Annotated in this window: 53 protein-coding genes and 1 pseudogene (2 of these 54 only partly in view); 15 read left to right on the top strand and 39 right to left on the bottom strand. The window is 71.7% G+C overall.

Annotated features, from left to right (window positions below):
• From gatB to JYA75_RS15370, 4 genes and pseudogenes are all read right to left on the bottom strand, one after another.
• Nucleotides 1-1029, bottom strand: the 5' portion of a protein-coding gene (gene gatB, locus JYA75_RS15385) for an Asp-tRNA(Asn)/Glu-tRNA(Gln) amidotransferase subunit GatB (protein ID WP_006942345.1). Its footprint begins 483 nt before the window's first position; the window shows 1029 of its 1512 coding nt (coding positions 1-1029); it begins with the start codon at nucleotides 1027-1029; the stop codon falls past the left edge of the window.
• A gap of 59 nt (nucleotides 1030-1088) precedes the next feature.
• Nucleotides 1089-2120 (bottom strand): 6-phosphofructokinase, encoded by a 1032-nt coding sequence (locus tag JYA75_RS15380; RefSeq protein ID WP_006942344.1) that lies wholly within the window; start codon nucleotides 2118-2120, stop codon nucleotides 1089-1091.
• Between the two features lie 94 nt (nucleotides 2121-2214).
• Nucleotides 2215-2840, bottom strand: a pseudogene (locus JYA75_RS15375) (response regulator transcription factor).
• Between the two features lie 69 nt (nucleotides 2841-2909).
• The gene (locus JYA75_RS15370) at nucleotides 2910-4085 is read right to left on the bottom strand and encodes a histidine kinase (RefSeq protein ID WP_006942342.1); all 1176 of its coding nucleotides are present in this window, start codon (nucleotides 4083-4085) and stop codon (nucleotides 2910-2912) included.
• Between the two features lie 143 nt (nucleotides 4086-4228).
• Between JYA75_RS15370 and JYA75_RS15365 the strand changes: the two genes are divergently transcribed.
• Together JYA75_RS15365 and JYA75_RS15360 are read left to right on the top strand one after the other, a co-directional pair.
• Nucleotides 4229-4813: a hypothetical protein gene (locus tag JYA75_RS15365; protein ID WP_238406504.1), complete on the top strand. Its 585-nt coding sequence runs from the start codon at nucleotides 4229-4231 to the stop codon at nucleotides 4811-4813.
• Nucleotides 4810-6147: an alpha/beta-hydrolase family protein gene (locus JYA75_RS15360; RefSeq protein ID WP_006942340.1), complete on the top strand. Its 1338-nt coding sequence runs from the start codon at nucleotides 4810-4812 to the stop codon at nucleotides 6145-6147. Before JYA75_RS15365 ends, JYA75_RS15360 begins: the two co-directional genes overlap by 4 nt.
• 30 nt (nucleotides 6148-6177) lie before the next feature.
• On the opposite strand, the gene gatA is transcribed toward JYA75_RS15360, so the two are convergent.
• Together gatA and gatC are read right to left on the bottom strand one after the other, a co-directional pair.
• The gene (gene gatA / locus JYA75_RS15355; RefSeq protein WP_161996481.1) at nucleotides 6178-7653 is read right to left on the bottom strand and encodes an Asp-tRNA(Asn)/Glu-tRNA(Gln) amidotransferase subunit GatA; all 1476 of its coding nucleotides are present in this window, start codon (nucleotides 7651-7653) and stop codon (nucleotides 6178-6180) included.
• A complete protein-coding gene (gatC, locus tag JYA75_RS15350) occupies nucleotides 7650-7949 on the bottom strand; it encodes an Asp-tRNA(Asn)/Glu-tRNA(Gln) amidotransferase subunit GatC (protein WP_029544440.1) in 300 nt (99 codons plus the stop codon). The genes gatA and gatC overlap by 4 nt, the downstream gene beginning before the upstream one ends.
• Nucleotides 7950-8240: 291 nt before the next feature.
• Between gatC and JYA75_RS15345 the strand changes: the two genes are divergently transcribed.
• Entirely contained in the window at nucleotides 8241-8891 is a 651-nt protein-coding gene (locus tag JYA75_RS15345; protein WP_006942337.1) for a hypothetical protein, read from the top strand.
• A gap of 10 nt (nucleotides 8892-8901) precedes the next feature.
• Here JYA75_RS15345 and JYA75_RS15340 read toward each other — a convergent pair whose 3' ends face one another.
• From JYA75_RS15340 to JYA75_RS15300, 9 genes are all read right to left on the bottom strand, one after another.
• Nucleotides 8902-9390: a GNAT family N-acetyltransferase gene (locus tag JYA75_RS15340; protein WP_029544443.1), complete on the bottom strand. Its 489-nt coding sequence runs from the start codon at nucleotides 9388-9390 to the stop codon at nucleotides 8902-8904.
• Between the two features lie 79 nt (nucleotides 9391-9469).
• Nucleotides 9470-11593, bottom strand: a complete 2124-nt coding sequence (gene ligA / locus JYA75_RS15335; protein WP_029544445.1) for an NAD-dependent DNA ligase LigA — start codon at nucleotides 11591-11593, stop codon at nucleotides 9470-9472.
• Between the two features lie 10 nt (nucleotides 11594-11603).
• The gene (locus JYA75_RS15330; RefSeq protein WP_050035417.1) at nucleotides 11604-12665 is read right to left on the bottom strand and encodes a methionine synthase; all 1062 of its coding nucleotides are present in this window, start codon (nucleotides 12663-12665) and stop codon (nucleotides 11604-11606) included.
• Entirely contained in the window at nucleotides 12662-13756 is a 1095-nt protein-coding gene (mnmA, locus tag JYA75_RS15325) for a tRNA 2-thiouridine(34) synthase MnmA (RefSeq protein ID WP_029544449.1), read from the bottom strand. Before mnmA ends, JYA75_RS15330 begins: the two co-directional genes overlap by 4 nt.
• A 5-nt stretch (nucleotides 13757-13761) precedes the next feature.
• Nucleotides 13762-14988 (bottom strand): cysteine desulfurase family protein, encoded by a 1227-nt coding sequence (locus JYA75_RS15320; protein WP_050035419.1) that lies wholly within the window; start codon nucleotides 14986-14988, stop codon nucleotides 13762-13764.
• A 42-nt stretch (nucleotides 14989-15030) separates the two neighbouring features.
• A complete protein-coding gene (locus JYA75_RS15315) occupies nucleotides 15031-15930 on the bottom strand; it encodes a lysophospholipid acyltransferase family protein (protein WP_006933200.1) in 900 nt (299 codons plus the stop codon).
• Complete coding sequence (locus JYA75_RS15310; RefSeq protein ID WP_029544454.1) at nucleotides 15927-16769, bottom strand: GNAT family N-acyltransferase; 843 nt, start codon at nucleotides 16767-16769, stop codon at nucleotides 15927-15929. The genes JYA75_RS15315 and JYA75_RS15310 overlap by 4 nt, the downstream gene beginning before the upstream one ends.
• Nucleotides 16770-16906: 137 nt before the next feature.
• Nucleotides 16907-17863 (bottom strand): electron transfer flavoprotein subunit alpha/FixB family protein, encoded by a 957-nt coding sequence (locus JYA75_RS15305; RefSeq protein WP_006933196.1) that lies wholly within the window; start codon nucleotides 17861-17863, stop codon nucleotides 16907-16909.
• A 47-nt stretch (nucleotides 17864-17910) separates the two neighbouring features.
• Nucleotides 17911-18696 (bottom strand): electron transfer flavoprotein subunit beta/FixA family protein, encoded by a 786-nt coding sequence (locus JYA75_RS15300; protein WP_006933194.1) that lies wholly within the window; start codon nucleotides 18694-18696, stop codon nucleotides 17911-17913.
• A 230-nt stretch (nucleotides 18697-18926) separates the two neighbouring features.
• Between JYA75_RS15300 and JYA75_RS15295 the strand changes: the two genes are divergently transcribed.
• From JYA75_RS15295 to JYA75_RS15285, 3 genes are read left to right on the top strand one after another with little or no spacing between them, the layout of a single operon-like run.
• A complete protein-coding gene (locus JYA75_RS15295; RefSeq protein WP_230304485.1) occupies nucleotides 18927-19706 on the top strand; it encodes a class I SAM-dependent methyltransferase in 780 nt (259 codons plus the stop codon).
• Nucleotides 19703-21259 carry a glycoside hydrolase family 57 protein gene (locus JYA75_RS15290; protein ID WP_043799677.1) on the top strand — a complete coding sequence of 519 codons (1557 nt, stop codon included), beginning with the start codon at nucleotides 19703-19705 and terminating at the stop codon, nucleotides 21257-21259. Before JYA75_RS15295 ends, JYA75_RS15290 begins: the two co-directional genes overlap by 4 nt.
• The gene (locus JYA75_RS15285; RefSeq protein WP_006933189.1) at nucleotides 21256-22500 is read left to right on the top strand and encodes a glycosyltransferase family 4 protein; all 1245 of its coding nucleotides are present in this window, start codon (nucleotides 21256-21258) and stop codon (nucleotides 22498-22500) included. Before JYA75_RS15290 ends, JYA75_RS15285 begins: the two co-directional genes overlap by 4 nt.
• Before the next feature lie 19 nt (nucleotides 22501-22519).
• Here JYA75_RS15285 and JYA75_RS15280 read toward each other — a convergent pair whose 3' ends face one another.
• Both JYA75_RS15280 and JYA75_RS15275 read right to left on the bottom strand, forming a co-directional pair.
• Complete coding sequence (locus JYA75_RS15280; RefSeq protein WP_203329190.1) at nucleotides 22520-24010, bottom strand: amidase; 1491 nt, start codon at nucleotides 24008-24010, stop codon at nucleotides 22520-22522.
• Nucleotides 24011-24025: 15 nt separating this feature from the next.
• The gene (locus JYA75_RS15275) at nucleotides 24026-24787 is read right to left on the bottom strand and encodes an acyltransferase (RefSeq protein ID WP_029544462.1); all 762 of its coding nucleotides are present in this window, start codon (nucleotides 24785-24787) and stop codon (nucleotides 24026-24028) included.
• A 97-nt stretch (nucleotides 24788-24884) separates the two neighbouring features.
• Here JYA75_RS15275 and JYA75_RS15270 point away from each other — a divergent pair, with 97 nt between their 5' ends.
• Entirely contained in the window at nucleotides 24885-26186 is a 1302-nt protein-coding gene (locus JYA75_RS15270; protein WP_050035421.1) for a PQQ-binding-like beta-propeller repeat protein, read from the top strand.
• A gap of 24 nt (nucleotides 26187-26210) precedes the next feature.
• Here JYA75_RS15270 and JYA75_RS15265 read toward each other — a convergent pair whose 3' ends face one another.
• The 7 genes from JYA75_RS15265 to JYA75_RS15235 form a co-directional block, all read right to left on the bottom strand.
• Nucleotides 26211-26591, bottom strand: a complete 381-nt coding sequence (locus JYA75_RS15265) for a VOC family protein (protein ID WP_203329189.1) — start codon at nucleotides 26589-26591, stop codon at nucleotides 26211-26213.
• A complete protein-coding gene (locus JYA75_RS15260) occupies nucleotides 26588-26875 on the bottom strand; it encodes a metalloregulator ArsR/SmtB family transcription factor (protein ID WP_006933181.1) in 288 nt (95 codons plus the stop codon). The genes JYA75_RS15265 and JYA75_RS15260 overlap by 4 nt, the downstream gene beginning before the upstream one ends.
• Before the next feature lie 75 nt (nucleotides 26876-26950).
• Entirely contained in the window at nucleotides 26951-28108 is a 1158-nt protein-coding gene (locus JYA75_RS15255; protein WP_203329188.1) for a class I SAM-dependent methyltransferase, read from the bottom strand.
• A gap of 1 nt (nucleotide 28109) precedes the next feature.
• Entirely contained in the window at nucleotides 28110-29087 is a 978-nt protein-coding gene (locus JYA75_RS15250; RefSeq protein ID WP_029544469.1) for a class I SAM-dependent methyltransferase, read from the bottom strand.
• Between the two features lie 53 nt (nucleotides 29088-29140).
• On the bottom strand, nucleotides 29141-29920 hold the full coding sequence (locus JYA75_RS15245) for an enoyl-CoA hydratase-related protein (RefSeq protein WP_203329187.1): 780 nt from the start codon (nucleotides 29918-29920) through the stop codon (nucleotides 29141-29143).
• A gap of 10 nt (nucleotides 29921-29930) precedes the next feature.
• Nucleotides 29931-30764 (bottom strand): NUDIX domain-containing protein, encoded by an 834-nt coding sequence (locus JYA75_RS15240; RefSeq protein WP_006933172.1) that lies wholly within the window; start codon nucleotides 30762-30764, stop codon nucleotides 29931-29933.
• Nucleotides 30765-30883: 119 nt separating this feature from the next.
• Nucleotides 30884-31717: an ABC transporter ATP-binding protein gene (locus tag JYA75_RS15235; protein ID WP_037201771.1), complete on the bottom strand. Its 834-nt coding sequence runs from the start codon at nucleotides 31715-31717 to the stop codon at nucleotides 30884-30886.
• Nucleotides 31718-31813: 96 nt separating this feature from the next.
• On the opposite strand from JYA75_RS15235, the gene glgX reads away from it, so the two are divergent.
• Nucleotides 31814-33928, top strand: a complete 2115-nt coding sequence (gene glgX, locus JYA75_RS15230) for a glycogen debranching protein GlgX (protein ID WP_231772701.1) — start codon at nucleotides 31814-31816, stop codon at nucleotides 33926-33928.
• Here glgX and JYA75_RS15225 read toward each other — a convergent pair whose 3' ends face one another.
• The 3 genes from JYA75_RS15225 to ctaD all read right to left on the bottom strand — a co-directional run bounded on the left by JYA75_RS15225 (nucleotide 33929) and on the right by ctaD (nucleotide 37898).
• On the bottom strand, nucleotides 33929-34702 hold the full coding sequence (locus JYA75_RS15225) for a peptidyl-tRNA hydrolase (RefSeq protein ID WP_065923437.1): 774 nt from the start codon (nucleotides 34700-34702) through the stop codon (nucleotides 33929-33931).
• 52 nt (nucleotides 34703-34754) lie between these two features.
• Nucleotides 34755-35969 carry a phosphoserine phosphatase SerB gene (gene serB / locus JYA75_RS15220; protein WP_170914110.1) on the bottom strand — a complete coding sequence of 405 codons (1215 nt, stop codon included), beginning with the start codon at nucleotides 35967-35969 and terminating at the stop codon, nucleotides 34755-34757.
• 174 nt (nucleotides 35970-36143) lie between these two features.
• Entirely contained in the window at nucleotides 36144-37898 is a 1755-nt protein-coding gene (ctaD, locus tag JYA75_RS15215) for a cytochrome c oxidase subunit I (protein ID WP_082120257.1), read from the bottom strand.
• Between the two features lie 259 nt (nucleotides 37899-38157).
• On the opposite strand from ctaD, the gene JYA75_RS15210 reads away from it, so the two are divergent.
• Genes JYA75_RS15210 through JYA75_RS15200 form a run of 3 tightly spaced genes read left to right on the top strand, consistent with a single transcriptional unit; the run spans nucleotide 38158 to nucleotide 40749 of the window.
• A complete protein-coding gene (locus JYA75_RS15210) occupies nucleotides 38158-39150 on the top strand; it encodes an iron-siderophore ABC transporter substrate-binding protein (RefSeq protein WP_102799157.1) in 993 nt (330 codons plus the stop codon).
• A gap of 31 nt (nucleotides 39151-39181) precedes the next feature.
• A complete protein-coding gene (locus JYA75_RS15205; RefSeq protein WP_203329186.1) occupies nucleotides 39182-40243 on the top strand; it encodes an ABC transporter substrate-binding protein in 1062 nt (353 codons plus the stop codon).
• Between the two features lie 29 nt (nucleotides 40244-40272).
• Nucleotides 40273-40749, top strand: coding sequence for an NUDIX domain-containing protein (locus JYA75_RS15200; RefSeq protein WP_065922430.1), 477 nt, complete (start codon nucleotides 40273-40275; stop codon nucleotides 40747-40749).
• Between the two features lie 95 nt (nucleotides 40750-40844).
• Here JYA75_RS15200 and nrdF read toward each other — a convergent pair whose 3' ends face one another.
• The 8 genes from nrdF to JYA75_RS15160 all read right to left on the bottom strand — a co-directional run bounded on the left by nrdF (nucleotide 40845) and on the right by JYA75_RS15160 (nucleotide 49432).
• The gene (gene nrdF, locus JYA75_RS15195) at nucleotides 40845-41852 is read right to left on the bottom strand and encodes a class 1b ribonucleoside-diphosphate reductase subunit beta (RefSeq protein ID WP_006940539.1); all 1008 of its coding nucleotides are present in this window, start codon (nucleotides 41850-41852) and stop codon (nucleotides 40845-40847) included.
• Between the two features lie 44 nt (nucleotides 41853-41896).
• Nucleotides 41897-43978, bottom strand: a complete 2082-nt coding sequence (gene nrdE / locus JYA75_RS15190; protein WP_206530652.1) for a class 1b ribonucleoside-diphosphate reductase subunit alpha — start codon at nucleotides 43976-43978, stop codon at nucleotides 41897-41899.
• 184 nt (nucleotides 43979-44162) lie between these two features.
• The gene (gene nrdI / locus JYA75_RS15185; RefSeq protein WP_006940545.1) at nucleotides 44163-44591 is read right to left on the bottom strand and encodes a class Ib ribonucleoside-diphosphate reductase assembly flavoprotein NrdI; all 429 of its coding nucleotides are present in this window, start codon (nucleotides 44589-44591) and stop codon (nucleotides 44163-44165) included.
• Between the two features lie 69 nt (nucleotides 44592-44660).
• Entirely contained in the window at nucleotides 44661-44891 is a 231-nt protein-coding gene (locus tag JYA75_RS15180) for a redoxin NrdH (RefSeq protein WP_006940556.1), read from the bottom strand.
• 197 nt (nucleotides 44892-45088) lie between these two features.
• Nucleotides 45089-47200, bottom strand: a complete 2112-nt coding sequence (locus tag JYA75_RS15175; RefSeq protein WP_168579788.1) for a xanthine dehydrogenase family protein molybdopterin-binding subunit — start codon at nucleotides 47198-47200, stop codon at nucleotides 45089-45091.
• Nucleotides 47197-48186: a xanthine dehydrogenase family protein subunit M gene (locus JYA75_RS15170; protein WP_029544485.1), complete on the bottom strand. Its 990-nt coding sequence runs from the start codon at nucleotides 48184-48186 to the stop codon at nucleotides 47197-47199. The genes JYA75_RS15175 and JYA75_RS15170 overlap by 4 nt, the downstream gene beginning before the upstream one ends.
• Nucleotides 48183-48731 (bottom strand): 2Fe-2S iron-sulfur cluster-binding protein, encoded by a 549-nt coding sequence (locus JYA75_RS15165; protein WP_006940562.1) that lies wholly within the window; start codon nucleotides 48729-48731, stop codon nucleotides 48183-48185. The genes JYA75_RS15170 and JYA75_RS15165 overlap by 4 nt, the downstream gene beginning before the upstream one ends.
• A gap of 140 nt (nucleotides 48732-48871) precedes the next feature.
• Nucleotides 48872-49432, bottom strand: coding sequence for an NAD(P)H-dependent oxidoreductase (locus tag JYA75_RS15160; RefSeq protein WP_006940564.1), 561 nt, complete (start codon nucleotides 49430-49432; stop codon nucleotides 48872-48874).
• 88 nt (nucleotides 49433-49520) lie between these two features.
• On the opposite strand from JYA75_RS15160, the gene JYA75_RS15155 reads away from it, so the two are divergent.
• Both JYA75_RS15155 and JYA75_RS15150 read left to right on the top strand, forming a co-directional pair.
• The gene (locus JYA75_RS15155) at nucleotides 49521-50150 is read left to right on the top strand and encodes a TetR/AcrR family transcriptional regulator (RefSeq protein ID WP_006940565.1); all 630 of its coding nucleotides are present in this window, start codon (nucleotides 49521-49523) and stop codon (nucleotides 50148-50150) included.
• Nucleotides 50151-50155: 5 nt separating this feature from the next.
• Entirely contained in the window at nucleotides 50156-50947 is a 792-nt protein-coding gene (locus JYA75_RS15150) for an META domain-containing protein (protein WP_006940566.1), read from the top strand.
• A 15-nt stretch (nucleotides 50948-50962) separates the two neighbouring features.
• Here JYA75_RS15150 and JYA75_RS15145 read toward each other — a convergent pair whose 3' ends face one another.
• Entirely contained in the window at nucleotides 50963-51511 is a 549-nt protein-coding gene (locus tag JYA75_RS15145; protein ID WP_006940567.1) for a nucleosidase, read from the bottom strand.
• Nucleotides 51508-52281 (bottom strand): fructosamine kinase family protein, encoded by a 774-nt coding sequence (locus tag JYA75_RS15140; protein WP_203329185.1) that lies wholly within the window; start codon nucleotides 52279-52281, stop codon nucleotides 51508-51510. Before JYA75_RS15140 ends, JYA75_RS15145 begins: the two co-directional genes overlap by 4 nt.
• 75 nt (nucleotides 52282-52356) lie before the next feature.
• Between JYA75_RS15140 and nadE the strand changes: the two genes are divergently transcribed.
• Nucleotides 52357-53196, top strand: a complete 840-nt coding sequence (gene nadE / locus JYA75_RS15135; protein WP_006940569.1) for an ammonia-dependent NAD(+) synthetase — start codon at nucleotides 52357-52359, stop codon at nucleotides 53194-53196.
• A gap of 138 nt (nucleotides 53197-53334) precedes the next feature.
• On the opposite strand, the gene JYA75_RS15130 is transcribed toward nadE, so the two are convergent.
• Together JYA75_RS15130 and moaA are read right to left on the bottom strand one after the other, a co-directional pair.
• Nucleotides 53335-53595: a hypothetical protein gene (locus JYA75_RS15130; protein ID WP_006940570.1), complete on the bottom strand. Its 261-nt coding sequence runs from the start codon at nucleotides 53593-53595 to the stop codon at nucleotides 53335-53337.
• Entirely contained in the window at nucleotides 53588-54649 is a 1062-nt protein-coding gene (moaA, locus tag JYA75_RS15125; protein WP_203329184.1) for a GTP 3',8-cyclase MoaA, read from the bottom strand. Before moaA ends, JYA75_RS15130 begins: the two co-directional genes overlap by 8 nt.
• A gap of 120 nt (nucleotides 54650-54769) precedes the next feature.
• On the opposite strand from moaA, the gene glp reads away from it, so the two are divergent.
• Nucleotides 54770-56012: the 5' portion of a gephyrin-like molybdotransferase Glp gene (gene glp / locus JYA75_RS15120; RefSeq protein WP_203329183.1), read on the top strand. It continues 23 nt past the right edge of the window; 1243 of the gene's 1266 nt are visible here — the first part of the coding sequence; its start codon is at nucleotides 54770-54772; the stop codon falls past the right edge of the window.

Genomic DNA, 56012 nt, shown 5'->3' with positions numbered 1-56012 from the left:
CTCCTCGTCGGAGATGCCCCACTCGGCCTGGATCCGGGCGCGCCGCAGCCACGGCAGCTCGGGGAGGGTGGCGCGCAGGTCCTCGATCCACTCCGCGCTCGGGGCGATCGGTTCGAGGTCCGGTTCCGGGAAGTAGCGGTAGTCCTCCGCGGTCTCCTTGCGCCGGCCCGGCGAGGTGGTGCCGTCGGCCTCCTGGAAGTGCCGGGTCTCCTGGATCACCGTGCCGCCCGCGGTCAGGACCGCGGCCTGGCGGCGCATCTCGTACCGCACGGCGACCTCGACCGACTTGAGCGAGTTGACGTTCTTCGTCTCGGTGCGGGTGCCGAACTCCGCCGCTCCGATCGGGTTGAGGGAGAGGTTGGCGTCGCAGCGCATCGAGCCCTGGTCCATGCGCACGTCGGACACGTCGAGGGCCTTCAGCAGGTCCCGCAGCGCGGTGACGTAGGCGCGGGCGACCTCGGGGGCGCGCTCGCCGGCGCCGACGATGGGCTTGGTGACGATCTCGATGAGCGGCACCCCGGCGCGGTTGTAGTCGAGCAGCGAGTGGCTCGCCCCGTGGATGCGGCCCGTGGCGCCACCGACGTGCAGCGACTTGCCGGTGTCCTCCTCCATGTGCGCGCGCTCGATCTCCACGCGCCACGTGCTGCCGTCGTCGAGGACCACGTCGAGGTAGCCGTCGGTGGCGATCGGCTCGTCGTACTGCGAGATCTGGTAGTTCTTCGGCTGGTCCGGGTAGAAGTAGTTCTTCCGCGCGAACCGGCCCCACGGCGTGATCGAGCAGTTCAGCGCAAGGCCGATGCGGATCGCCGACTCCACCGCCGCCTGGTTGACGACGGGCAGCGAGCCGGGCAGGCCGAGGCACACCGGGCACACCTGCGTGTTGGGTTCGGCGCCGAACGTGGTCGGGCACGGGCAGAACATCTTGGTCGCGGTGTGCAGCTCGACGTGCACCTCCATGCCCATCACGGGCTCGAACTTCGCGAGCACCTCGTCGTAGGCGAGCAGATCATCGGACATGGCGGCAGTCATGCGCTCGATTTTAGACGGTGCCGCCATGCGGCGAACCGGCCCTCACGCGCGGCGCGACCTCACCCGAAGATGATCCGCATCTCCTCGTAGCGGTCCTTCGGCACCCGCTTGTGGTTGGCGAGCGCCTCGTCGAAACCGACCCGGGCGATGTCGGTTCCGTGCAGCGCCACCATGTGCCCCCACTCCTCGTCGGCGACGAGATCGGTGACCGCCATGCCCAGGCGGGTGGCGAGCACCCGGTCGAAGGCCGTGGGCACGCCGCCGCGCTGGATGTAGCCCAGGATCGTGGCGCGGGTCTGGATGCCGGTGCGCTCCTCGATCATCGGGGCGAGGACGTCGGCGATGCCGCCGAGCCGCGGCCGGTCGAACTCGTCGCGCCCCTTGTCGGAGTACGCCTCGGTCATCTCCGGCAGGGTGAATCCCTCCGCGACCACCACCATGGGGGCCCGGCCGCGGTCGCGGACGCTGGTGACCCATTCGCAGATCTGCTCGATGCTCTCGGGCTGTTCGGGGATGAGGATGGCGTGGGCACCCCCGGCGGTGCCGGAGTGCAGCGCGATCCACCCCGCCTCCCGGCCCATCACCTCGAGGACCATGCAGCGCTTGTGCGAGTTGCCGGTGGTGCGCAGCCGGTCGATCGCCTCGGTCGCGATCTCGACGGCGGTGTCGAAGCCGAAGGTGTAGTCCGTCTGGCCGAGGTCGTTGTCGATGGTCTTCGGCACTCCGACGATCCGGATGCCCTCCTCGAACAGCCGCTTGGACGCGGCGGCCGTGCCCTCGCCGCCGATGGCGATCACGGCGTCGACGCCCATGCGCTCGAGCGTGCGGGCGATGTTCTCCGCGCCGCCGTTCGGTCCTTGATAGGGGCCGAACCGGCTGGTGCCGAGAATAGTGCCGCCCTGATGCGACAATCCCCGAACCTTGCTGCGATCCAAGGGGATTGCGTCGCCTTCCACCAAACCACGCCAGCCGTCGAGGAATCCGACGAACTCCTGACCGTAGACGGTCCTGCCCTTGAGGACCGCTCCGCGGATCACCGCGTTCAGGCCGGGGCAGTCCCCGCCGCTGGTGAGAATGCCGATGCGCGTCATCCGTACCTCCGTGCCGGTCGTGCAGGTTGTCGGTGGTCCTCCCGGCAATACTGCCCCGGCGCGGCGCCCGCGGCATCCCGATCGCGGGTGCCGCTCACCCCGGCACGACCAGTCCGGACTCGTACGCCAGTACCACCGCCTGCGCCCGGTCCCGCAGGTTCAGCTTCCCGAGCACCTTCCCCACGTGCGTCTTGACCGTCTGCTCCGCGACGAACAGGTGCGCGGCGATCTCCTGGTTCGACAGCCCGCGGGCGATCAGCTCGAGCACCTCGCGTTCGCGCGGGGTGAGGACGTCGAGCGCCCGATCGCGGCCGCGGCGCGGCGACCGCCGGCGGGTGACGTCCGCGATGAGGCGGCGCGTGACGGTCGGCGCGAGCAGCGCCTGGCCGTCGGCGACGACGCGGACCGCCCGGATCAGTTCGTCGGCGGGCGCGTCCTTGAGCAGGAATCCGCTGGCGCCCAGGCCCAGTGCCTGTAGACGTAGTCGTCGATGTCGAAGGTGGTGAGCATCAGCACACGTGTCGGCGGATCGGTGCGCCCGGCGAGGATGTGCCGGGCCGCGTCGAGTCCGTTCATCTCGGGCATCCGCACGTCCATCAGGACCACGTCGGGACGCAGGCGGGCCGCCTCCGCGACGGCCCGCCGACCGTCCGGGGCGTCGCCGATCACGCTGATGTCGGGTTGGGCGGCGAGCAGGGCGCCGAAGCCCTGCCGCACCATGGCCTGGTCGTCGGCGATCAACACGGTGATGGGGGTCGCGGCTGCGCTCGGGTCCGTCACGGCCTCAGCCTAGGCCGCCGGGACGCGCGGCAGCTGCGCTCGCACCTCGAATCCACCGCCCGGGACGGGATGGGCCACGAGCCGCCCTCCGACCGCCAGCGCCCGGTCGACCATGCCGCGGATGCCGTTCCCGCCGCCGCGGTCCCCGGGTCCGGGCTCCGCGCGCCCGGGGCCGTTGCGCACGGTCACGCTCACCTCGTCCGGTCCGTACGCCACGCCGACCTGGACCGGTGCCCCGGAGGCGTGCCGGGCGGCGTTGGCGAGCGACTCCTGCAGGATGCGGTACACCGTGAGCGCGGTGGCGTCGGAGACACCCGCCGGGTCACCGTCCGTCGCGGTGGACAGGACCATCCCGGCGCGCCGCGCGCCCTCGAACAGGTCGCCGAGCCGGTCGAGGCCGGGCTGGGGAGCCTGCGCCCGTTCGCCGTCGCCGTCGCTGACGTCGGCGAGGTTGTCGCTCCGGAGCACGCCGAGCATGCCGCGCACCTCGTTGAGCGCCTCGCGGGCGGTCGCCCCGATGGATTCGAACTCCGCGCGCACCGGTTCGGGGACCTCGGGCAGGCGGTACGGGGCGCTCTGCGCCTGCACCACGACGAGGGACATGTGGTGCGCGACGATGTCGTGCAGGTCGCGGGCGATGCGGGCCTTCTCCTCGAGGATCGCGCGGCGGGCCCGCTCGAGTTCGCTGACCTCCTCCTGCCGAGCCAGCTGCCGCCGGGAGAGCACGAGCCACCGCACGAGCAGGCCGAACACCGCCATCGCGGTCAGGCCGAGCGCCCAGCCCCAGCCGTTCTGCCCCGGCACGTGGGTGAAGAACAGCACCACGGTGGCCGCCCACACGAGCCCGGCGATCTGCAGGGACGCGCGCATGCTCACCGCGACGAGCAGCGCGCACAGCACGAGGATGTGCACCACCTGCCAGGGGTAGTCGTAGCCGGGGACGAGGTCGAAGGCGCGCGGGATCGCCAGCGCGGCCCCGGCCGAGACCGCCCACCCGAGGGCGGGATCGGTCCGGATCGCCACGAACGGCCCGGCCGCGAGCGCCGCGACGACGGGCATCAGCGGTGCGGGCACCTCGTGGGTGAGGTGCAACGTGGGCCACGCGACCGCGTACAGGATCAGCGTCGCCGCCACGATCGCGATCGTCCACCAGCGGCCTCGGCCGCGTTCTCTCGTCCAGCGCACGGCACCACGGTAGGCACGGGACGCCCGCACTGTCGTCATACCAGGGGGTGAGATGCGCCTGGCTCCGTGGGGGCAGACGGCCGCGGCCGGACCGCTCCGGCGTGGGATCCGCGGCGGTCCCCGTCGTTCCTAACGTCCGTGCCATGCGCAGACGAGCGACGACAGTGATGGTGGGTACGGCCGCGGCGCTGTTCCTGGGAACCGTTGGGGCGCAGGCTGGTCCGGAGGGGGAGCCGAGGCCGCACGGGGGCGCCACGGCGGCGGCGGTGGCGGCGCTGTCCGACGGCGACACCGCGGCGGCGCTCGAGGTCTTCCCGGCCGGCTTCGAGCCGGCGATGCACTACCGCCCGGTCACCGAGGACGGGATCCTGGTGGATCCCCTCGGGGGCTGCTCGTCCCCCGTCCCCCTGCCGAAGTTCTTCGAAACACCCTGCCGTGAACACGATCTCGGCTACGACCTGCTGCGATACGCCCGGTCGGTGGGACACGAACCGGGTCCGCAGGCGCGGCGCGGCCTGGACGCCCGGCTGAGCCGGCACCTGCACGAGGCGTGCCGCACGGCGGCTCCCGGCGACGGCTGGTGCGTCCTCACCGCGGATGTGGCGTCGATTGCCGTGCGGTTCAATTCGTGGCGGCAACGCGACGCGGCACCGGTTCCCGAGTCACCGCTGCCGTACGCGGCCGTGGTGTGGACGTTGGCCGCGGCGGCGCGGTGGGCGGTGCGATGAGGGCGCTCGCGGCGTCCGCGGCCGCGGACGCGGGGGTCGATTCGCTCGCGCGGCGCTGCCCGCGGGTGGCGACGACCGTGGCGGTGACGATCGCGGTGTGGGTCTCGCTCGCGCCGTCGCTGCTGCCCCGTGCGGCCCTGGCACAGGCCGCTGCCTCCGGATGCGCCGCCGCAGCCGCGGCCGTGGCCGGCGGGGTGCGCCGCCGGCGGCACGGGGGATCCGCGCGGCCCGGGGCCGCGCGGCCGGCGGCGCTGGTCGTCGCGGCCGGCGCGCTCGGGTGGGCGGTGCTCGCCGCGGCGCAGTGGCAGGACGCGTTGCGGGCGTCGATGGGGCGACCACCCGCCGGTCCGGCGCACTGGATCGTTGTATGTAGTTGTGCCCCCTTGATATTCGCGGCAGTACGGGCGATCGGCCGGGTTCCGGGGGCGTGGCGCCGGCGGGCCGGCACCCGCGCGGTCGCGGCCACGGCTGTCACGGTGGCCATGGGCGTCGGCGTCGCGATTGTGCCCGTGGGGCTCGGGCAGGCAGACCCGGTCGCGAGGCCCGTCGCCGCCGCGGTGGCCGGCAGTCCGTCGTCCCTGGTGTCCTGGGAGTCCCTGGGCGACGAGGGCCGCCGTTTCGTGACCCTCGACGCGCATCCCGGCGCGATCCGCACGTACGTGGGGCTCGGATCCGCTGCGGACGCCCGCTCGCGCGCCGCGCTGGCCGTGCGCGAACTCGACCGCGCCGGTGGGTTCGCCCGCGCCCACGTCGTGGTGGCGGTGCCCACCGGCTCGGGCTGGATCGACCCCGGCGCGGTGCGGGGGTTCGACACGGTGTTCGGCGGCGACGTCGCGCTCGTGGCGCAGCAGTACTCGGCCGCGCCGAGCTGGGTGACGTTCCTGTTCGACCGGAACGCGGCCGCGGCGTCGGCCCGCGCCCTCCTGACGGCCGTGCGCGCCCACCTCGACACCCTGGACCCGGTCCGGCGCCCGCAGCTGCACGTGTACGGGCAGAGCCTCGGGTCGATCGGGGGCAGCGCCGCGCTCGCCGACCACGCATCGGCCGCGGCGGGTCCCTGCGCGGCGATCTGGGCGGGTCCGCCGGCCGGCGCGGTGCGCACGGCCGGAGCGATCGTCACCGCGAACACGTCGGATCCGGTGGTGTGGTGGCAGCCGTCGCTGCTGTGGTCCCCGCCCGACCTGTCCCGAGCGCGACGCGACGCGCCCGTGCCGCGGTGGCTGCCGGTGGTCAGTTTCGTGCAGGCGACGCTGGACCTGCCGGTGGCGCTGGACGCGGCCCCCGGTCACGGGCACCGCTACGGCCCGGACCAGGCCCGGTGCGACCACCCCTGACCGGGACGGAGCACCGGGCCTCGGCCGGACTCAGGCGACGATCGGGCCGCGTGCGGCCTCGAACGCGGCGCCGACGCGGTAGAGGCGCTCGTCGGCGAGCGCCGGGGCCATGATCTGCAGGCCGACGGGCAGCCCGTCGTCGGCGGACAGCCCGGACGGCACGGACATCGCGCAGTGCCCGGCGAGGTTGGTCGGCAGCGTGCACAGGTCCGACAGGTACATCGCCAGCGGATCGTCGACCTTCTCGCCGATCTTCCACGGGGTGAAGGGGCTGGTCGGCGAGACGAGGACGTCGACCTGCTCGTACGCCTTCTCGAAGTCCCGCGCGATGAGGGTGCGGACCTTGAGCGCCTGCCCGTAGTAGGCCTCGTAGTAGCCGGAGGACAGCGCGTAGGTGCCGATCATGATGCGGCGCTTGACCTCCTTACCGAACCCGGCGGCCCGGGTGGCGGCCATGACCTGCTCGGCGCTCATCGTGCCGTCGTCGACGCGCAGGCCGTAGCGCATGGCGTCGAAGCGGGCGAGGTTGGAGGAGACCTCGGACGGCAGGATCAGGTAGTACGAGGCGAGCGCGTACTCGAAGTGCGGGCAGGAGACCTCGACGACCTCGGCGCCGAGTTCGGTGAGCGTGGCCACGGCCGCGTCGAAGGACGCCAGCACGCCCGGCTGGTAGCTGTCCGAGTGCAACTCCTTGACGACGCCGACGCGCAGGCCCTTCAGGTCGCCCTGCGCGCCCTCCCGGGCCGCCTGGACGACCGGCCGGACGGGCGCGTCCACCGACGTGGAGTCGCGCGGGTCGTGGCCGGCGATCACCTCGTGCAGCAGCGCCGTGTCGAGCACGGTGCGGCCGCACGGGCCGCCCTGGTCGAGCGACGACGCGCACGCGACGAGGCCGAACCGGGAGACCGTGCCGTAGGTGGGCTTGGTGCCGACCGTGGCGGTGACGGCGGCGGGCTGGCGGATCGAGCCGCCGGTATCGGTGCCGATGGCCAGGGGCGCCTGGTAGGACGCCAGCGCGGCCGCGGAGCCGCCGCCGGAACCACCGGGGATCCGGGTGGTGTCCCACGGGTTGCGGGTGGGACCGAAGGCGGAGTTCTCGGTGGACGATCCCATCGCGAACTCGTCCATGTTGGTCTTGCCCAGGATGGGGATGCCGGCCCGCCGCAGCTTCGACGTCAGGGTCGCGTCGTACGGCGACATCCAGCCCTCGAGGATCTTCGAGGCGCACGTGGTGGGCATGTCGGTCGTGGTGAACACGTCCTTGAGGGCGATCGGCACGCCGGCCAGCGGCGACGCCGGGCTCTCGCCCGCGGCGACCGCGCGGTCGACCTCCGCGGCGGCGGCCAGCGCCTGCTCCCCCGCGACGTGCAGGAAGGCGTGGTAGTCGCCGTCGACCTCGGCGATGCGGTCGAGGTGAGCCTGGGTGACCTCGACCGACGAGACGTCGCCGGAGTGGATGCGGTCGGCGAGGTCGGCCGCGCCCAGCCGGGTCAGGTCGGCGCTCATTCGCCCTCCCCCAGGATCTGCGGGACGGAGAAGCGGCCGTCCTCGACGAGCGGCGCGGCGGCGAGCGCCTGCTCCGGCGTCAGGCCCGGGCGCACCTCGTCGGGGCGGGTCACGTTGGTCACCGCGTTCGGGTTGGCCATCGGCGCCACATCGTCCGCAGCCACCTCCGACACGGCCTTGACGTGGCTGAGGATCGTATCCAGCTGGCCGGCGAACTCGTCGAGTTCGGCGTCGGTCAGCGCGAGCCGGGACAACCGGGCGAGGTGCGCGACCTCGTCACGGGAGATGGCAGGCACCTTCGGTGACCCCTTTCCGATGAAGAAACGAACGTCCCGTCCAGGGTAGTGCGTGCCGACCGGGACGGTTTCGCCGGTTCCCCGGACCCGCGCCGACCGCCCGCCGTGTTGCAGTTCGGAGAAACACCTGTGTCGTTCGTGTGACAACGACCGCGTGACCGGCGGTTTCCTGTCCCGTCTCGGCGCAGCACCGCCGGACCGGCATCCGGCGGTGCTGCGGGGGTGAAAAGATGGTGTCCGTCGCCGGCCGAGCGCCTCGGCCGTGACTTCGGAATCGGGGAAAGGACGCACGTGTCGTACCTGTTACGCGTCCAGCTTCCCGACCGGCCGGGCAGCCTCGGTTCACTCGCCGTCGCGCTCGGTTCGGTCGGTGCGGACATCCTCTCGCTGGACGTCGTCGAACGCGGCGCCGGCTTCGCGATCGACGATCTCGTCGTCGACGTCGACGCCGGGTCGCTGCCGGACACGCTCATCACGGCCGCCGAACGCCTCGAGGGCGTGACGGTGGACTCGATCCGTCCCTATGCGGGAATCCTCGACACCCACCGCGAACTCGAGCTGATCGATCAGGTCGCCACCGCGCGCCACGATCGGCTGCAGGTGCTCGTCGACGGGGCGCCCCGGGTGCTGCGCGTCGGCTGGGCGACCGTCGTCGACACCGGCCCGTACGGGGTGTACCGGGTGGTCGGCAGTTCCGGCGCCCCCGAGACCCGGCCGGCGGAGGTGCCGTGGATGCCGCTCGAGAAGCCGATGCTGCTCGACCACGAGGGCGAGTGGGTGCCCGACCTGTGGCGAGCGATGAACACGACCCTGGCGGCGGCGCCCCTGGGGACCCAGGGCCGGGTGCTGATGCTCGGCCGGCCCGGCGGCCCGGAGTTCCGCCCGTCCGAGGTGGCCCGGCTCGGCTACCTGGCCGGCATCATCGGAACCGTCCTCGGCTGAGCGGAACGGCTCAGACCAGCTCCCGGACCAGGGTGCTCAGCTCGACGCCGGGCACCGGCGCCCAGTCCCGCTCGGGGACGGGGACGAATCCGTTGCGGTCGTAGATGCGGCGCGCGTCGACCATGTCCGGCTGCGTGGAGAGCACCACGGCGCGATCGCCGCGGTCGTAGGCGGTGTCGAGGACGTGCCGCACCAGCGCCGACCCGACACCCCGGCCCCGCGCCGACGGCGCGACGGCCAGCATCCGGAACTCGAGCTCGCCCTTCTCGGCGATGTGGGCGAAGCGCGACGCCGGCTCCGCCAGCGTCACGGACCCGACGATCTCGCCGTCGGCGAGCGCGACCACCACCTCGGCGTGCTTGTCGCGGGCGGCGGTGTCGCGCAGACGCTCGGCGTACGGGTCGTCGGGCTCGACGAATCCGCCGCCGACGTACACGTCGACGGTGAGGGCGCCGACGGCGTCGTACTCGTCCGGGCTCACGCGTCTGATCTCGATCACTGGAGGACTATCCCAGTGACCGCCCCTTCCGCCCAAACGGTTTCCGGGCGATCTCCGTCACACCGGCTCCGGCCGCCGGTCAGCTCTCGAGCTCGCCGAACTCCTCCTCGATCGCGTCCTGGCCACCCGAGACGCCGTCCGGGCCGAGTTCGAGCAGCCGGCGGAACCCGTCCTCGTCGAGGACGGGGATGCCCAGCTCGGCCGCCTTGTCGGCCTTCGTTCCCGGGGCATCGCCGACGACGACGAACGCGGTCTTCTTCGACACCGAACCGGCCGCCTTGCCGCCGCGGAGCAGGATCGCCTCCTTGGCCTGATCCCGCGAGAAACCCTCGAGCGATCCGGTGACCACGATCGACAGGCCCTCGAGGGTGCGTTCGATGGATTCGTCGCGCTCGTCGAGCATGCGCACCCCCGCCGCGCGCCACTTCTCGACGATCGCGACGTGCCAGTCGACGGCGAACCATTCACCCAGGGCCGCAGCGATGGTCGGTCCCACCCCCTCGACGGCGGCGAGCTCGTCCACGGACGCCTCGCGGATCCGGTCGAGGCTGCCGAATTCGGTGGCCAGCGCCCGTGCGGCGGTGGGGCCGACGTGCCGGATCGACAGTGCCACCAGCACCCGCCACAGCGGCTTGTCCTTGGCTGCTTGGAGATTCGCCAGCAGGCGCTTGCCGTTGGCGGACAGCGCCCCCGCCTTGGTGCGGAAGAGCGACGTCCGCAGCAGGTCCTCGGCGGTCAGGTCGAACAGGTCACCCTCGTCGGCGATCACCCCGGCCTCGAGCAGCGCGGTGGCGGCCTCGTAGCCGAGCGCCTCGATGTCGAATGCGCCGCGGCCCGCGACGTGGAAGACCCGCTCACGCAACTGTGCGGGGCAGTGCCGCTGGTTGGGACAGCGCAGGTCCACGTCACCCTCCTTGGCGGGGGCGAGCGGTGTCCCGCACTCGGGGCATTCGGTGGGCATGACGAACTCGCGTTCGGTGCCGTCGCGCAGGTCCACCACCGGGCCGAGCACCTCGGGGATGACGTCACCGGCCTTGCGCAGCACCACCGTGTCGCCGATGAGCACGCCCTTGCGGGCCACCTCCGCCGCGTTGTGCAGGGTGGCGAGGGAGACCGTCGACCCGGCCACCGTGACCGGTTCCATGTAGGCGAACGGGGTGACCCGGCCCGTGCGGCCGACGCTGACGCGGATGTCGAGCAACGTGGTGGTCACCTCCTCCGGCGGGTACTTGTAGGCGATCGCCCACCGGGGTGCGCGCGAGGTGGTGCCGAGCCGGCGCTGCAGGGACACCTCGTCGACCTTGACGACGAGCCCGTCGATCTCGTGTTCGACGTCGTGGCGGTGCTCGCCCCAGTACCGCATCCGGGCGACGACCTCCTCGACGCCGACGACGCGGGCGGTGTGCCCGGAGACGGGCAACCCCCAGGCGGCGAGGGCGGCGTAGGACTGCGACAGCGACACCGGCTCGAATCCTTCGACGCGGCCGAGCCCGTGGCAGATCATCCCGAGGCGGCGCCGCGCGGTCACCGCGGGGTTCTTCTGCCGCAGCGATCCGGCCGCGGTGTTGCGCGGATTGGCGAACGGGGCCTTGCCCTCGGCGACGAGGGCGGCGTTGAGCGCGTGGAAGTCCTCGAGCCGGAAGTACACCTCGCCCCGCACCTCGAGAACCCGGGGGACGGGAAATTCCTCGGTGGCGGTGAGCCTTTCGGGGATGTCGTCGATCGTGAGGGCATTGAGCGTGACCTCCTCGCCGGTGCGGCCGTCGCCGCGGGTGGCGGCACGGCGCAAGCGGCCGTCCTCGTACACCAGACTCAGCGCGACGCCGTCGATCTTCACCTCGCACAGGTAGTGCAGGTCCGGACCCGTCTCGGCCTCGACGCGGGAAACCCAGGCGCGCAGTTCGTCCTCGGTGAAGACGTTGTCGAGGCTGAGCATCCGCTCGAGGTGGTCGACGGCGGTGAAGTCGGTGGCGAAGCCCCCACCGACGAGCTGCGTCGGGGAGTCCGGGACGCGCAGGTCCGGGTAGTCGTCCTCGAGCTGCTTCAGCGCGCCGAGCAACTGGTCGAAGGCGCCGTCGGAGATGATCGGCGCGTCGCGCACGTAGTAGCGGAACTGGTGCTCGCGCACCTCCTCCGCGAGCTGCTGCCAGCGCTCGCGCACGTCGGGCGGAGCTTGGGTGGGCGCGTCCGTCGATTCACTCACGCCGGAAAGACTAGTCGAGCGATACGACGTTCCCGGCCGCTGCGGAGCCGAGCGATTCCGGGTCGTCCGCGAACGCGGCGGCGACGTCGCGGGCGAGGCGCAGCGCCCGGCGCGCCCACGTGGGATCGGCGCCGGCCAGGCCGCAGCGCGGGGTGACCCCCACCGAGCGCAGCGTGGCGCGGGGGAAGCCCAGCCGGTCGATCAGCGTGATCGCGGGGGCCGCGACGTCACGCCAGGTGGGGACGGCCGTGTCGGGTGCGGTGGACGGCACCAGCCCGAGCAGGAGGGTGGTTCCGGCGTCGATCAGCTCACCGATACCGTCGAGGTCGGCGGCGGTGAGCTGCGCGACGTCGAGGGCGACGGCGTCGACGCCGCTGCGGCGCAGCAACCCGGTGGGCACGTCGGCGGCGCAGCAGTGCACCGCGACGGGGCGGCCGATCGCCGCGATCGCGGCCTCGAGCAGGTGCTGCGCCTCCGGCTCGGGGAGCGCCGGCACCGATTCGAGCTTCGTGCGTCCGGTCAGGGTCCCGGCGAGGACGGCGGGCAGCGCAGGCTCGTCGAGCTGGACCACCACGTGGGCGCCGAGGCGGCGGGTCAGTTCCGCGGCGTGCCGCGCCAGGCCCTCGCCGAGGGACTCGGCGACGTCGCGCACGGCGCCGCGATCGGTGAGCACCCGCCGGCCCCCGGCCAGCTCGGCGTGCGCGGCGAGGGTGAACGGGCCGGCGGACTGCACCTTCAGGAATCGACCGGGACCGAGACCCGCTGTCTCCCATGCCTCTTCGAGTGCATCGAGATCTCGGCGCAGCAGATCCCCGGCGCGGGCGGCGACCGCGCCGCGGCGACCGCCGAGCCGGTACCCGGTGGTGGACGTGTCGAGGTGCAGGTCGACCAGCAACGCGCCGGTGCGGCCGATGAGATCGGCCCCGAGCCCGCGGGCCGGCAGCTCGACCAGGTGCGGCAACGCCTCGAGCTCGCCGAGCACGGTCGCGGCCGATTCCCGGGCGTCGGTGCCGGGCCACGACCCGATGCCGGTCGCGACGCCGGACCAGGGGTTCGGGATGTTCGCGGTCACCGGGACGTGGCCGCCGTGCCGGTACCGACGATGGTGCCGCTGCCGAGGACGACGTCGCCGCCCGCGTCCGGCCGGTACAGCACCACGGCCTGTCCGGTGGCGACGCCGGTGAGCGGTTCGCGCAGGGTCACCGCGAGACCGGTGCCGGCGGGCTCGGCGACGGCCGCCGCGACACCGCCGTGCGCGCGGACCTGCACGACGCATTCGACCGGTCCGGCCGGCGCGGCCCCGCTCGTCCACACCGCGCGCTCGGCACTGATCGCCCACACCTTCAGGTCTTCCGCGGAGCCCACCTTCACCGTGCCGGTGTCCGGCTCGATCGCGGTGACGTAGCGGGGGCGGCCGTCCGCGCCGGGGCCGGCGATGCCCAGGCCCTTGCGCTGTCCGACCGTGAAGCCGTGCACCCCTTCGTGTTCGGCGAGCACGGCGCCGGACCGGGCGTCGACGACGCGGCCGGGACGCACCCCGATGCGGGCACCGAGGAAGGCGCGGGTGTCACCGGAGGGGATGAAGCAGATGTCGTGACTGTCGGGCTTGTCCGCGACCGCGAGACCCCGCTCGGCCGCTTCGGCGCGGATCCGCTCCTTCGGGGTGTCCCCGACCGGGAACATCGCACGCGCGAGCTGGTCGGCCGTCAGCACACCGAGCACGTACGACTGGTCCTTGCCGGCGTCGACCGCGCGACGCAGGACACCGTCGTCGAGCCGGGCGTAGTGGCCGGTGGCGACCGCGTCGAAGCCGAGGGCGACGGCCCGGTCGGCGAGGGCCGCGAACTTGATCTTCTCGTTGCAGCGCAGGCACGGATTGGGGGTCTGGCCGGCGGCATAGGACTCGACGAAGTCGTCGATGACGTCCTCCTTGAACCGGTCGGCGAAATCCCAGACATAGAACGGGATTCCGAGCACGTCGGCGGCGCGGCGCGCATCCCCGGCGTCCTCCTTGGAGCAGCAGCCCCGCGACCCGGTCCGCAGCGTGCCCGGCGCCGTGGACAGCGCCAGGTGCACGCCGACCACGTCGTGGCCGGCGTCGACCGCGCGGGCCGCGGCCACCGCCGAGTCCACGCCACCGCTCATTGCCGCGAGCACCCTCATCGACGTCACCTCTCTCGACTACCGGCGCCGGCCAGTCCGGCGGCCCGCGCCCGTCCCACCACCTGCGGCAGCGCCGCCACAACGGCCTCCACGTCGGCGCGAGTCGACGTGTGGCCCAACGAGAATCGCAACGACCCGCGGGCCGTGCGGGGGTCCGCCCCCATCGCGACGAGCACATGGCTCGGCCGCGCCACCCCGGCGGTGCAGGCCGAACCGGTCGAGCACTCGATCCCGGCCGCGTCCAGCAGCATGAGCAGCGAATCGCCCTCGCAGCCGGGGAAGGTGAAGTGTGCATTGCCGGGCAGGCGGTCCGCGCCGCGCGGGCCGTTGAGGACCGCGTCCGGGACCACGGCCGTCACACCGGCGATCAGTTCGTCGCGCAGCGTCGTGAGCGCGACGGTGCGTTCGCCGAGTTCGGCCGTCGCCTCGCGCAGCGCCGCGGCCATGCCGGCGATCCCGGCGGTGTCGTGGGTTCCCGACCGTACGTCGCGCTCGTGTCCGCCGCCGTGGGTGAGGGGCACGCACGGCACCTGCCGGCCCAGCAGCAGGGCACCGACACCCTGGGGACCGCCGAACTTGTGCGCGGCGATCGTCATGGCGGCCAGCCCGCTCGCGGCGAAGTCGACGGGCAGATGGCCGACCGCCTGCACGGCGTCGCTGTGCACGGGCACCCCGTACTCGGCGGCGACCGCGGTGAGCTCGGCGACGGGCATCACGGTGCCCACCTCGTTGTTGGCCCACATCACCGACACCAGGGCCGTCTCGTCGGCGTGCTCGGCGAGGGCCATCCGCAGCGCATCCGGCTCGACGCGTCCGTCGGCGTCGACGGCCAGCCAGGTCACCTCGGCGCCCTCGTGCGCGACGAGCCACTCGACGGCATCGAGCACGGCGTGGTGCTCGACGGCGCTCGCGATCACCCGGCGACGGCGCGGATCGGCGTCGCGGCGCGCCCAGTAGATGCCCTTGACCGCGAGGTTGTCGCCCTCGGTGCCGCCCGAGGTGAAGACGACCTCGGAGGGACGCGCACCGAGGTCCGCGGCGATGGACTCCCGGGCCTCCTCGATGCGGCGCCGCGCCGCGCGGCCCGACCCGTGGAGGGACGACGCGTTGCCGACCGTCGCGAAGATCTCCGTCATCGCCGACACGGCCGCGGGCAGCATCGGGGTGGTCGCGGCGTGATCGAGGTAGACGGTCGTCGAGGTGCCGGAGGCTCCGGCGGCGTTCGAGGTCATGACCGAACCAGGATAGCGGGTCGGGGCTCGCGCCCGTCGCGCTCACCGTCCGGCCCGGAGCTCCTCGCGACCACGGGTGTCGTGCGCGGCGGCGGCCCGGCCGAGCCTGGCGAACTCGGCGCCGTCGTCGTGCCGCCGGCGCGCGGACCGTTCACACCGCGCGGCGAGGTCGCGGCGATCGGAGCCGGGCCGCTCGAGCGGGGCGAGCACCACCTCCGCCACCACGCCCCGGTGCCGCAGGAGCCGTCGCAGCGACGCTCCCATCGTCTCGTCGCCGACGAACGCCGGGCCGGTGGCGATCGTCCCGGCGGCGTCGGCGTACCGGAGCCCGACCGGCTGCACCGGGCGCTGCGCGTCGATCGCCGCCTGGAACAGTGCCGGACGGAACCCGCCGTACGCCCTGCCGCACCACGTCGTGCCCTCCGGGAACGCCGCGATCCGCTCCCCCGCCAGGAGGCGGTCGCGGATCCGCGACACCACGACGGGCAGGTCGCGCAGACGCTCGCGCTCGATGGGTATGACCCGCATGCGGCGGGCCAGCGCGCCGAGCAGTCCCCACTCGAGCAGGTCGCTGCGCGCGACGAACCCTGCCGGGGCAACCGCGGTGAGCACCAGCACGTCGGTCCAGGACACGTGCGGGGCGACGACGAGCACGCCCCCGCCTCCCCCGCCTCCCCCGTCGCCGCGGTCCCGCAGGTCGGTCACCGTCAGCCGCAGCCCGGCACAACGCAGCAGGACGCGGGCGAACGCACGCTGGGCGGCGAGGCGCCCCGGGCGGGGCAGGAGCCGGCCGGCGGTCAGCAACGGGGCGGTTGCCAGGACCGCCACCACGAGCACCCAGCGCGCCGCCGCCGTGACGAAACTCACTCGCCCCGGATCGGCCGGAAGGCAGCCGGTGCCGCAGGGACTGGCCGGCATCCAGGCGTGGGCGCGGGTGTTCACGCCCGCGCTCCTGCGGCCGCCTCGGCGCTCTCGGCGGCGGTCCGCAGCCGCTCGAGGTAGCGCGCGTTGGCTCCGGCGAGGCTCTGCAGCGCGACGAAGTCGGCCACCCCGAAGTCGGGGTCGTGGGCGGGCTCGCCGCAGATGCGAGCACCGAGCCGCAGATACCCGCGCAGCAGCGGCGGCAGCACCGGCCGCCCGGGTGACGGGATGTCGTCGAGGGGGCGGCCGTCGACGACGACCGGGGTCCGGGGAAGCACCCGCCGGGCCGGCTCGACGGAGTGCCGGGCCAGCAGCACGTCGCGCACTCCCCGGACGTTGGCGCCGGGCACGTCGGACGGGTGGGTGCGCATCGGCACCGACACGCACCCCATGACCCAGTTGTGCCCGGTGAGTTGCAGGTAGTGCAGGATCCCGGCCCACATCAGCGACAGGACCGAGCCGGAGCGGTGGGCGGGGTCGACGCAGGCGCGGCCCATCTCCACCGCCCGCAGACCGTCGGGATCGAGGGCGGTGAGATCGAATTCGGTGGCGGTGTAGTAGCCCCCGGCGGCGCGTGCGGCCTCCGGCGGCAGCATCCGGTAGCAGCCCACCACCGCGCCGGTGTGGTTCTCGCGCACCAACAGGTGGTCGCAGTACTCGTCGAAGCGGTCGGCGTCGAGGCCCGCGGGCATGCCTGCCGGGAGGTGGAATCCGGGTTCGGCGGCGAAGACGCGGTAACGCAGCCGCTGTGCGGCCTCGCGATGTTCGCGGTCGGCGGACACGAGCAGGGAGTACCGCGGCCCCGACAGCACCGCCTCCGACAGCCCCGGGTTTTGGGCCGGCACCAGCAAAGTGGTCATGGCGCAATGTGTATCGAGCCGGTACGTCGCGGCAGGGGCGGCACGGTGTCGCCTCCGTGCACGTCCGGTGAACATGCCCGGGTACGCGTGCGGCCCCGCACCCTGGACGGGTGCGGGGCCGCGGCGGGACCTCGGGATCAGCCCTTGTGCTTCTTGATCTCCTCGGTCAGCTGCGGAGCGACGTTGAACAGGTCGCCCACGACGCCGTAGTCCGCGATCTCGAAGATCGGGGCCTCTTCGTCCTTGTTGACCGCGACGATCGTCTTGGACGTCTGCATGCCGGCCCGGTGCTGGATGGCGCCGGAGATGCCCAGCGCCACATACAGCTGCGGCGAGACGGTCTTGCCGGTCTGACCGACCTGGAACTGGCCCGGGTAGTAGCCGGAGTCGACGGCGGCGCGGGAGGCACCGACGGCGGCACCGAGCGAGTCGGCGAGGTCCTCGACGACGCTGAACTTGTCGGCGCTGCCGACGCCGCGGCCGCCGGAGACGACGATCGACGCCTCGGTCAGCTCGGGACGGTCGCCGCCCACGATCGGGTTGCGCGCGGTGATCTTGACCGCGTTCTCCTCCTGCGCCGGCACCTCGACGTCCACGCGCTCGGCGGCGCCGGCCTGCGGCTGCGCCTCGACGGCACCCGGACGCACGGAGACGACCGGCACCTCGCCGTTGGCCTTGGCGTCGACGGTGTACGCGCCACCGAAGATCGAGTGCACGGCCGAACCGTCGGACTTGACGTCGATGACGTCGCAGAGCAGACCGGAGCCGATGCGCGCGGCGAGGCGGCCCGACACCTCCTTGCCCTCGACGCTGGCGGCGGTGATCACCGCGGCGGGGCTGGCGGACTCCACGAGCGAGGCCAGCACGTCGACCTTCGGGGTCACCAGGTAGCCCTCGATGTCGTCGGACTCGGCGGCGTAGACCTTGGCGGCGCCGGCGGCGGCGAGCGCGTCCTGCAGCTTGTCGGCGGTGCCGGCCGGACCGGTCACGACCGCGGCGGGCTCACCCAGCGCACGGGCGGCGGTGATCAGCTCGGTGCTGACCTTCTTCAGCGCGCCCTCGGCGTGCTCGACGAGCACGAGTACTTCTGCCATTGCTCTTTCTCTCCCTTGGGTATGTCTGCTGTGTCGCGTGGGCGCGATCAGATGATCTTCTGGCCGACGAGGTACGCGGCGATCTTGCTGCCGCCGTCACCCTCGTCCGCGACGCGCTCACCAGCGGTACGCGGGGGCTTCGGGCTGACACCGGTGACGGTGCTGCCGGCGTTGGCCACGCCGAAGATCTCGGGGTCGAGCCCGATGTCGGCGAGAGTGAGGGCCTGAACTTCCTTCTTCTTGGCGGCCATGATGCCCTTGAAGGACGGGAAGCGGGGCTCGTTGATCTTCTCGGTGACCGAGACGATGGCCGGCAGCGTGGCCTCGAGGGTGAAGACACCCTCGTCGGTCTCGCGCTCGCCGCTGACCTTGCCGTCGGCGACGGTGAGCTTGCGCATGTGGGTCAGCTGCGGCAGGCCGAGGTACTCGGCGATGATCGCCGGCACGGCGCCCATCCGGCCGTCGGTGGCCTCGTTGCCGGCGATGACCAGGTCGACGCCCTCGATCTGGCCGAGAGCCGCCGCGAGCGCGTACGCGGTCTGGATCGCGTCGGAGCCGTGGATGGCCGGGTCGTTGAGGTGGATGGCCTTGTCGGCACCCATGGACAGCGCCTTGCGGATCGCGTCGGTGGCGCGGTCCGGACCGGCGGTGAGCACGGTGACCTCCCCGCCGTCGCGCTCCTTGATGAGCAGGGCTTCCTCGACGGCGCGCTCGTTGATCTCGTCGAGCACCGCGTCGGCGGCCTCGCGATCGAGCGTGAAGTCGCCGTCGCTGAGCTTGCGCTCGGACCACGTGTCGGGGACCTGCTTGATCAAAACGACGATGTTCGTCATGGGTCTACGTCGACCTCCTGTGTATGACTGCCTGGGATCGGCGAGGCGCAACGCCTTGACCGAGCTCTCGTGCTTCGCACGGGGGTGTGCGATAGATTACCTCACGCTAAGTTACCCGCTGGTAACTTGGATGGGAACCTCGTTCACCATAACCACACGAAGGGAGCCGCACGGCTGTGATCTGGACCACCGATGACGAGGTCGACAAAGGTGGGGCTAATGTCTGGGCGGTGAGCGAATCCCCCGTCCCCGCCGGCGACGCCCCTCAACTGCCACTCACCGGCGAGCGCACCGTTCCCGGCATCGCGGAGGAGAACTACTGGTTCCGCCGCCACGAGGTGGTCTACCGCGACCTGCTGCCCCGGTGCGCCGGCCGCACCGTGCTCGAGGCGGGCGCCGGCGAGGGCTACGGCGCCGACATGATCGCGGGCGTCGCCACCGCCGTCGTCGGCCTCGACTACGACGAGAGCGCCGTCGCGCACGTGCGCGCCCGCTACCCGCGCGTGGACATGCGGCACGCCAACCTCGCCGACCTGCCCCTCGCCGACGCCTCCGTGGACGTTGTCGTCAACTTCCAGGTCATCGAGCACCTGTGGGACCAGTCCGGGTTCCTGCGCGAATGCCACCGCGTGCTCCGGGACGGCGGCGAACTGCTGATCAGCACCCCCAACCGCATCACGTTCTCCCCCGGCCGCGACACCCCGCTCAACCCGTTCCACACCCGCGAGCTGAACGCCGCCGAACTCACCGAACTGCTCGAGGGAGCCGGCTTCCGCGTCGCCCTGACGACCGGGGTGCACCACGGCCCCGCCCTGCGCGCCCTCGATGCCAAGCACGGCGGCTCCTTCATCGACGCCCAGATCGAGCGCGCTCTCGCCGGCGAGCCCTGGCCCGCCGGCCTGACCGCAGACGTCGCGGCCGTGACGGTCGACGACTTCCTCCTCGCGCCCGAGAACATCGACGCCAGTCTGGATCTCGTCGCGATCGCGGTGAAGGATCCGGCGCGGTGACCACTCCCGCCACCCGGCGGGAACCGGGACTGTTCGCGCTGGTGCTGCACTCGCACCTGCCGTGGCTCGCCCACCACGGTCGCTGGCCGGTCGGCGAGGAATGGCTCTACCAGTCCTGGGCCGCGACGTATCTCCCGGTGACCGACGTCCTGCGCCGGCTTGCCGCCGAGGGCCGCACGCGCCTGGTCACCCTCGGGGTGACGCCCGTGCTCGCCGCTCAGCTCGACGACCCCCACTGCCTGACCGGGATGCACCACTGGCTCGGCAACTGGCAGCTGCGCGCCCACGAGGCCGCGGGCATGCGGGAGCCGGCCTACCGTGCGCTCGGAGCCCGCGAGCACCGGCATGCCGCCGCAGCCCTCGAACAGTTCGAAACCCGTTGGCGTCACGGCGGATCCCCGGTGTTCCGCGAACTCGTCGACGCCGAGGCGGTCGAACTGCTGGGCGGGCCGCTGGCCCATCCCTTCCAGCCTCTGCTCGATCCCCGCCTGCGGGCGTTCTCCCTCGCCGAGGGACTGGCCGACGCGCATGCCCGCTGGGCGCACACACCGCAGGGCATCTGGGCGCCCGAGTGCGCGTTCACCCCCGGCATGGAGGCCGGATACGCCGCCGCCGGCGTCGGGCACTTCATGGTGGACGGTCCCGCCCTGCGCGGCGACACCACGCTCGGCCGGACCGTGTGGGACTCCGACGTCGTCGCCTTCGGCCGGGATCTGCAGGTGTCCTACCGGGTCTGGTCGCCGAAGTCCGGCTACCCGGGCCACCCCGCCTACCGGGACTTCCACACCTACTGCCACGACACCGGGCTCAAGCCCGCCCGCGTGACCGGCCGCACCGTCGCCCCACAGGACAAGGCGCCCTACGACCCCGATCTGGCGTCCGCGGCCGTCGACCGCCACGTGGCCGACTTCGTCGACACGATCCGCCGCCGACTGCGCCGCGAGTCCGACCGCATCGGGCGCGACGCCCTGGTGGTCGCCGCCTTCGACACCGAGCTGTTCGGCCACTGGTGGCACGAGGGCCCGCTGTTTCTCGAACGGCTGCTCCGGGCGCTGCCGGAGGCGGGCATCGAGGTGGGCACTCTCGCCGACGCACGCGACCGCGGGTACGTGGGAGCACCCGTCGACCTGCACGACACCTCGTGGGGGTCCGGGAAGGACTGGCGGGTGTGGGCCGGCGAGCAGGTTCGCGACCTCGTACAGCTCGACGAGGAGGTCGTGCGCACCACGCTCGACACCCTGGACAAGGCCCGCGGCGCCGCCGGGGCCGGCCGCCCCGCGCTGCGCAACCGGGTGCACGACCAGATGCTGCGCGAGGCGCTGCTGACGGTGTCGAGCGACTGGGCATTCATGGTCAGCAAGGACACCGCGGCCGGATACGCGCGGGACCGGGCCCACAAGCACGCCCACGCGTTGCGCGAGATCGCCGCGGCGGTCGCCGCAGGCCGCGACGAGACGGCGGCGCGCCTGGCCGCCGGCTGGAACCGGGCCGACAATCTGTTCCCCGGGCTCGACGCCCGCCGCCTGCCCGACCGGATGGGAGCCCCCTCGTGAAGGTGCTGATCGTCTCCTGGGAGTACCCGCCCGTCGTCGTCGGCGGCCTCGGCCGGCACGTGCACCACCTCGCCACCGAGCTCGCCGCCGCCGGCCACGAGGTGGTCGTGCTCTCCCGGCGGCCCACCGGCACGGACGCCACCACCCACCCCACGATCAGCCACATCGCCGAGGGCGTGCTCGTGGTGGCCGTCGCCGAGGACCCACCGCACTTCGACTTCGGCGAGGACATGCTCGCCTGGACGCTCGCGATGGGTCATGCCATGGTGCGGGCGGGGCTGAGCCTGACCAAGGGCGGCATCGGCGACGGCTGGTACCCGGACGTGGTGCACGCGCACGACTGGCTCGTCGCACACCCCGCCGTCGCGCTCGCCGAGTTCTTCGACGTACCGCTGGTGTCCACCCTGCACGCAAGCGAGGCCGGCCGGCACAGCGGCTGGCTGTCGGGCCGCGTGAACCGGCAGGTGCACTCGGTGGAGTGGTGGCTCGCCAACGAATCCGATCGGCTCATCACGTGTTCGGCATCGATGAACGAGGAGGTCGCCGCGCTCTACGGGCCGGACCTGCCGCCGGCGACGGTGATCCGCAACGGAATCGACGTCACCGCGTGGTCCTACCGGGAGCGGGCGCCGCGTTCCGGGCCGCCGCAGCTGCTGTTCGTCGGCCGCCTCGAGTACGAGAAGGGCGTGCAGGACGCGATCGCCGCCCTCCCCCGGATCCGGCGCACGCACCCCGGCACCACCCTCGTCGTCGCCGGGGAGGGCACCCAGTTCGACTGGCTGCGCGAGCAGGCGCGCGTGCACCGCGTCGCGCGGTCGGTGACGTTCGTCGGCAACCTCGACCGCATCGAGCTGCTCGGGTGGCTGCACCGCGCCGATGCGATCGTCCTGCCGAGCCGCTACGAACCGTTCGGGATCATCGCACTCGAGGCCGCGGCCGCCGGGACGCCACTCGTCGCGTCGACGGCCGGCGGCCTCGGGGAGGCCGTCGTCGACGGCTCGACCGGCCTCTCGTTCGCACCCGGCGACGTCGCGGGGCTGGCGTCGGCGGTCCGGCGGACCCTCGACGACCCCGCGGCCGCCCAGCGACGGGCGCGGGCGGCGCGCGAGCGGCTCACGGAGGACTTCGACTGGCGGCTGGTGGCCACCGAGACCGCCCGTGTGTACTCGGAGGCGAAACGTCGTGTGCGCCATCCGCTTCCGCGACCGACGATTCCCCAGCGGCCGTTGCCCGGCCGGTGACCGGCGCTGCCGGCCCGCGTCACCGGGACGGCAGCAGCGGAGGCTCGCGGTGCGCCCAGGGCCGGGCCCGCTCGAGCTGTGCCGCGAGCGACAGCAGCAGTCCCTCCGAGCCCAGCGGCCCGAGAAACTGCACGCCCAACGGCAATCCCGCCGCGGTCCAGTGCAGTGGCACCGAGATCGCCGGGCGCCCGGTGATGTTCGCGAGCTGGGTGTACGGCGTCCGGGCGAGGTTCTCGTCGACGATGCGGTCCATCAGCCCGGCCCACCGCGCCGCGCGGCCCAGCCGCGCCGTCACGATCAGGCGCGCGGCCCCCTGGAGCGCGGGCGGCGTGGCCAGTTCCCCCACGCGCGCCGGCGGATACGCCAGGGTCGGCGTGAGCAGCAGGTCGTACCGCTCGTGGAACGCGCCGAGCTGCTGCGTATACCCGTTCCACCGGCGCAGCGAGGCGAGATAGTCCGAGGGCCGCACGGAGTCGCCGAGCGCGGCGAGGAACCGCGTGTCGGGCTCGAACGCGTCGGGGGCGCACCCGGTGCGCAGGCGCGCCTGCCGGACGTCGGCGGCGAGCCAGGCGAACCACATCGTCAGCCAGTCGGTGGACAGCCGCCGCTCGTCGATCCCCGTCGCCGCGGGTTCGACGGCGTGGCCCAGCTCGGCGAGCAGCGCCGCGGCGTTCTCGACGGCCGTGACGGCCTCCGGGTCGACGCCGGTGCCGATCGGGGAGTCCGTCGCGAACCCGATGCGCAGCGTCCGCGGTGGGGTACTCCCCGCGGACGCATACGACTCCTGCGGTGCCGCCGTGAGATAGGGCCCGTTCGGGTCCGGACCGGCCAGCACGTCGAGCATGGCTGCCGCGTCGCGCACCGTGCGCGTGACGACCCCGTTGCTGACCGCCCCGTGCCGGTCCTCGTCCACCTCGGGTCCGCTCGGCACCAGGCCCCGGCCCGGTTTGAGCCCGACCAGCCCGCAGCAGGCGGCCGGAATGCGGATCGAGCCGCCGCCGTCGTTCGCGCCGGCCGCCGGGACCACGCCGGCGGCGACCGCCGCCGCGGATCCGCCGGAGGACCCGCCCGGCGTGTGCGCGGGATTCCACGGGTTGCGGGTGGGACCGTTCGCCACCGGCTCGGTCACCCCCTTGACCCCGAACTCCGGAGTGTTCGTCTTGCCGAAGAGGACGAGGCCCGCGTCCAGCCAGCGATCGACGACCACCGCGTTGCGCACGGCGGGCAGCTCCGCCAGGGACCTGCTCCCGCTGCCGGTCGGAATCCCCGCGACGTCCTGGAGAAGATCCTTGACCAGGAACGGCACCCCCGCGAACGGACCCTCGAGGCGCTCCGCGGCCCGGCTGCGCGCCTGCTCGTCGAGCCGGCGCACGACGGTGTTCAGTGTGGGCTCCACCGCGTCGAGCCGGGCGAGGGCCGCGTCGAGCAGTTCGCGCGGCGTGACCTCGCGGCGGGTGACGAGTTCGGCGAGCCCCACGGCGTCGTAGCGGCGGTAGTCGGCGTAGTCCATCGCAGGCGCCCCGGATCAGGAACCGGGTTCCGCCGCCGGTTCGCGGCCCGCCTTCTTGCGCGCGATGTCCTCGAGCGCGGCGACGTACGCGGCCCGGTCGGCGGCACCGGACTCCCAGTCCGTGCGGCGGTTCCTGACCACCTTGGCCGGCGATCCGACCGCGATGCTGTAGTCCGGGATGTCGCCCTTGACCACCGCGTGCGCGCCGAGGACGCAGCCGCGGCCGGTGCGGGTGCCGCGCAGCACCGTGACCTTCGTCGCGATCCAGGTGTCGGGTCCGATCCGCACGGGGCTCTTGACGATCCCCTGATCCTTGATCGGGTACGTGATGTCCTCGGTGCGGTGGTCGAAGTCGCAGATGTAGCACCAGTCGGCGACGAGTGTGGAGGCGCCGATCTCGATGTCGAGGTAGGTGTTGACGACGTTGTCCTTGCCGAAGACCACCTTGTCGCCGATGCGCAGCGACCCCTCGTGACAGCGGATGGCATTGCCGTCGCCGATGTGCACCCACCGGCCGATCTCGAGCCGGGACAGCTCGGGGACGGAATGGATCTCGACGTTCTTGCCGAGGAACACCATGCCGCGCAGGATCACGTGCGGGTTGGCGAGCTTGAACTTGGCGAGCCGGTAGTACCGGACCAGGTACCACGGCGTGTACGCCTTGTGCGCCAGCACCCATCGCAGCGAATCGACGGTCAGGAATCGGGCCTGATCGGGATCCCGCCGACGAGAACCCCGCCACCTCGTGCGCAACGGTGCGCCCCACATGCTCGTCATGGTTGCCAGCGTACGGTCCGCCTCGCGCATCGAGTGCGCCACCCGGCCCGATAGTGTGGCCCATCGGGTCATTCGAGCCATGGCGAGGAGATGAGTGATGCGGGCTGCCCTGCGGACGGTGATGCTGACGGCCTCGGCGGCACTGGTGTTGACCGGATGCGGCAGCGACGGCGGCCCGGTCGACGTCCTCGCCGCCGGGGCGTGGCCGGGTCGGTACGCCGACGCCCGCAACAGCAACACCGCGCCCGCCGACGGGCTGCGCGACCTCGCGCCCGCCTGGTCACGTCCGCTCGGCGGCGCCGTCACCGCGCCCGCGAGCGTCGCGGCGAACGGACAGATCTTCGTCACCGCCGCGACCGCCGCCGGCTGCAACCTCGTCTCGTTCCAGATCGACACCGGCCGCAAGCGCTGGTGCACCCGCCTCGCGCCGGGTGTCACCGGGGTGACTCCCACCGCCGACGGCGTGGCCAACATCTACGTCGGCGAGGAGGGGGCGATGGTGTCGTTCAACGAGCACGGCCAGCGGCGCTGGCGGATCCCGGTGAGCGGGACGCCGGGCACCGCACAGTTCACCGGCGACGGAAACCTCGTGTTCGTCACGCATTTCGGTCAGGTCAACGTGCTCGACCCGCAAACGGGCAGGCACGCCGCCCCGATCTTCGACCTCGTGCCCACCCCCGGGGTGGCGGACGGGACGAACGTGCCACGGCTGCCCAACGACCACGGTCTGGCCGCATGTTTCGGCGGATCGGAGGACTGCCCGGTGGCCACCACCCCGGCGGTCGATCTCGGGACCGGCCGGATTCTGGTGACGCTGTGGCGGCCGGGCGCCGATCGCGCCGCCGTCGTGTCGATGCGCTACACCGGCGGCGACGATGCGCGGGTGGTCGAGGAGTGGTCGCAGCCGGAGCTTCCGGGCGGCGCGACGACCAGTCCCGTGCTGTCCGCGGACGGCGCCACAGTGTACGTGCACGACGGCGAGGGAGCCCTGTGGGCCCTCGATGCCGGGACCGGGACGCCGCGGTGGAGCCACGACCTCGGGTACACGGCCTCCACCGGACCGGCGGTGTCCGCCGACGGACTGCTGGTCCTCGCGCCGGGGGGCCGGACCGGCGACCTGGTGGCGCTGCGCGACACCGGTGAGGCGGCCGAACTCGTGTGGCGCCGCGGCGACGTGCGCCAGCTGGGGGTGCCGGCGCTGACCGCCGACGGCATCGGATACACGGTGGCCCGAGCCGACGACGGGTTGGCCGCGCTGGTGTTCGACGCCGCCAGCGGGGAGACGCTCGACGAGGAGACCCTGCCCGACGCGGCCGGATTCTCGGTCGGCACCGCGGTCGGGCCGGCTGGCGAGTTCGTCACGGCGACGCTGCCGGGCGACGTCTACGTGCTCCGCTGACCTTTCGCCGCGGGCGGCGACGGCTCAGCCGGCGATCTGGATGAGATTGCCGCAGGTGTCGTCGAAGACGGCGGTGGTGATGCCGCCCATTTCGAGGGGCTCCTGGGTGAATCGCACCCCGAGGCTGCGCAACCGCTCGTACTCGGCGCGCACGTCGTCGACCGCGAACGAGGTGAACGGGACACCGTCGGCGACGAGGGCCTCCTTGAACGGCCGGACGGCGGGATGGCCGTCGGGCTCGAGGACCAGTTCCGGCCCGTCCGGTTGCTGCGGCGAGACGACGGTGAGCCACCGCGCCTCGCCCAGGGGGACCTCGGTCTTCTTCACGAAACCCAGGACGTCGGTGTAGAAGGCGAGCGCCTTGTCCTGGTCGTCGACCAACACGCTGGTGAGGGTGACCTTCACTGCGACTCCTTTCGATGCGCGACCGTCCATCGGTCGGCGAGGCCCTGCAGTGGCGCAACGTCCACATGATGGAACTTCGATCGCCCCTCGCGGCGGGTCCGGACCAGCCCGGCCTCCTCGAGGATCGCCAGGTGCTGCGAGATCGCCTGCCGGGACGAGCCCAGGCCGTGCCGCGAGATCAGTCGTGTGCACAGCTCGAACAGCGTCTGGCCGTCCCGGTCGACGAGCTCGTCCAGGATGGCCCGCCGGGTCGGATCCGCCAGCGCTTTGAAGACGTCGACCACACCGTCGAGAATACGCAAGTATTTGCTTGCATATCAAGACCCGCACCGGAACGACCCACCCGGCCGGGACAGGGCTCAGCGACTGGGTTCGCAGACGAACGCCGTCGGGGTGCGGCCGATCCGCGTGAGCACGACGCTCAGCGACCGCGATCCGCGCAGCTTCAGCCGCGGCCGGAGCACCGCCGGATCGACGTCGACCCCTCGCACGAGAATCTCCGCCACCCCACAGTCCATCGACGAGAGCGATTGCCGGAGAGTCTTTTCCGTGTACTTCAGTCGATCGAGAACGCGGAATCCCCGCACCCCCGCGGGGAGGGTGTCGCCGGTGAGATACGCGATCCGCGGATCGAGCTGCCACAGGCCGTGGGCGGCCGCGTAGTGCCGCACCAGCCCCGCACGCACGATCGCCCCGTCGGGATCGACGATCCACTCCCCCGGTTCCCGCTCGGGGATCTCGTCCGGCTCCGCGTCGGTGATCTCGAATACGGCGCCGCCCGAACGCAACACACTCGCCCGTCGCCGCACGCCCGGCGTGGCCAGACCCGGGGAGTACAGGCATGCCTCGCGGACGCCGCCGTCGAGCGAGACCACCTCGACCTCCCCCGCCCAGTCCAGCGCATCGAAATCCAGTCCGGGGGCACACTTGACGGCCAGGTCCCGTCCGGCGTAGGCGTCGAGCAGGTCGGGCAACGGCGGCATCAGGGCCGCCGGGTCGTGCGTGCGCCGGCCCTCGGATCGGCGGGCCGGATCGGCGATCACGGTGGTACCGCGGGTGATCGGGCGCAGCGCGTCGGCGCGGGCCAGCGCCGCCCCGGGGACGTTGTGGGCGGCCATCGCGAGGCGAACGGGGTCGAGATCGCTGCCGACCACCGCCTCCGCGACCCCCACCAGGGCCGCCAGCTCGGCGCCGATCGAGCACGTCACGTCGTGGACGCGCCGGCCGGCGAGCCGGCGGGCCCGATGCGCGGCGACGGACGCCGGCGTCGCCTGCTGCAGCGCGTCGTCGGTGAACAGCCAGCCGCCGGCAGCGGGCAGCTTCGCGACCGCCCTGCGGCGCAACAGCACCGTCTCGGTCAGCGGCGCGGTCAGATCGGCGAAACGCGTACGCGCCCAGCCGATGTCGGCTAGGCGCGTCCGCGCGGACAGCTCCCGGGCGGCCACCTCCGCGAGATCGGCCGCGCCCTGCGACGAACGCAGGTACGCGACGTCGGCGAGGGTGAACGCGTAGCCCACACTACTTGCCGGGCTTCACGCCGGTGATCATGACGTTGTAGAAGAAGCTGCGCGGGACCACGTGCCTGAGGACCTTCTCGTCCACCCAGCTGAGCGTGCGCCACCCGCCGAACGCGAAGCGCGCCCAGCCCCAGCCCAGCTTCTCCGCGGGCACCGCGGCCTCGAATGTGCGGACCGGCCAGCCCAGCAGCGCGGCCGCGAACTCCTCGCTGCTCGCCTTCACCTCGACCGCGCCGGCCGAAGCCGCCATCCGCTCCAGGTCCGACGGGTCGAAGGTGTGCAGGTCGACGACCGCCTCGAGCGCCGCGGCACGGGAGGACTCGTCGAGTTCGGCCTGCGGCCGCCGCCAGTCCCGCAGGAACGGCAGCTTCGTGACGTTGGTGGTGGCCTCCCACGTGAGGCGGCCGAGCCAGCGCGCGTAGAAGTTCCCGACCGTGCTGGGCTCGCCGGCGAAGACGAACCGGCCGCCCGGCTTCAGCACCCGCAGTACCTCCCGCAGCGACTGCTCGACGTCGGGGATGTGGTGCAGCACCGCGTGACCGACGACGAGGTCGAAGGTGTCGTCGTCGTACGGGATCGTCTCGGCGTCGGCCACCCGGCCGTCCACGTCGAGGCCGAGGTGCCCGGCGTTGCGCAGCGCCACCTTGACCATCCCGGGCGACAGGTCGGTGACCGAGCCGGTCCTCGCCACTCCGGCCTGCATGAGGTTCAGCAGGAAGAAGCCGGTGCCGCAACCGAGTTCGAGGGCCCGCTCGTACGGCAGGGGCTGGTCACCGGCGGCGGCGTCGAAACGACCCTTCGCGTAGTCGATGCAGCGCTCGTCGTAGGAGATCGACCACTTCTCGTCGTAGGTCTCGGCCTCCCAGTCGTGGTAGAGCACCTGCGCGAGCTTGGTGTCCCGAAGGGCGGCCGCCACCTCCTCGGCAGTGGCGTGCGGGTTCGGCGCGGGGTCGACCCCGTCGGTCCTGCTTGCAGTCATGAAGGGCATCCTACCCATCGGTAAGGAATGAACAAGTTCCAGTTCCGGGGTGCCTACTCCCCGACGAACTCGGCCTTACCCGGGCCGTTGGCGACGAAGGACTCCATGCCGATCGTGCGGTCCTTCGTCGCGAACAGGCCGGCGAAGACGTGCTGCTCGATCTTCAGCCCCGTGTCCAGGTCGGTGTCGAGGCCCTGGTCGATCGCGGCTTTGGCCGCCGCCAGTGCGCGGGTGGCGCCCCGGCTGAACTGCGACGCCCACGCGCGCGCCGCGTTGTACACCTCGTCCGGGGCGACGACCTCGTCGACCAGCCCCATCTGCAGGGCCTCGGCCGCACCGACGAAGCGGCCGGTGAACACCAGATCCTTCGCCCTCGACGGGCCGACGAGGCGGGCGAGGCGCTGCGTTCCGCCGCCGCCCGGGATGATGCCGAGCAGGATCTCCGGCACACCGACCTTCGCGTTGTCGCCGGCGATCCGCCGGTCCGCACCCAGCGCGAGCTCCAGGCCGCCCCCCAGCGCGTAGCCGGTGATCGCGGCCACCGTCGGCTTCGGGATCTCCGCCACCGACCCCAGCGCCGACTGCAGATCCGCGATGATCTCGCTCATCTGCACGTAGCTCAGCTCGGCCATCTCCTTGATGTCCGCGCCGGCCGCGAACACCTTCTCACCGCCGTAGACGATCACCGCCTTGACGTCGGAGTGCACGGTCGCCTCGCGCGCAGCGGCCCGGATCTCCTCCTGCACCTGCCGGTTGAGTGCGTTCATCGGCGGCCGGTCGAGCCGGATGGTGCCGATACCGTCGGAGACCTCGAGTGTCACGAATTCAGCCATGAGGCACAGGCTAGTTGGCATCCCGGGCGGCCCACGGATGCGGCCCCGCCTCGTAGTAGCCGTCCTGCTCGGGGAACTCCACCCGGAGCTGTCCCTCCCAGGTGATCCGGGTCGGCAGGATCGGCGTGATCTGCGGCTCCGCAGCGAGGATCTCCGCGACCGAGCCGAACCGTGACAGGGCCGTCAACTGGCTCCAGGTCGGGGGCAGCAGCACACTGCCGCCCTCCTGCCAGTGCGCGATCGCCTCCTGCGGAGTCTGCCACCGCACCTCGTCGGCCTCGCTCGTCTCGCCGTCGGCGATCTGTCCCTCGGGGGCCGCCGCGACGAAGAACCTCGTGTCGTAGCGACGACCCTCTCCGACCGGCGTGATCCAGTTCGACCACGGCCGCAACAGGTCCGCACGCAGCACCAGCCCCTCACGTTCGAGGAACTCGCCGAAGGTGAGCTCCCGAGCCTCGAGCTGCCTGCGGGCCTCCCCGAACGGTGTCGTGTCCGCCACCACGGTGTCCGGTGTCGCACCGGCGAGCAGCACCCCGCACTCCTCGAACGTCTCGCGCACGGCCGCGAGGACGAGCGCCTGCGCGAGCGTCTCGGAGGTGCCGAACCGCTCCGACCACCAGGGCACGGGCGGTCCCGCCCACGCCACCGTCGCAGCGCTGTCCGACGGGTCGACGCCGCCGCCGGGAAACACCGTCATGCCGCCGGCGAACGCCATGCCGCGCACGCGCTGCAGCAGGAACACCTCGACGCCACGGTCGCCGTCCCGGACGAGGATCACCGTCGAGGCATCCTTGAGCGGCATCGCCGCTGCACCCGCGGGTTCTCCCGAACGTTCGATAGCCATACTCACAAGTTACGGCATGACGTGACGCACAACTCATCCACCCGGCTGCTCCGCGCGGCGGTGTGCTCGGCCGCGGCTCCGCGACGCGCGGCGGTGTGCTCGGCCGCGGCTCCGCTCCGCTACGCGCGGCGGTGCCTCCCGGGCTGGTACGTGCGGCGCGCGAAGAACCGGCCGTCCGCCTTGTCGAGCGTGATCGCCTGGCTGAACGCATCGCTGAGGTTCTCACCCGTGATCACGTCGTCGAGCAGACCCTGCGCCACCACCTGCCCCTCCTTGAGCAGCATCGCGTGGGTGAAGCCCGGCGGGATCTCCTCCACGTGATGGGTGATCAGCACGATCGCCGGAGCGTCCGGGTCGGCCGCCAGCACGCCGAGCCGCGCCACGAGCTCCTCACGACCACCGAGGTCCAGGCCGGCGGCGGGCTCGTCGAGCAGCAGCAACTCCGGATCCGTCATCAGTGCCCGGGCGATGAGCACGCGCTTGCGCTCACCCTCGGAGAGCGTGCCGTAGGTGCGGTCGGCGAGATGCTCGGCGCCGAGGCTTTCGAGCATCTCCACGGCGCGTGCGCTGTCCACCTCGTCGTACCGCTCGCGCCAGCGCCCCAGCACGCCGTACCCCGCGGAGATCACCAGGTCCACGACCTTCTCGTCGCCCGGCACACGGTTCGCCAGCGCCGACGACGACATCCCGATCCGGGGCCGCAGCTCGGACAGGTCGGTCTTCCCGAACGTCTCCGCCAGCACGTGCGCCGTCCCCGATGTGGGGAATGTCTCCGCTGCGGCCACCCGCAGCAGCGACGTCTTACCCGCCCCGTTCGGACCGAGGATCACCCAACGTTCGTCGAGTTCCACCTTCCAGGACACGGGACCGACGAGGACGTTGCCGCCCCGCCGCACGAGCACGTCGTCGAATTCGATGAGCAGATCGGGATCAGGTTTTGCCACGCCGACCATCTTTGCGTACGCGCACGAGCGGTTCACGGCAGGATCGCTTCCGTGTCGTACCCCTCGCCTCCACCGCACCCCTCCCCCGCACCCGGCGAGCCGCCGGTGGGACCTGCCGTCGCCCGGTCCGACGCCGGTCCCTTCCCGCTGGGCGCCTTCCCCGGCGACGACGGGACGCGGTTCGCCGTGCACGCGCCCCACGGCAGCCGTGTTCAGCTCTGCCTGATCGACGACGCCGGCCGCGAGGAACGCATCGACCTGCCGGACAAGACGTACGGCGTCTGGCACGGCGCGGTGCCGGGGGTCCGCCCGGGCCAGCGCTACGGCTACCGCGTGCACGGCGCGTGGCAGCCCCGGACCGGGCTACGTGCCAATCCGCACAAGCTGCTGCTCGACCCGTGGGGCCGGCAGCTGACCGGCGACATCGGCGACACGGCCCGCTTGCTCGGCTACGAGCGCACCCCGTTCGGCGATGCGTCGACCGTGGACTCCCTCGGCCACACACCGCTGTCGGTGGTGGCCGACAACCCCGGCCGGGCCCGGCACAACCGTCCCGGCACGCCGTGGGAGCAGACGGTGATCTACGAACTGCACGTCGGCTCCTACACCGCCCGCCATCCCGCCGTCCCCGAGCAGTGGCGCGGCACCTATCTGGGTCTGACGGCGCCGGCCGTGCTCGAACACCTGGTCGGCCTGGGGGTCACCGCCGTCGAACTGCTGCCCGTGCACGCCTTCCTCACCGAACCACCCGTACGGGATCGCGGCATGCGCAACCACTGGGGTTACTCCACCGCTTCGTACTTCGCGCCCCACCCGGGCTACGCGGCCACCCCCGGCAACGAGATCGCGGAGTTCCGGACGATGGTCGACACGCTCCACGAGGCGGGCCTCGAGGTGATCCTCGACGTGGTCTACAACCACACCTGCGAATGGTCGGTGGACGGCCCGCACGTGTCCTGGCGCGGCCTCGACGCGCCCGGCTACTACCTCCTCGACGCCACCGGCCACGACATCGACCTGACGGGCTGTGGCAACACCGTCGACGGCAGTTCCCCGGTGGCGGTGCGGATGATCTGCGACAGCCTGCGGTACTGGGCGACGGAGATGGGTGTGGACGGCTTCCGGTTCGACCTGGCCAGCGCGCTCGCCCGGCCGCGAGGCGGCGACTTCGATCCCCGGGCGGCGGTGTTCACCGCCATCACCACCGACCCCGTCCTGACCCGGCTCAAGCTGATCGCCGAGCCCTGGGATGCGACCCTGCCCGGCTACCAGCTCGGCAACATCGGTCCCCAGTGGTCGGAGTGGAACGATCGTTACCGCGACTCGGTGCGGCGCTTCTGGGCGCGCGGTGCGGGAATCCGGGAGGTCGCCTCCCGGCTCGCGGGCTCGGAGGACCTCTACGGCCGGCACACCCACCGGCCGTGGATGTCGATCAACTTCGTCACCGCGCACGACGGTTTCACGATGGCCGACCTCGTCAGCTACCGGCGCAAGCACAACGAGGCCAACGGCGAACAGGGCCGTGACGGTAGCGACAACAACGAATCCGTCGACCACGGCGTCGAAGGACCCACGGACGATCCGCGGATCGTGGCCGCCCGGGCCCGGCACGTGCGTGCGCTGCTCGCCACCCTGCTGCTGTCGACCGGCACCCCGATGCTGCTCGCCGGCGACGAGTTCGGGCACTCCCAGGGCGGCAACAACAATGCCTATTGCGTGCCCGCCGACGTCCCGGTCCGCGACGCCTGGCCACTCGACTGGGAGCACGCGGACCAGGAACTCGTCGAGTTCGTGCGGCAGACGTTGCGTCTGCGCAAAGTGGTGCCGGTGCTGCGTCAGGGCCGCTTCTTCGACGGCAGGGCCCGCCAGGTCGGCTACCCCGACCTGGTGTGGTTCGGCGCGGACGGAAGGGAACTGCAGGAGGCGGACTGGCTCGACGAGAACCGGCGGACGCTGCAGGCGTGGGTGGACGGCTCGCAGCTGGGCACGGTCACCCGCGCGGGCGTTCCGCTGACGGACAGCAGCGGCCTGCTCGTGCTGCACGCAGGCGGCCCCACCACCCTGACCCTCGGCCGGGCCGAGTGGTACCACGGTGCGATGGTGTGCGCCTTCGACTCGAGCTCCCTCGACGGAGAGCCCGCGGATCTCACGCCGCTGCCCGCCGGCTCGACGTTCCCGCTGACCGGGCCGACGCTGCTGGTGTTCCGGATCGCGACGTGATCAGCCCGGGACGGCGACGACCGTCACCGACCCCGGCGTCACCTCGGTGAATCCCGCGTCCCGTACCGCCACGGCGGTGCCGGCGTCGACCCGCTCCGTCAGGTACCGCCACCGGGCGGGGTCGGCGTCGCGCACGGCACACACGAATCCGGAGTCGGCCCATGCGCCGGCGCGCTCGACGTCCAGGGCCCCGGCCAACAGCATCGCGGCGTGGCCGACCTGTGCCGCGGCCTTCCCGACGGTCATGCCGAGCGCGGCGTCGATCCACAGCACCGGAACTCCGGCGGGCGGATCGCCCGGGGTGTCGTGGGGCAGATCGGTGCCGCCGATCTGCAGCCGCGAGATGCGCGGATCGAGAGCGCCGACGGGCCCCGGGACCAGTGCCCGGGCGTGTGCCCCCCGGTGTTCGACGGTGATTCCGTCGACCTCCTGCGCGGCGCGCCACTGGGCACCGCGGGCGCGACGGCTGACCTTGCGGATGCGCGCGTCGGTCCACGCGAGGTAGGGCTCGCGCCACGGGCCGGGTTCACCGGCCGGCCCGGTCCCGACGCGTGGGTCCAGGCACAGCGCGATTGTCGCCATCGCAGCAGCCTCGAGCAGCGCGCTACGGGAGGGCGGATCCTGCTTGGGGATGTGCAGCACGATCGGCATCGCGAGCACCGCCCCGGGGTCCTCCGGGTCCGGTCGATGCCCGTAGCCGCGGGCGAGGACACCGTGGCGAGCCACGAAATCCGCACCGTGGCGAGCCACGAAATCCGCACCGTGGCGCGTCACGACATCCGCACCGTGGCGAGCCACGACGTCGGGACCGAGCGGGGCCGTGGCCTCAGGCACCGGTGTCGAGGGGCACGCGGCGCAGGGTGCCGTCGACCCGGTCGGCGGCCTCCACCTCGTCGCGGGTGACGCCGAGGACGAACAGCACCGCGTCCAGGTACGGGTGGGACAGCGCGGTGTCCGCGACCTCGCGTAGCGCCGGCTTGGCGTTGAAGGCGATGCCGAGCCCTGCCGCGCCGAGCATGTCGATGTCGTTGGCGCCGTCGCCGACCGCGACGGTCTGCTCGATCGGCACGCCGGCCTCGGCGGCGAACTCCCGCAGGGCACGGGCCTTGGCGGCGCGGTCCACCACCTCGCCGACGACGCGGCCGGTGAGCTTGCCGTCGACGATCTCGAGCGTGTTCGCCCGGACGAAGTCCAGTTCGAGTTCGTGGGCGAGGCCGTCGATGACCTGCCGGAAGCCACCGGAGACGACGCCGCATCGGAAGCCGAGCCGGCGCAGCGTGCGGATGGTGGTCCGGGCGCCGGGGGTGAGCTCGAGGTTCTCGGCGACCTCGTCGATCACCGACGCGGGCAACCCGGCCAGGGTCGCCACCCGCTGGTTCAGCGACTCGGTGAAGTCGATCTCCCCGCGCATCGCGGCCTCGGTGACGGCGCGGACCTTGTCCTCCACGCCGGCGTGCGCGGCGAGCATCTCGATGACCTCGCCCTGGACGAGGGTGGAGTCGACGTCGAACACGATCAGCCGCTTCGAGCGGCGGGCGAGACCGGCGCGCTCCACGGCGATGTCGACACTGAGGCCCGCGGCGACCTCGGCGAGCCCGGCGCGCAATCGGACGTCGGCCTCGGCGCCGGGGTCGGCCGCGGTCACCATGAGTTCGAGACCTGTCACCGGATAGTCGGCGATGCCCCGGATCGAGTCGATGTTGGCGCCCTGCCGCGCGAGCTCACGACCCACCGAACGCAGCGCCCGGGCGCTGACGGGACTGCCGAGGACCACAACGGCGTGGGTGGACACGGTCGAGCCGATACCCGGCTCGACACCGGTCTGCACCTGGGCGTGCATGCCGATGGTGGCCATGGCGGCCTCGATCTCGTCCTGCAGGGCATCGGGATCGGCGGGGCAGGAGACCAGCACACCGAGGGTGAGCCGGCCCCGGATCACGACCTGCTCGACGTCGAGCAGATCGACCTCGTGCCGGGTGAGCGCCGCGAAGAGCACAGAGGTCACGCCGGGATGGTCCGGCCCCGTCACAGTCACCAGCATCGCGGTGTCAGACGCCACCTACGTCTCCGATCCTTCGTCCGTCGCGGCACATGCTCACTCATTGTGCCAGGTGAACGGGGTGCCGAACGAGCAGGGGTCCACCCCGGAAGAATGCGCGAGGCCCCGCCCGTCGGGACGGGCGGGGCCTCGGGAAGCGTCGATCCTGTGTGCGGATCAGCGGTCGGCGGGGGTCCTCTCGGCACCCTCGCTCAGCGCCACATGGTTGTGCTTGTTGCTGCCCGGACCGACGTGCGCCTCGGCGCGGATGCGGTCCACCATGTGGGGGTAGTGCAGCTCGAACGCCGGGCGCTCCGAGCGGATGCGCGGCAGCTCGTAGAAGTTGTGCCGCGGCGGCGGGCAGCTCGTCGCCCACTCGAGGGAGTTGCCGTAACCCCACGGGTCGTCGACGGTCACGACCTGGCCGTACCGGTAGCTCTTGAACACGTTCCACAGGAACGGCAGGGTCGAGGCGCCGAGCACGAAGGCACCGACGGTCGAGATGATGTTCAGGGTGGTGAACCCGTCCGAGGGCAGGTAGTCGGCGTAGCGGCGCGGCATGCCCTCGTTGCCCAGCCAGTGCTGCACCAGGAACGTGGTGTGGAAGCCGAGGAAGGTCAGCCAGAAGTGCCACTTGGCGAGACGCTCGTCGAGCATGCGTCCGGTCATCTTCGGGAACCAGAAGTAGATGCCGGCGTAGGTGGCGAACACGATGGTGCCGAAGAGCACGTAGTGGAAGTGCGCGATGACGAAGTAGGAGTCCGTCACGTGGAAGTCGAGCGGCGGGCTGGCGAGGATGACGCCGGACAGGCCGCCGAACAGGAAGGTGACGATGAAACCGACCGAGAACAGCATCGGCGACTCGAACGTCAGGTGGCCCTTCCACATGGTGCCGATCCAGTTGAAGAACTTCACGCCGGTGGGCACCGCGATCAGGAACGTCATGAAGGAGAAGTACGGCAGCAGCACGGCGCCGGTGGCGTACATGTGGTGCGCCCACACCGCGATCGAGAGCGCCGCGATGGCCAGGGTCGCGTAGACCAGGCCGGTGTAGCCGAAGATCGGCTTGCGCGAGAACACCGGGAAGATCTCCGAGACGATGCCGAAGAACGGCAGCGCGATGATGTACACCTCGGGGTGGCCGAAGAACCAGAACAGGTGCTGCCACAGCATGACGCCGCCGTTGGCGGGGTCGAAGATGTGCCCGCCCAGGTGGCGATCGACGAAGAGGCCGAAGAACGCGGCGGTCAGCAGCGGGAACGCCAGGAGGATGAGCACGCTGGTGATGAGGATGTTCCAGGTGAAGATGGGCATCCGGAACATCGTCATGCCGGGGGCGCGCAGGCACACGACGGTGGTGATGAAGTTGACCGCACCGAGGATGGTGCCCAGACCCATCACGCCGAGGCCGAGGACCCAGAAGTCACCACCGACGCCGGGCGAGTGCAGCTCACTGGTGAGCGGGCTGTAGGCAGTCCAGCCGAAGTCGGCCGCACCACCGGGGGTGATGAAGCCGGCGGTCACGATCGTCGCGCCGAACAGGTACAGCCAGTAGCTGAACGAGTTCAGGCGCGGGAACGCGACGTCGGGCGCGCCGATCTGCAGCGGCAGGATGTAGTTCGCGAAGGCGAACACGACCGGGGTCGCGTACATCAGCAGCATGATCGTGCCGTGCATGGTGAACAGCTGGTTGTACTGCTCGTTCGACAGGAACTGCAGACCCGGGACCGCGAGCTCGGTGCGGATGAGCAGAGCCATCACGCCACCGATGAGGAAGAACGCGAACGAGGTGACCATGTACATGATCCCGAGCATCTTGGGATCCGTGGTCGTGATCATCTTGTAGAAGAACGAGCCCTTGGGTCCCTGCCGCGGCGGGTACGGCCTCGCTGCAGCTATCTCCGGGACTGGCTGGGGCGCTACGGCAGTCACTAATCCTCCTGATTGCGCGCTCGACTCGCAGTGCGAGACGAACGTTCTCTGGCTTGCGCTGATCGAATCGTAGACGGTGCGACCACCGCACGCTCACCGGGTCCTACTCAGTGTCGTACTCGGCGGTCGAGCATACCGGCGGGGGTCTGTGACCCACGCAACCCGGGGCCGTGGCACACCTCACCGAGCACACGGTTTCGCCCGCACACTAAGGTAAGCGTTCCCTAACTGTTTGCGATCCCGAGAGACGAGGTCCACCGTGTATCCCCTCCCCCTGCGCCGCGGCATCGCCGCCCTGGCGGCGTCCCTGACCGCGGCCGTGCTGCTCGCGGGCTGTTCCTCCGGCGAGACGGCCGAGCAGACCCCCGCCACCGCGGGCTTCCCACGCACCGTCGAGCACTTCCGCGGAACGACCACCGTCGAGTCCCAGCCGCTGCGGGTCGTCGCGCTCGACACCAGCTACGCGGACGCGACGCTGCTGCTCGAGTCCGACCTCGTCGGCTACGTCGACTACCGCACCGAAGGACTGCCCGACTACCTCGGTGACAGCCGCCGGCAGTTCGCCGCCGAGGCCACCTCCGTCGGTGCGGTCTCCGACGCGAGCCTGGAGAAGATCGCCGCGCTGCACCCCGACCTGATCCTGTCCGCCGACGTGCGCGACGGCGAGAACTACGACAAGCTCTCCGCCATCGCGCCCACGGTCTTCTCCGAGAGCACCGGGCCGACGTGGAAGGACAACATCCGTCTCGCCGCGCGGGCCCTCGGCAAGGAGGACCTCGCCGAACAGAAGATCGCCGACTACGAGGCCCGGGCGAAAGCCATCGGCGACGAGATCAACGCCACAGCCGGCAACCCCACCGTCTCGGTGGTCCGCTTCGCCGGTGAGCCCACCGCCCGCCTCTACCGCACCACGTCGTTCAGCGGCATCGTCCTCGAGGACGCCGGCCTGGCCCGCCCCGCGAGCCAGGGACCCGACCCGGCCGATCCGAGCAGCATCATGAACGCGATCAGCCCCGAACTCATCGGCGAGGCGGACGCGAATGTGATCTTCGTCAGCATGTACCGCGACGGGGAGGGCAAGTCCGAGGCGGCGGCGCAGCCGTTCCTCTCCAACCCGCTGTGGCAGAACCTGCGCGGCCGGAAGGTGGACGTGGACGACAGCCTGTGGATGACGCCGGTGTCCATCCAGGGCGCGCACGAGATCCTCGACGACCTCGCCGAGGCGTTCGGGGTCGATCCGCACACCAGTTAACCTGGACCGTCCCCTAGACAGGAGTGGTCGTATGCCCGCAGCGTCCCGGTCTCGCGCCGTCACGTGCACCGTCGCCCTCGCCGCCGTCGCGGCACTCGGGTTGGCGGGATGCGCGGAGGCGACGGACGATCCGGCGAGCAGCATCGTGCGCACCACCACCCGCATCGCCGGGGCGGCCGTCGTCGGGATCGAACGCGACACGACCACCGCGTGCGCGCTCCCCAGCCCCCCGGACCCGGGGCAGCCCGCCGGCGGCACCCGGTCGGTGATCCACACCGGCGGCGTCTCCGAGGTGCCCGCCGACCCGCAGCGGATCGTCGTGCTCGACGCCGCCGCGATGGACGCGGTGTGCGCCCTGGGCCTGTGGGAGCGGGTGGTCGGCACGACCACCGACGTCGCCCGGGCCGAGTACCTGGGCACGGGGATCGCGACGCTGCCGTCGGTGGGCACCACATCGGCGCCCGACGTCGCGCTCATCGACGGCATGGAGCCGGACCTCATCCTCGGCTCGTCCGCCGACCCGGAGCTCTACCGCCGGCTCGGCACCGTCGCGCCGACGGTGCTCGTCGGCTCCGACCCGGTGTTCTGGCGGCAGCAGTTCCTCCGCGCCGGCGAAACACTCGGACGCTCGCAAGCGGCCGGCCGCGTGCTCGACGACTACCGCGCGACCGCGACGGACGTCGGCAAGGCGGTGACCGCGTCGCAGACCCAGGCGTCGATCGTGCGGTTCAACGGCGACGGCGCCGTCGTCGAGGGCACCGCCTCGTTCGCCGGACAGGTCCTCGCCGACGCCGGCGCCGCGCGCCCGCCCGCACAGCGGTTCGGTGTGCAGGACGGGCGCGCGGACGCCCCGCTCGACGAGGCCGACCCGGCCGCCGCGGAGGGCGACCTGATCTACGTCCGCTTCGCCGGCGAGGACGGCGTCGCGCACGGCAGCGAGGTGATGGACTCCGAGGCGTGGCTCGAGCTCGGGGCGGTCACCGACAGCCGGCTGTTCGCGGTGGACGACCTGGTGTGGTCCACGCCCGGCCCGGTGGCCGCGAAGGCCGTCCTGACGGATGTGCGCAACACCCTCAACGGCTATTCCAACTGAGTCGACCTCGTCGAAAGGCGCCCGGGGACATGCCTATTCCGGAGTTCGTCGCGCAACTGCGCGCACAGGTCGGTCCCGCGCCGCTGTGGCTGCCCGGCGTCAGCGCCGTCGTCGTCGACCCCGACGGACGGGTGCTGCTGACCCGTCGCGCGGACAACGGCCTGTGGGCCGTGGTCTCGGGCATCCTGGAACCCGGCGAGGAACCCGCCGTCGCGGCCGTGCGCGAGGTGCGGGAGGAGACCGGCATCGACGCCGAGATCGTCCGGCTCACGAGCGTGGACGTGACCGCTCCGATCACCTATCCCAACGGGGACGTCGCGCGGTACCTGGACGTGTGCTTCCTGATGCGCCCGACGGGTGGCGTGGCCCACGTCGCCGACGACGAGAACCTCGAGGTGGCCTGGTTCGCGCCGGATTCGTTGCCGCAGAACATGACCGCCACGTCGGTGCTGCGCCTGGAGAAGGCGCTGCGGGACGTGCCGGAGGCGTGGTTCCGCCGCCCCTGACGGTGCGCCTGACGCCCACCTGACGGCCGAATGTCACACGTGCTCGATCAGATCGAACGCGTGTGACATTCGGCCACAACAGGTGGACCGTGGGGTCAGAAGTCCCAGTCCTCGTCCTCGGTGACGACGGCCTTGCCGATCACGTACGAGCTGCCCGAGCCGGAGAAGAAGTCGTGGTTCTCGTCGGCATTCGGGGACAGCGCGGACAGGATCGCCGGGTTCACGTCGGTCTCGTCCTTGGGGAACAGCGCCTCGTAGCCGAGGTTCATCAGGGCCTTGTTGGCGTTGTACCGCAGGAACTTCTTGACGTCCTCGGTGAGCCCGGCCTCGTCGTAGAGGTCCGCGGTGTACTGGGTTTCGTTGTCGTACAGCTCGAACAGCAGATCGAAGACCCAGTCCTTGAGCTCGTCGCGCTCGGCCTGGGTGATCTGCTCGAGGCCGCGCTGGTACTTGTAGCCGATGTAGTAGCCGTGCACGGCCTCGTCGCGGATGATCAGCCGGATCATGTCCGCGGTGTTGGTCAACTTCGCCCGCGACGACCAGTACATCGGCAGGTAGAAGCCCGAGTAGAACAGGAACGACTCGAGCAGCGTCGAGGCAGCCTTGCGCTTGAGCGGGCTGTCGCCCTGGTAGTAGTCGAGGACGATCTGCGCCTTGCGCTGCAGGTTGTCGTTCTCTTCCGACCAGCGGAACGCGTCGTCGATCTGGCGGGTGGAGCACAGCGTCGAGAAGATGCTCGAGTACGACTTGGCGTGCACCGACTCCATGAACGCGATGTTGGTGAGCACCGCCTCCTCGTGCGGGGTCACCGCGTCCGGGATCAGCGACACCGCGCCGACGGTGCCCTGGATCGTGTCGAGCAGGGTCAGACCGGTGAACACGCGCATGGTCAGTTCCTGCTCGTACTCGGTGAGCGTGCCCCACGACGGGATGTCGTTGGACACCGGGACCTTCTCCGGCAACCAGAAGTTGCCGGTGAGGCGGTCCCACACCTCCGAGTCCTTCTCGTCCGGAACGCGGTTCCAGTTGATCGCCGAGACGCGGTCGATCAGTTTGACGTGGGCGCCGTCGGCCGGCGAGTGCGCGCGGGGTGCGGAGGTCATCTGTCTTTCCCTACCTGAGTTTCGATGTGTACCGGCAAGATTCGTCACAGCATGCAGGAGACGCAGCCCTCGACCTCGGTGCCCTCGAGCGCCATCTGCCGCAGCCGGATGTAGTACAGCGTCTTGATTCCCTTGCGCCAGGCGTAGATCTGCGCCTTGTTCACGTCGCGGGTGGTGACGGTGTCCTTGAAGAACAACGTCAGCGACAGGCCCTGGTCGACGTGCTGGGTGGCCGCCGCATACGTGTCGATGATCTTCTCGTACCCGATCTCGTACGCGTCCTGGAAGTACTCCAGGTTGTCGTTGGTCAGGTAGGGAGCGGGGTAGTAGACGCGGCCGATCTTGCCCTCCTTGCGGATCTCGATCTTCGACGCCACCGGGTGGATGGAACTGGTGGAGTTGTTGATGTACGAGATCGACCCGGTCGGCGGCACGGCCTGCAGGTTCTGGTTGTAGATGCCGTGCTCCTGGACCGACGCCTTCAGCGCACGCCAGTCGTCCTGCGTGGGAATCGCCACGTCGGCGTCGGCGAAGAGCTGCCGCACGCGGGCGGTGGCCGGCTCCCACACCTGGTCGGTGTACTTGTCGAAGAACTCGCCCGAGGCATACTTCGACTCGGGGAAGCCCTTGAAGTACGTGCCCCGCTCGATGGCGAGCCGGTTCGACGCGCGCAGCGCGTGGAACAGCACGGTGTAGAAGTAGATGTTCGTGAAGTCGACGCCCTCTTCGGAGCCGTAGAAGATGCGCTCACGGGCGAGGTAGCCGTGCAGGTTCATCTGCCCGAGGCCGATCGCGTGGGAGTCGTTGTTGCCCTGCTCGATCGACGGCACCGAGTAGATGTGGGTCTGGTCCGACACGGCGGTCAGCGCCCGGATCGCCACCTCGATGGTGTGCGCGAAGTCCGGCGAGTCCATCGCCTTGGCGATGTTCAGCGAGCCGAGATTGCACGAGATGTCCTTGCCCACATGGCTGTAGGACAGGTCCTCGTTGAACGTCGACGGCGTGGAGACCTGCAGGATCTCCGAGCACAGGTTCGAGTGGGTGATCTTGCCCTGAATGGGATTGGCCCGGTTGACGGTGTCCTCGAACATGATGTACGGGTAGCCGGACTCGAACTGCAGTTCCGCAACCGTCTGGAAGAACTCGCGCGCCTTGATCTTCGACTTGCGGATGCGCTTGTCGTCGACCATCTCGTAGTACTTCTCGGTGACGTCGATGTCGGCGAACGGCACACCGTAGATGCGCTCGACGTCGTACGGCGAGAACAGGTACATGTCCTCGTTGCGCTTCGCCAGCTCGAACGTGATGTCGGGGATGACGATGCCCAGCGAGAGGGTCTTGATGCGGATCTTCTCGTCCGCGTTCTCGCGCTTGGTGTCGAGGAAGCGGTAGATGTCGGGGTGGTGGGCGTGCAGATACACCGCGCCGGCGCCCTGGCGGGCCCCGAGCTGGTTGGCGTAGGAGAAGGAGTCCTCGAGCAGCTTCATGATCGGGATGACGCCGGAGGACTGGTTCTCGATCTGCTTGATCGGCGCCCCGTGCTCTCGGATGTTGCTCAGCAGCAACGCAACCCCGCCTCCGCGCTTGGACAGCTGCAGTGCCGAGTTGATCGAGCGGCCGATGGACTCCATGTTGTCCTCGATGCGCAGCAGGAAGCAGGAGACGGGCTCGCCGCGCTGCTTCTTGCCGGAGTTGAGGAACGTCGGGGTCGCGGGCTGGAACCGGCCGGAGATGATCTCGTCGACGAGGTGGGTCGCGAGCTGCTCGTCGCCGGCGGCCAGGGTCAGCGCGACCATGCAGACGCGGTCCTCGAACCGCTCCAGGTAGCGCTTGCCGTCGAACGTCTTGAGCGTGTACGAGGTGTAGTACTTGAACGCACCCAGGAACGTCGGGAAGCGGAACTTCTTCGAGTAGGCGTGCTCGAAGAGCTGCTTGACGAACGGGCGGGAGTACTGCTCGAGCACCTCGGGCTCGTAGTAGTTCTCCTCCACGAGGTAGTCGAGCTTCTCCTCGAGGTTGTGGAAGAACACCGTGTTCTGGTTGACGTGCTGCAGGAAGTACTGGCGCGCGGCGGCGACGTCCTTGTCGAACTGGATCTCGCCGTTGGGCCCGTAGAGGTTCAACATCGCGTTGAGCGCGTGGTAGTCGAGTCCCTTGAGGGATTCGTCGATCTTGGCGCTCGCTGCCGGCGCGGCATCGGTGACGGTCACGGTGCTTGCTCCCACTGTGAGTAGACGGGTTCGCCGCGCACCCGTATCCCCGACGGTGACGCAGCGTTGATGGAGTGGACGAGTGTGGGTGAGGTCGCGGTTACGCCGACTGCAACGCCTGCGCCCAGAACTGTGCCAGGCCCTCGCGGACGCGCTCGACGTCCTCGGCGGTACCCATCAGTTCGAACCGGTAGAGGTACGGGACCTTGCACTTCTGGGAGACCACATCCCCGGCGTAACAATAGGATTCGCCGAAGTTGGTGTTGCCGGCGGCGATGACCCCGCGAATCAGCGCACGGTTGCGCGGATTGTTGAGGAACCGGATGACCTGCTTGGGCACGAAGTTCGTGTCCCGGCCGGTCGCGGTGGTGCCGCCGCCGTAGGTCGGCAGGATCAGCACGTACGGCTCGTGCACCTCGAAGGTGCCGTCACGGTCGTGCAGCGGAATCCGGGTGGCCGGCAACCCCAGTCGCCGGACGAATCGGTGCGTGTTCTCCGATGTGCTCGAGAAATACACCAACGAGGTCATGGATGTCTCACATCACTTCGCTCGGGTCCGGCGACCGGCCGCAGGGGCGGTGGGTCGGCGCGCGACGGGTCAGGCGGCGACGGCGAGGGCCTTGATCCGGTCCGGGCGGAAGCCGGACCAGTGCTCGTCACCGGCGACCACCACGGGGGCCTGCAGGTAACCGAGGGCCATCACGAAGTCCCGCGCTTCCGGGTTCTCCGAGATGTCGACGACGGCGTACTCGATACCGGCCTTGTCGAGGGCACGGTAGGTGGCATTGCACTGAACGCAGGCAGGCTTGGTGTAGACGGTGATGTTCATGGTTTCCCCTTTTCGACAACCTGACGACTGACTGCACAGCAGTGCCTCGAGGCCCGTCGTACCAGCACGATCCCGCTTCCCCGAGGGACCGGAAACGATCAAGCCTTCCAGCGCTCTAGACACTACACCTAGTGGCCGACAGATTCATAGAACGCGAGATGTTGTGAGTTACAGCCGTGATATTCCCAGGTCGTTACTCACCGCGCGGGGCTGTCGGGCAGGTACGGGAGCACGTCCTCGAGGTGCACCGGAAGCCGGCGCACCCGCGCCCCGGTGGCGTGCCGGAGGGCATTGACGACCGCCGCGGCGCTGCCGACGATGCCGATCTCCCCGACCCCGCGCGACCCCATCGGTGTGGCGTGCAGGTCGTCCTCGTCGAGCCAGCTCGCGTCCACGTCGCCGACGTCGGCATTGGTGGGGATGTGGTACTCCGCGAGGTCGTGGTTGACCACGTGGCCGGTGCGGGGATCGCGGATGCTCTCCTCGTGCAGGGCCATGGAGATGCCGAAGCACATCCCGCCGATCAGCTGCGAACGGGCGGTGCGGGGGTTGACCACCCGGCCCACGGAGAACACGCCGAGCATCCTCGGCACCCGGATCTCGCCCGTGTCGACATCCACCCGCACCTCGGCGAAATGCGCGCCGAACGACTGGATGCGGTAGTGCTCGAGCGCGGGATTCTCCTCGGCCGTCGCCGATGCCTCGGCACCCGGCTCCGGCCGATCCCCGTGCCGCTTGCGGAACGCGTGGGCCGCGGCGACGATCGCCGTGCCCCACGACGAGGTACCGGAGGATCCGCCGGCGACGGTGGCGTTCGGCAGGGCCGAGTCACCGATCTCGAGATGGATGTCCTCGGGCCGGCAGCCGAGCGCGTCGGCCGCGACGAGGGTGAGCGTGGTCCATGCTCCGGTCCCGATGTCCGCGGCGCCGGTGCGGACGGTGAAGCGCCCGTCGCCGTCGTGCCGGACCGCGACCTCGGTGCCGGGGTTGACCAGGTGCGGGTAGCTCGCCGCGGCCACTCCGGTCCCCACGAGCCACCGGCCGTCGCGGCGGGTGCCGGGCGTGCGGTCGGCGGCGTCCCAGCCGAAACTGCGACTCCCCTCCCGCAGGCACTCCACCAGCCGGCGCGAGGACCAGGGCCGGCCGGACTCGGGATCGGCGGGCGGGTCGTTGCGGACCCGCAGTTCGATCGGGTCCATGCCGCACGCCACCGCCAGCTCGTCCATCGCGACCTCGCCGGCGAACATCCCGGGGGCCTCCCCCGGCGCACGCATCCAGTAGGGCGCGGGCACGTCGAGCGCGACGATGCGGTGCGAGGTGCGCCGATACGGCGAGGCGTACATCCCCCGCGACGACACCGCCGTCTGCTCCGCGTACTCGCGCACGTGCGAGGACTGCGAGAAGGCCTCGTGCACCATGGCTTCGAGACGCCCTTCCCGGCTCGCGACGAGGCGGACGTGCGAGACGGTGGGCGGCCGGTAGCCGACGTACCCGAACATGTCCTGCCGGGACACGGCGAACTTGACCGCCCGACCGGGCAGCAGGCGCGCCGCCATCGCCGCCACGACGTCGTGCGCGTGCGGCGCCCCCTTGGACCCGAAACCACCCCCGACGTAGGGACTGATCACCCGCATCTGCTGGGGGCGCAGACCGAGCACGGGAGCCAGCGTGGAGACGACGCCGTGGGCGCTCTGCGTGGAGTCGTACAACGTCAACGACTCGCCGGACCACTCGGCCACGACCGTGTGCGGTTCGAGGGGGTTGTTGTGCTCCTCCGGGGTGGAATACCAGCCGTCGACCACGACGCCGTCGCGCTCCGCGGCCTCGGCCGCTGCGGCATCGCCCTGTTCCGTGTCGGTCGGATATCCGCCGTTGGCCTGTTCCGGGGCATAGCTGCGCGGGTGGTCGTGCCGGAACGCGACGTCGTGCGGCGCGGACTCGTACTCCACCCGGACCAGTTCGCTTGCGTGTCGCGCGATCTCGGGCGTCTCGGCGACCACGGCGGCGACGATCTGCCCCCGGAAGGCGACGTCCGGGCTCTGCAGGACCGCGTACTCGGCCTCCGAGGTGTCCGCCAGGCGGGGGGCACTCCACGGGGTGAGAACGGCGAGCACGCCGGGCAGGGCCTCCGCCTCCGCGGTCTCGATGCGGGTCACCGTTCCCCGCGCCACGGTTGCCGTGACCGGGACGAGGTAGGCCGGGTCGTCGACCGGATGCTCGTACGCGTAGGGCGCGGTTCCGGCCACCTTCCGCGGGCCGTCCACCCGCGGCGTCGACGTGCCGATCGGGCGCTGGGCCGAGTGGGTCATGCGACTGCCTCCGAGGTGAGTTCACGCAGTACCGAGACGAGGGTGCGGCGCAGCAGCGGCACCTTGAACTCGTTGCCGTCGAGGGGCCGGGCATCGGCGAGTTCCGCGTCGGCGGCCGCGGCGAAGACGCCGTCACCGGGGGCGCTCCCCAGCAGGACGTGCTCGGCGCGATGGGCGCGCCACGGCCGGTGCGCGACGCCGCCGAGGGCGATGCGGCATCCGGTGACGACGCCGTCGGCGACCGTCAGGTCCGCCGCCACCGAGACGAGCGCGAACGCGTACGACGCCCGGTCGCGCACCTTGCGGTACGTCGAGACGGCGCCTTCGGGCGCCGGGATCTCGACGTCCAGGATCAGCTCGTCGCGCTCGAGCACCGTGTCGTACTCGGGGCTTTCGCCGGGAAGCCGGTAGAGCTGCTCGACGGGGATGCACCGCTCCCCCTGCGATCCGAGCACCGTCACCTGGGCGTCGAGCGCGAGCAGCGCCACCGCCATATCCGACGGGTGGGTGGCGACGCACTGTTCGGAGGCGCCGAGGATGGCGTGGTAGCGGGTGTAGCCACCGATCGCGGTGCAGCCGCTGCCCGGGGTGCGCTTGTTGCACGGGGTCGACGGGTCCCGGAAGTACACGCAGCGGGTCCGCTGGAGCAGATTGCCGGCGGTGGTGGCCATGTTGCGCAGCTGCGGGGAGGCGCCGGCCAGCAGGGCCCGGGCCAGGACCGGGTACCGGCGGCGGACGATCGGGTGGGCGGCCAGGTCGCTGTTGCGCACGTTGGCGCCGACGCGCAGCCCGCCTTCGGCGGTCTCCTCCACGATGTCGAGCGACAGGCGGGAGACGTCGACGAGGACGTCGGGCGCGGTGACGCCGAGCTTGAGGTGGTCCACCAGGTTCGTGCCGCCGGCGAGGAAGGCGGCACCCGGGTGGCCGGCGACCGCGGCGACCGCGGCGGCGGGATCGGCAGGCGTCTCGTAGCGGAACGTCTTCACGAGCAGTGCCCCTCCCCGCGCGCGACGTGGCGGAGCGCTTCGACGATGTTGGGGTAGGCCGCGCAGCGGCACAGGTTTCCGCTCATGCGTTCACGGATCTCGTCGTCGGTCAGTTCCGGGTCCTGTGTGAGGTCCGCGGTGACGTGGCTCGGGGAACCCTTGGCGGCCTCGTCGAACATCCCGACGGCGGAGCAGATCTGGCCAGGTGTGCAGTAGCCGCACTGGAAGGCGTCGCATTCGACGAACGCCTGGGGCAGGTGCGAGGGACCGTCGTCCGCGATGCCGGCGGCGGTGACGACGTCGGCGCCGTCGTGGGCGACCGCGAGCGACAGGCAGCTCACGATGCGCCGGGAGTCGAGCAGGACCGTGCACGCGCCGCACTGGCCGTGGTCGCAGCCCTTCTTCGGGGAGTAGATCCCGAGCCGGTCGCGCAGGGCATCGAGGAGCGTGGTGCGCACGTCGACGGTGCAGCGGCGCTCACGGCCGTCGACGCGCAGGGTGATCGTGTGCTCGTGTTCGCCGGGACTGTCGCTCTCGTGCGCCATGGGCTCCTCCGTCGCGGTGGGGACTGGCGAGGTATTCCCCGCAGCATGCCCCGGCAATCACGGCTGCGGGCGCGAATGGGGTACGGACGGTGACGGCCCCGGACCTGGCGTGGTCCGGGGCCGTTCGGTGTGCGGCCGGCTCAGGCGTCGACGAGTTCCCGGCGGGCGTCGGCGAGCTGGGCGAGCAGCGCGGAGATCTGCTCGGCGACCTCGGCGTTCTCCTTGGGGTGGGCGTCGCCGAACTTGTCGATGGTGCCGCCGATGGACAGCTGCAGGCCCGTCCGGCTGCCGGCGATGCCGAGCGCCTTGACGGTCTCCTCGAGCGCCCACTTCGCGCCGTTGCCGCTGGGCGAGGCGCTGATGACGGCGACGGGCTTGCCGGCCAGGGCGCCGGCGCCGTACGGGCGGGAGAGCCAGTCGATGGCGTTCTTGAGCACGGCGGGGATGGTGCCGTTGTACTCGGGGGTGACGAGCAGGAGGGCGTCGGCCTCGCTCGCCGCGACGCGCAGCGCCCCGGCGGCGACGGGCGCGCCGGTCTCGCCGTCGAGGTCCTCGTTGTAGAAGGGCACCTCGCCGAGGCCTTCGTACACGGAGACCTCGACGCCCTGCGGCGCGACGGCGGCCGCGGTCTCGGCGAGGCGGCGGTTGACGGAGGCGGAGCGCAGGCTGCCGACGAGAGCGAGAACGCGGGTCTGGGACATGGGGGTGTTTCCTTCGGTTCGGGTGTCCGGGTCTGACTCCACTCTAAACGGACCGCGGTCCACTTCCATTCCCGGGCGGTACTGTGACGTGGTGAACATTCCGCTGCTGCCGCTGGTCGGGGACGAGGGCGTCGAACGGTGCGACGCGGCCCGCAACCGGCGCCGGCTCCTCGAGGCGGCCTCGCTCCTCGTCGCCGAACGCGGCGTCGACGCGGTCACGATGGACGCCGTCGCCGCGCGCGCCGGGGTCGGCAAGGGCACCGTCTTCCGCCGCTTCGGCTCCCGTGCGGGACTCATGCGCGCCCTGCTCGACCATTCCGAACAGGCCCTGCAGCAGCAGTTCCTCACCGGTCCCCCGCCGCTCGGACCCGGCGCCGATCCCGTCGACCGGCTCGTCGCGTTCGGTCGTGCCCGCATCCGTCTCGTGGAGGTGCAGGGCGAGGTGCTCCGCGCCGCGGAGAGTTCCGCCGAGGCCCGGTTCAATGCCCCGGCACGGGCCGTCAGCCTGACCCACATCGAGGTCCTGCTTCGCGCTGCGGGTGTCGACGGCGACCTCCCGCTGCTGGCCCAGGCCCTGTTCGCCCCGCTCGAGGCCACCCTGGTCCTGCATCAGTGGCGCGATCTGGGGTTCTCGCTCGACCGGCTCGCCGACGGGTGGGCGGACCTGGCCCGCCGCGTCGTCACGGCGCCGCCCGCCGCCGGGCGGGCGGTACCGTGACCGGCATGCGGCGGACTCTCGGGCTCTCGATTCTCCTCGCGCTGGCCGCGACGACGGCCGCCTGCGCGGGCGACGGCGCCGCCGCCCCGCCCCAGGACCCGGCCGTGCTCGTGGGGCGGGCGTTCGTCTCCACCGCGGTGTCGGGCCCGCAGATTCCCGGCGGCGGCCCACTGGTCGTGGAGTTCCCCGATGCGGGCCGGATCGCCGCCACCGCCGGCTGCAACCGTTCGTTCGGGTCGGTGGAACTCGGTGACGGCGTGCTGCGCGCCGATCGGCTCGGCAGCACTCTCATGTCGTGCCCGCCGCCGCTCGACCGCGCCGACACCTGGCTGTCCGATCTGCTGGCGTCGGAACCGCGCTGGCGTCTCGACGGCGACGTACTCACCCTCGACGGCGGGGACGTGTCCGTCTCACTGCTCGACCGCACGGTCGCCGACCCCGACCGTCCCGTCGTGGACACGCACTGGGTGCTCACCGAACTCGTCACGGCCGACGCGGTGTCGACCTCCCGCGCCCTCGAGGACGCCGCGCCCACCCTGACCGTCGCCGGCGACGGCACGGTCTCGGGCAGCACCGGCTGCAACCGGTTCACCGGTACCGCCACCGTCGGAGACACCGTGGTCACGTTCGGGCCGCTGGCCACCACCCGCGCGGCGTGCCCCGACCCGGAGCTCGCGCGGATCGAGTCGGCCGTCCTGGGAGTGCTGTCCGGCGAGGTGCGGTACACGGTCGAGGGTGCGGCGATGCGGCTGACCGCCGCCGACGGTGTCACCGGCCTCGGATACACCGCCCGCTGACGAGCCGGCTTCGGCTCAGTACCGCTCGACCAGCCACTGCGCGAGTGCGCGGGCACTGGCATCGACCTTGGCCGGCCAGTCCAGGGCGGTCTCGTCGGCGTGGTCGCTCACGTGCTTGACGAGCCGGCACTGCGCGCCCATGCGGGATGCGGCGAGCGCGACCGCGAAGCCCTCCATGTCGACGAGGTCGGCGCGGGCGGCGAGCGCGTCACGCACCTGCGCGTCCGAGACGAAGGAATCGCCCGTGGCGAGCACCGTCCCGTCCCCGTCGTCGAGTTCGAGCACGTCCTCGACCGGGTAGCCGAGGCTGCGCAGCACCTCGCTGCTGATGTCGTGATTGATCACCGCCGAGGGGACGTAGAGGCCGCCGTGGTGCAGGTGTAGCGCCCCGGCGGTCCCGATGTTGACCACCACCGGCGGGGTCCCGCGCCGGTGCCGCGCCAGCGCCTCGGTCACCGCGACGGCCGCGTGCACCTTGCCGATGCCGGTGATCACCGTCTCGTAGTGCGCCGGCACGTGCGCTGCCTCGGACTTCGTGGCGGCGACGACGAGGATCTCGGTCAACTTTTCTCTCCCAGCGCGAGGGTCGCGAGCGCCGCCCGGTGCAGCGCCCGCCCGTACCCCGCACCGTAGCCCGCCGCGTGCACCGCCAGCGGATGCAGCTGGTGCATCGGCACGCGCTCGCGCCATCCGGAACGCAGCGGGCACGTGGCGTCGTAGGCCGCGACGATCTCGTCGAGCCGGGGGCAGCCGAACAGCGCCAGCATCGCCAGGTCCGTCTCGCGATGACCGCCGTGCGCCGCCGGGTCGATCAGCACCACCCCCGCGGCGGTCCACAGCACGTTGCCGTTCCACAGGTCGCCGTGCAGGCGGGCGGGGGGTGCACCGTCGTCGAACTCCCCGGCGGCGACGCGCGCGCAGGCCCGCTCGACGTCGGGCAGCTGCGCGGCGGTGACGCTGCCGGCGTCCACCGCGATCCGCAGGAACGGCTCGACCCGTTCCACCACGTAGAACTCGCCCCAGCTCGCGTGGACCGTGCTACTCATCGGCCGCTTGCCGATGAACAGCTGGCCGTCGAATCCGTCCGGTGCGCAACCGAATCCGGCGGCGCCCGCGGCGTGCATACGCGCCAGGCGAGCGCCGAACTCCCGAGCCGCCGCGGCGGTGGGGGCCGCCTCGGTCAACCGCTCGAGGTCGATGTGGTCCACCCCGACGCCGCGGACACCGGCAACGGGCATGCCGGCGTCCGCGAGCCAGGCCAGCCCGGCGGCCTCGGCGCGGAAGAAGTCGGGGTGAGCCCCGGCCCGGTGCTTGCGGAAGACGTCGCTGCTCATCGCCACGAGTGTGCCCGCGGCGCGCCGCGCATGTCACCCGAGCAGACCGTCGGGCGTCCCGCTAGGGTTCGGAATATGGCGAACCTTCGCGAGCAGATCATCGAGGAACTCGGCGTCCGGCCGACGATCGACCCCCGGGCGGAGGTCCGGTCCCGCGTGCAGTTCCTGAAGGACTACGTCGTGTCGACCCCCGCCAAGGGGTTCGTTCTCGGCATCAGCGGCGGTCAGGACAGCACCCTCGCCGGCCGGCTCGCCCAGCTCGCGGCGGAGGAACTGCGGGCCGAGGGCCGCGAGGCCGAGTTCGTCGCGGTGCGGCTGCCCTACGGCGAGCAGGCCGACGAGCACGACGCGCAGGTCGCGCTGGAGTTCATCGGTCCCGACCGCTCGTTGCGGATCAACGTCAAGCCCGGTGCCGACGCCTCGGCCGCCGAGGTCGGGCAGGCCATGCACGAGATCTACGGCAACGGATCGCAGCTGAGCGACTTCGTGCGGGGCAACATCAAGGCCCGCGAGCGGATGATCCTGCAGTACGCGATCGCCGGCGAGCTCGGCTACCTGGTGGTCGGGACGGACCACGCCGCCGAGGCGGTGACCGGGTTCTTCACCAAGCACGGCGACGGCGGGGTGGACCTGACCCCGCTCGCCGGCCTGACGAAGCGGCAGGGCGCAGCGCTGCTGCGCGAACTCGGGGCTCCCGACAGCACCTGGCAGAAGGTGCCGACCGCGGATCTCGAGGAGGACCGGCCGGCCCTTCCGGACGAGGTGGCCCTGGGTATGACCTACGCGGAGATCGACGACTACCTCGAGGGCAAGGACGTCACCCCGGAGCTGGCCGAGAAGCTCGAGCGGACGTTCCTGAACACCCGGCACAAGCGGACGGTGCCGGTGTCGCCGTTCGACACCTGGTGGCGCTGACAGCCACCCCGCCCGGCGGCCGGGCCGATCCGCTCAGCCCGGCGGCCGGGCCGATCCGCTCAGCCCGGCGGCCGGGCCGATCCGCTCAGCCCGGCGGCCGGGCCGATCCGCTCAGCCCGGCGGCCGGGCCTGATCCCGTCAGCCGCCGGCGAACGGCGGGAGGACGTCGACCGTAGGTCCGGCGGCGCGTCCGAGGTCGCGGGTGAGTTCGGAGTCGATGAGGAACGCGGCCACCGACAACACCCGCGCCATCTCGGCGCCGTGACGGTCGATCAGGGCGGTCTTGAGGGTGCCCAGATCCACCGACGGCGCCAGCGCCACCGTCTCCTTCTCCACTCCGGCCGCGTCCGCCGCCGCCGCGAAATACCGCACCTCGATGCCCGTCACGGTCTCACCCACCGATAGCTCCCATGCTGCGCTGCGGCGGGGTGAAGTCCGCCGCGTCGATGCCGTGTCCGGCCCACTTGTTCCACATTGCACCACGCCACAGCGCGGCGAGCTCGTCGTCGTTCGCGCCGCCGCGCAGCGCCGCCCGCAGGTCGGTCTCCCGGTCGCTGAACAGGCACGAGCGCACGGTGCCCTCCGACGTCAGGCGGGTGCGGTCGCAGTCCGAGCAGAACGACCGGGTCACCGACGCGATGATGCCGACCGTCGCGGGCCCGCCGTCGACCGCCCAGCGTTCGGCCGGCGCGGCCGGGTCCTCGCGGCCGACCTCGGTGAGGGCGAAGCGGGCGGAGAGCACGTCGAGCAGCCGCTGCGCGGGCACCATGTTCGCCCGGGCCCACTCGTGGTCGGCGTCGAGCGGCATCTGCTCGATGAACCGCAGCTGCACGCCCTCGTCGAGGCACCAGGCCAGCAGGTCCGCGGCCCCGTCGAGGGTCTGCGGCATGAGCACCGCGTTGACCTTCACCGGCGCGAACCCGGCCGCCTTGGCCGCGCGGATCCCGTCGAGCACCGAATCCAGCCGATCGCGCCGGGTCAGCCGGGCGAACCGCGCGCGGTCGACCGAGTCCAGGGAGATGTTGACCCGGGTCAGGCCCGCCTCCGCCAGCGCCCGGGCACGATGGGCGAGTCCCACCGCGTTGGTCGTCACCGCCAGCGGGATGCCGGGGACGGCGCGCGCACACCCGGCGACGATCTGCTCGAGGTCCCGCCGCATGAGCGGCTCCCCGCCGGTGAAGCGCACCTCCCGGACCCCGAGCCGGTGCACCGCGACGGCCACGAGCCGCACGATCTCGTCGGCGCTGAGCAGCCGCTCGCGCGGGATCGCCGGCAGCCCCTCCTCGGGCATGCAGTACGTGCAGCGCAGCGAGCACTTCTCGGTGATCGACACCCGCAGGTCGCGCGCGACACGCCCGAACCGGTCCAGCAGTTCGGGAGTGTCGGGCCGGTCGGAGACGTCGTCGACAGCGGCAGGGCGCACCGCCGGGATCCCCACGTGCACCGCGGTCATCGGGCCTCCGTCCTCATGACCCTCAGTATGCCGTCGCGGGCCCCGTCGTGCGGGAGGAGCAGAAACCACGACCCGGACGAGGACGCACGGCGCCGCGAGCGATGTGCCTAGGATTGGCCCATGGCGGGCGGCAGGCGGTCGGTGGAGGAGCATGCGCGACACGTGGCGACGTTGCTCTCCCCGTTGCTGATCCGCGGTACCGAACCGGTGCCGCTGCTCGAAGCGCTCGGCCGGGTGCTGGCCGAGGACGTCGTCGCTCCGATTGACCTCCCCACCTTCCGCAATTCGCAGATGGACGGCTACGCGGTCGACACGGCCTCGCTCACCGCGGCGCCCGCGGCCCTGCCCGTGCGTGCCGTCCTCGCGGCCGGCGACGGGGTCGTCGCGCACGTGCCCGGGACCGCCACCAAGATCATGACCGGCGCGCCACTGCCCACCGGTGCCGACGCCGTCGTTCCCGTCGAGGACACCGTGCCGGTCGAGGACACCGTGCCGGTCGAGGACACCGTGCCGGTCGAGGACACCGTGCCGGTCGAGGACACCGCGGCCGAGGGGCGGGGACTCCGGGTCACGGTGTGCAGGCTGCCCGAACCGGGGGCATACGTGCGCGAGCGCGGCAGCGACATCCACCGCGGTCGCACGCTGCTGCCCGCGGGCACCGTCGTCGCGGCCCGGCACGTCGCGGCGCTCGCCGCCGTCGGCCTGACCCACGTGTCCGTCCGGACTCGGCCGCGCGTGGCGGTGATCTCGACCGGCAGCGAACTGGTGCCCGGAGGAAGCGTTCTCGCCCCGGGCAAGATCCACGACTCGAACGGGCCGGCCCTGGCCGCCAGCGCGGCCGCCAACGGGGCGCTGGTGGTCTCGGTGGATCGCAGCGGCGACGATGCGGAGGTGTTCGCGGCGAAACTCGCTCGCGCCGCCGCCGTCGCCGAGGTGGTGTTCACCTCGGGCGGGGTGTCGAAGGGCGACTTCGAGGTCGTCAAGGACGTGCTCGGCCCGCGAGGGGCCGAATTCGTGTCGGTGGCGATGCAGCCGGGCGGTCCGCAGGGCACGGCACTGGTGGATTCCGTGCCGGTGCTGACCTTCCCCGGCAATCCGGTCAGCGCGCTGGTCTCGTTCGAGGTGTTCGCCCGGCCGGTACTGCGGGCCGCCGCGGGGCTGCCCGCCGTCGAGCCCGAGACCCGGCCTCTGTCAACAGGTCTCAGCTCCGTGCCGGGCAAGCGCCAGTTCCTGCGCGCTCGCCGCGACGGCGGCGCCGTGGTGGCGATCCCCGGCGCCGGGTCCCACCTGATCGCCGCGATGGCCACCGCGGACGTACTGCTCGACATCCCCGCCGACACCTCGGACCTCGAACCCGGAGAAC

The sequence above is a fragment of the Rhodococcus sp. PSBB066 genome, from assembly GCF_017068255.1.
Classification (GTDB): Bacteria; Actinomycetota; Actinomycetes; order Mycobacteriales; family Mycobacteriaceae; genus Rhodococcus; species Rhodococcus aetherivorans.
Note: the sequence above shows the minus strand (reverse complement) of the source record. Positions and strands in the feature narration are given on the sequence as shown.

What these genes read in the sequence shown, in the direction of transcription:
- JYA75_RS15365 (WP_238406504.1), top strand. Translation starts at nt 4,229, where the DNA reads ATGCGCAGACGAGCGACGACAGTGATGGTGGGTACGGCCGCGGCGCTG.
- JYA75_RS15305 (WP_006933196.1), bottom strand. Translation starts at nt 17,863, where the DNA reads ATGGCAGAAGTACTCGTGCTCGTCGAGCACGCCGAGGGCGCGCTGAAG.
- JYA75_RS15310 (WP_029544454.1), bottom strand. Translation starts at nt 16,769, where the DNA reads ATGACCACTTTGCTGGTGCCGGCCCAAAACCCGGGGCTGTCGGAGGCG.
- JYA75_RS15175 (WP_168579788.1), bottom strand. Translation starts at nt 47,200, where the DNA reads ATGACCCACTCGGCCCAGCGCCCGATCGGCACGTCGACGCCGCGGGTG.
- JYA75_RS15250 (WP_029544469.1), bottom strand. Translation starts at nt 29,087, where the DNA reads ATGACTGCAAGCAGGACCGACGGGGTCGACCCCGCGCCGAACCCGCAC.
- JYA75_RS15245 (WP_203329187.1), bottom strand. Translation starts at nt 29,920, where the DNA reads ATGGCTGAATTCGTGACACTCGAGGTCTCCGACGGTATCGGCACCATC.
- nrdE (WP_206530652.1), bottom strand. Translation starts at nt 43,978, where the DNA reads ATGTTGAACCTCTACGGGCCCAACGGCGAGATCCAGTTCGACAAGGAC.
- mnmA (WP_029544449.1), bottom strand. Translation starts at nt 13,756, where the DNA reads ATGAGGGTGCTCGCGGCAATGAGCGGTGGCGTGGACTCGGCGGTGGCC.
- JYA75_RS15150 (WP_006940566.1), top strand. Translation starts at nt 50,156, where the DNA reads ATGCGGCGGACTCTCGGGCTCTCGATTCTCCTCGCGCTGGCCGCGACG.
- nrdI (WP_006940545.1), bottom strand. Translation starts at nt 44,591, where the DNA reads ATGACCTCGTTGGTGTATTTCTCGAGCACATCGGAGAACACGCACCGA.
- nrdF (WP_006940539.1), bottom strand. Translation starts at nt 41,852, where the DNA reads ATGACCTCCGCACCCCGCGCGCACTCGCCGGCCGACGGCGCCCACGTC.
- JYA75_RS15160 (WP_006940564.1), bottom strand. Translation starts at nt 49,432, where the DNA reads ATGTCCCAGACCCGCGTTCTCGCTCTCGTCGGCAGCCTGCGCTCCGCC.
- JYA75_RS15270 (WP_050035421.1), top strand. Translation starts at nt 24,885, where the DNA reads ATGCGGGCTGCCCTGCGGACGGTGATGCTGACGGCCTCGGCGGCACTG.
- JYA75_RS15360 (WP_006942340.1), top strand. Translation starts at nt 4,810, where the DNA reads ATGAGGGCGCTCGCGGCGTCCGCGGCCGCGGACGCGGGGGTCGATTCG.
- serB (WP_170914110.1), bottom strand. Translation starts at nt 35,969, where the DNA reads ATGCTGGTGACTGTGACGGGGCCGGACCATCCCGGCGTGACCTCTGTG.
- gatA (WP_161996481.1), bottom strand. Translation starts at nt 7,653, where the DNA reads ATGAGCGCCGACCTGACCCGGCTGGGCGCGGCCGACCTCGCCGACCGC.
- JYA75_RS15300 (WP_006933194.1), bottom strand. Translation starts at nt 18,696, where the DNA reads ATGACGAACATCGTCGTTTTGATCAAGCAGGTCCCCGACACGTGGTCC.
- JYA75_RS15275 (WP_029544462.1), bottom strand. Translation starts at nt 24,787, where the DNA reads ATGACGAGCATGTGGGGCGCACCGTTGCGCACGAGGTGGCGGGGTTCT.
- JYA75_RS15320 (WP_050035419.1), bottom strand. Translation starts at nt 14,988, where the DNA reads ATGACCTCGAACGCCGCCGGAGCCTCCGGCACCTCGACGACCGTCTAC.
- JYA75_RS15140 (WP_203329185.1), bottom strand. Translation starts at nt 52,281, where the DNA reads ATGAGCAGCGACGTCTTCCGCAAGCACCGGGCCGGGGCTCACCCCGAC.
- JYA75_RS15165 (WP_006940562.1), bottom strand. Translation starts at nt 48,731, where the DNA reads ATGGCGCACGAGAGCGACAGTCCCGGCGAACACGAGCACACGATCACC.
- JYA75_RS15240 (WP_006933172.1), bottom strand. Translation starts at nt 30,764, where the DNA reads ATGGCTATCGAACGTTCGGGAGAACCCGCGGGTGCAGCGGCGATGCCG.
- moaA (WP_203329184.1), bottom strand. Translation starts at nt 54,649, where the DNA reads ATGACCGCGGTGCACGTGGGGATCCCGGCGGTGCGCCCTGCCGCTGTC.
- JYA75_RS15180 (WP_006940556.1), bottom strand. Translation starts at nt 44,891, where the DNA reads ATGAACATCACCGTCTACACCAAGCCTGCCTGCGTTCAGTGCAATGCC.
- JYA75_RS15235 (WP_037201771.1), bottom strand. Translation starts at nt 31,717, where the DNA reads ATGGTCGGCGTGGCAAAACCTGATCCCGATCTGCTCATCGAATTCGAC.
- nadE (WP_006940569.1), top strand. Translation starts at nt 52,357, where the DNA reads ATGGCGAACCTTCGCGAGCAGATCATCGAGGAACTCGGCGTCCGGCCG.
- JYA75_RS15205 (WP_203329186.1), top strand. Translation starts at nt 39,182, where the DNA reads ATGCCCGCAGCGTCCCGGTCTCGCGCCGTCACGTGCACCGTCGCCCTC.
- JYA75_RS15380 (WP_006942344.1), bottom strand. Translation starts at nt 2,120, where the DNA reads ATGACGCGCATCGGCATTCTCACCAGCGGCGGGGACTGCCCCGGCCTG.
- JYA75_RS15200 (WP_065922430.1), top strand. Translation starts at nt 40,273, where the DNA reads ATGCCTATTCCGGAGTTCGTCGCGCAACTGCGCGCACAGGTCGGTCCC.
- JYA75_RS15280 (WP_203329190.1), bottom strand. Translation starts at nt 24,010, where the DNA reads ATGGACTACGCCGACTACCGCCGCTACGACGCCGTGGGGCTCGCCGAA.